This is a genomic window from Bacillus sp. FSL K6-2944 (assembly GCF_038005385.1).
Classification (GTDB): Bacteria; Bacillota; Bacilli; order Bacillales; family Bacillaceae_G; genus Bacillus_A; species Bacillus_A cereus.
This window is the reverse complement of sequence record NZ_JBBOTE010000002.1, coordinates 230687-288357: the sequence shown is the minus strand read 5'-3', so window position 1 is coordinate 288357 and position 57671 is coordinate 230687. Positions and strand designations below refer to the sequence as shown.

The following is a 57671-nucleotide window of genomic DNA, read 5'->3' as shown; positions in this document are numbered from 1 at the left end:
TTCCTGCTTTTAAGAACTCATTAATATAACGTTCTACTGCTGGTTGTCCTTCTTCTAAAATCTGTTTAGATAGAGCTGTCGCTGCACTAAATCCTGTTGCGTATTGATATACGTAATAGTTGTAGTAGAAGTGTGGGATACGAGACCATTCTAAACCAATCTCTTCGTCGATTACTAAAGCGTCACCGAAATATTTCTTATTTAAATCATAGTAAATTTCCGTTAACATGTCTGGCGTAACAGCATGTCCTTCTTGTACTTTCTTATGAATAATATGTTCAAACTCTGCAAACATCGTTTGACGGAATACAGTACCACGGAACCCTTCTAAATAATGATTTAATAAATATAGACGCTCTTTCTTATCTTCTGTCGTTTTTAATAAATAATCATTTAGAAGCGCTTCATTACAAGTAGATGCCACTTCTGCTACGAAGATGGAATAATCACCATATACGTGCGGTTGTGTTTTTCTTGTATAGTAACTATGCACCGAATGACCAAACTCATGAGCAAGTGTAAATAAATTATTTACATTATCATGCCAGTTCATTAAAATATACGGATTTGTTCCATATGCACCAGATGAATATGCCCCGCTTCGTTTTCCTTTATTCTCATACACATCTACCCAGCGATTTTCATATGCCTCTTTCAAAATATCAACATATTCATCACCAAGTACGTTTAAAGATTTTAATAAAAGGTCTTGCGCTTCTTCGTATTTCACATTCATTTTCACTTCTGGTACAAGTGGTGTATATAAATCATACATATGAAGCTCATCAAGTCCTAGTGCACGCTTACGAATATCGATGTAACGGTGTAATAAATGTAAGTTGTCATTTACTGTTTCAACGAGTTGATCGTATACTGCTTCCGGAATATTATTATTGCTCAGTGCAGCTTGGCGAGCAGAATCATATTTACGAACACGCGCATTGAAATTATTACGTTTTACTGCTCCGCTTAACGTACTTGCGAATGTGTTTTTAAATTTTCCGTACGTTTCATATACAGCTTTAAATGCATCTTTGCGAACACGAGGATCATCACTTTCTAAAAACTGAATGTAACGGCCATGTGTAATTTCTATTTCTTCTCCGTCTTCCCCTTTAATAGATGGGAATTTTAAATCCGCGTTATTCAACATACCGAATGTATTGCTTGATGAACTCATTACTTCAGATGCTTCCGCTAATAAAGCTTCCTCAGCTTCTGATAATACGTGCGGGCGTTGACGTGTAATTTCTTCTAATGCATGTTCATATACACTTAAATCTCTATTTTCCTTCAAGAATGTTTGCAGTGTATCTTCTGAAATCGATAAAATTTCAGGCACAATATACGCTGTGCTACTAGATACTTGTGAATATAAATTTGTTGCACGATCATTTAATGCTTGATATACAGAGTTTGTTGTATCTTGATCGTAACGCATATGAGCATATGTATATAACTTACCTAATCGCATTGATATTTCATCTTCATATTGCAATGCCTCAAGTAAATTGTCCGCAGAGTCACCAAGTTTCCCTTTAAATTCAGTTAACTTCGGTAATAGCTCTTTAATAGCTTGGAATTCTTTTTCCCATTCTGCATCCGTTTGGAAAATATCTTCTAATCGCCACGTACTTGCTTCTTCAATCTCGTTGCGATCTGGTAATGCTTTCGCTTTGTTTTGTTCAGACATTCTTTAAGCCCTCCTTTAAATATCTCTACTTAAGTACAATTCGTTTTTTTCTTATGTAATTCCTTCACAATCATTCTTTATTATATCCGCTTTTCCTCCTCTCATGTTAAAATTTGCCTCAAATAAAGATAGCGCATGTATTAAGCAAATCTCATCATGTTTCATAATTTCCTCCTCTGTTTTTAACATCACGGCATCCCTTATTTTTCGGTACGTATAAGTTCCCTCTTTACGTAAAACACCTATATAGCATAAAAATGTCATATATTCAGTAACTGCCATTTTCCATATGTGCTGCGAAAAGTACGGAAGTATCCGCCTTTTCGTATACCTTTTTACATAACTACACACGTATTGAAGAGAAATACACTCTCCCACTGCAAGCTCTCCTATACACTTCATATATAGAAAAGCTTGCCATATAAATGGGTTTGTTTGAAAAGCAAATGCAGAAGGGAGTGGAACACCAATTTCAGAAGGAAAGCTCGCTGGGGTACATTTAAATTGATATAAGAGGCGTAATAATGACTTATAATTATAATTCCAAATCGGTAAGGCATTTTGGCGAAAGTTTTTCTTTCTCTTCTTCCACTCTTCACCCAATCTTTCTTTCCCGAAAGGAACAGGAGAAAAAAGCATTTCAAAAGTAGTCGCATCAGTTGGTAAATATATAGTATGTGAGAAAAAAACATTTGTAGAAAAGGGAGTGACAAATGCACATTTCATAAATGATTTTTGTTTCGGACAGAAGAAAATAAGAAGTGGCTGAGGATAAGATTGTAAGGAGAAAGCCATAAGTGAGGAAAATTTCATCCAATATGCAGATTGCTTTTTCAATTGATTTCCACCAACGATCCAAATGACCTGTATACCAGCTTGCCAATACGAATATGTTCTTTTGTACAGCTGCTCTATAGCGAGGTTTGCACATTGGTATTCAATTGCAATTTTTCTACCCGCCCTCTCTACAAAAACATCTGGTCGTTGCTTAATTTCTGGGAGGTAGTACTCTATATCCACCTGAAAGTTTTGACGTTTGAACCATCTATATAACAATTCTTTACCATGCATATGATACTTTGATTCCGCTTCATAAAAGGCAAGACATGAATCCACTTTTTTATGAGCAAAATGCCAACTTTTTTGTTTCCCTAATTTCATTTGCACTTCCTTTCCGCAAGCTACACAAAAGAATCGTTCTTGTTGACGCATACGGCGCAAAAGCTCTTCATTACAATTATAGAGTAAATGAATTTTTTCACCGTTTTCTCTTTTAGCGATAAATATTGTAATCACACCCTTTCAGCTCCTTATATTCTACAATTTGTTACAAATTCCTTTTAAAAAAGAGATGTCCCAATTTCGGACATCTCTTTTTATAATAAAGGTGATAATAATCGGTACGTTGATTCAACAATTCGTCTATGAAGACGTCTTTTATGAAAATGATCACCATGAATTTCACTTGATTCTTCTAAATCATCTTTAAAGTCTTGAACAAGTTTTCGAATGCTATCTGTATCATATAAAAAGGCATTTACTTCAAAATTCAAATGAAAACTTCTCATATCCATATTAGCTGTCCCAATTGAAGCCAAATCAGAATCAACGATGACAATTTTACTATGAAGAAAACCTTTTTCGTATTCATATATCTTTACTCCTGCATCTAAAAGCTCCGGGAAGTACGATCTCGATGCGTAAAAGACAGTACGCTTATCCGGTTTACTCGGCATTAATAAACGAACATCAATACCAGCAAGTGCAGCAACCTTTAATGCGGATAAAATATCATCATCCGGAATAAAATACGGCGTTGCAATCCAAATAGATTTCCGAGCAGAAGCGATCATTGCGAAATATAAATGCTTAATCGTTTCCCACTTATTATCGGGGCCACCTGCAACTAGCTGCACTCCTCCCCAATGATCACCCTCAACTGCTTTTGCTTGTAAATATTCAGGGGCTAGCACAGCCTCTCCAGTCATATAAAACCAGTCTTGAAGGAAAATAAGTTGTAAACTTTGAACCGCTTCACCACGTAAATACAAATGCGTATCTCGCCAAAAGCCAAAATATTTATTTTTCCCTAAATACTCATCACCGATATTTAATCCGCCTACAAACCCTTCGTTCCCATCAATCACAACAATTTTCCTATGATTTCGATAATTAATCTTATCGTTTAAAATCGGAAAGCGCACAGGAAAGAATGGAATCATTTCTACACCTGCATCGTTTAATTCTTCAATATACGATTTCGATAACTTAAAACTTCCAACCGCATCATATAAAAAGCGAACAACAACGCCTTCTTTCGATTTTTGTATTAAAATATCTTTAATTTCTGTTCCTAATTTATCATCACGCACAATGTAATATTCCATATGAATGTGATGTTTCGCTCGTTTTAACCCATTTAAAATAGCCCGAAACGTTTCATCTCCATTTGTTAATGTCCTCGTTTCAGTTTGAAATGAAATATTTAAAGCTCCTAATCGATCCGCTAAACGAAATAACAGTTCTTGATGCTTATGATTGCGTAAAATTCGTTCTTCGTAATCTTCATGCCCTTTATATTGTAAAAACGCCTGTTCATCAAGTAACGCCTTCTTTTGGAACATTCTTTTTCTTCGAAAATTTTGTCCAAATAATAAATAAGCAAAGAAACCAAATACCGGAAAAATTCCTAAAACAATTAACCATGTAAGTGTTTTAGATGGATGTCGATTTTCTAAGAAAATAACGCAACCAATTAAAAACGCAGATACTGTAAATAAAATACTAATAATACCTAAAATCGAAACATCTTTTATCCCAATCACATCTGAATAAAATGCTACATCAATAAACATACGTAACGAAACAAATAATGCGAACAATAGCAGTATAAAGAAAATCAGCTTTAACGTATTTTTCATCTCTTACCTCCTAACTAAGAAAGCTTTCCTATTCTTCATATAAAAAGCCGATTTCATACTACAGAAATCGGCCTACGTTTTAGCAGGAAAATTATTGCGAATCGTTTCAAGCGCATGCTCTTTCACAATTTGTTTTCCATACTCACTTACACGATGAATTGTTAAAGTTGATTCTTCTCCATATTCTAAAATAATACTTAAAATACGATCGATTTCTTCTTCATCATGTAGCACTTCATCGAATTCCACATATACATAATAGCGGTCCTCAAATGAATACAGCTCATCTTTTATATCTTCAAAGATAAGACGATGACTTAATGAAATGACATCTTCAAAATCATTAAATTTAATTAAAAAGCCAAACGTACCATCTTCATTAAAGTTTGTTCCTGTTTGTTCTTCTACCTCTTCGACTAATTCTTGTTGGAATAATGATTCGATGCCTTCATCTAGAGGAATATCTATAATTTTGTCTACCCCTATCGGTAGTTCCAGCTTTTGTCCGTCCTTTGAAAGCTCTGCTTTCGTGACAAGTACTTCAATCCCTTTATCGACTGCTTGCACTTGAATCCATAACGGTCCATCAATAAAGAAATCGTCATGATCACGAGCTTCGTCCATCATCTCCCAAAAGAGCTCTTCACTTCGTTCGCGATCATACCAAATTTCTTCACGATTAAATCCTCTATCCTCTATATCAATGTACGTAATAAAAAATTTCATCGTATGATCATTAATTCTTTCAATATCCAAAATACAACTCTCCCTTCCTGCTTAGAATTGTTATGAAGGGATTCCCCACTCATATGACAAATCAATAGATTCTTGTACTCTCATTTTATGATAAGATTCTCCAGAATGGAAATAAAATCGATTTATTTTACAAAAATAGTTATATGCCTATCTTTACTCGATAAACTACATAAATATATTATTATAGCGATTTCTTACTTACAAAAAATTTGGACATACATTTCCACATTCCCCCGTACACTGTAATAAAGTGAAACTTCTATTAGAAGAGATTATTTAACAACAACTTTCTTCATCACATACATATAGTTCGCTTATTAAAACATCATAAATGGAGGCAGACGAATGGACTTAGAGTTTTTAACATCCGTACTAATGATTGTCGGTATCGATGTTGTATTAGGTGGTGACAATGCAATCGTCATCGCACTAGCTAGCCGAAATTTACCTGAATCGAAACGAAATAAGGCTATTTTGATCGGTACTCTTTTAGCGATTGTACTAAGAATCATCCTTACTATACTAGCTGTCTATTTACTCGACATTCCATTTCTACAATTGATTGGCGGGGTTTTACTTACATTAATTGCAGTGAATTTATTAACCGATAATAGCAACGATCTTTCTTCTATTCAAGGAAAAACAACTTTATTTCAAGCTGTGCGGACAATTGTTTTCGCGGATCTCGTTATGGGGTTTGATAATGTTATTGCCATTGCAGGTGCAGCTCACGGGAGATTTTTACTCGTCATAATCGGCTTACTCATTTCTATCCCGATTATTATTTGGGGCAGCAAACTTATTTTAATACTTATGGAACGATTTCCATTCCTCATTTATTGCGGTGCAGCGATTCTTGCCTATACTGCAGGAAAAATGGTTACACATGAAGACAGACTTGCAACCTTTTTTCATAACAATCCAAGTTTCACTACAAGCATTCCTTATTTGTTCATTTTCACTATTTTATGCATCGGCTTTATCGTACAACAAGTTCGATTACGCAATGTGAAACATTAAAAAAAACCTTCTACTATATAATAGGTAGAAGGTTTTCATATTATTATAATTAATTTACAAGACGTTGTGCTTCACGTAATTGGAACGTTCTTACTGTACGTGGTAAGAAACGACGAATTTCGTCTTCGTTGTAACCAACTTGAAGGCGTTTCTCGTCAATCATAATTGGACGACGTAAAATCCCTGGATAGTCACGAATCATCTTATATAAATCTTGAAGTGGTAAAGACTCTAAGTTTACATTCAATTCTTGGAAAACTTTCGAACGAGTAGAAATAATCTCATCCGTTCCGCTTTCTGTCATACGTAAAATCTCTTTAATTTCCTCAATCGTTAATGGATCTGAGAAAATATTACGTTCTGTATAGGGAATATGATTTTCCTCTAGCCATAATTTCGCCTTTCTACAAGACGTACAGCTTGGAGAACTATATAATGTTACCATACAAAGCTCACTCTCCTTAAAGAGTACAAATTCTGTACTAAATACAGTTTTAATTTCTAACTTCAGCAATTTTTCGCGATAACTTGTCTTATTGAAAAGTACAAAAATCGCATTTCATGTAAGCAACAACTTATAATAAACAACAATTACTTTTAATAAGTAACTTCTATAATCATTATACAATAGATTTTGCAAGAAATATACAGTAAATTTCCTGCTAGTTGAGAAAACTCTTCCGTGCATTTCACTGCTATGTAACATGATTACGCTCACTTCAGCTGTACTTTAACAATAACTTTCAATCCTTTTACTACTCACTTCTCATAGATTTTTCATATAATATATAGTTATTTATCTATAATCTTCCCTATGAAAAAGAGAACGTTTTCTTACTTTTTCTTGATAAATCAATTAAGAAATGTAAGACTATACAAATGAGAATAAAAAGGAACGTTTGTTCTCATTTTAACAAATATCCTCCCTCCTGTCTACACGATTTCTAAAGTAAATTAAATATTTTTCTGACATTTCTTTCTTTTTCATTTTTTATCTCATACAATAAACATACAGACAGGCAAAGGGGGAGTTTTCAAATGATTGCTTTTTTTATTGATTTTATTACGGTTGCTGCCCTCATCATCGGAATAACAGCATTGATTGGTGTCATTACAAATAGCATCGGCGAAAAGCTCTTTGGTGGAAAAGAAAAAATGAAGTTTGTTAACAAAAGTTTGGATGTACAATCTGGCTGGAACCAAGTTGGCGGAAAAGGCATTTATAAGAAACGAACGTATTAAAAAAAAGCAGGCGATCACCTGCTTTTTTTCTTATTTCTCTACTGACGCCCATTTAAAGCTTAAATCGCCGCCATATTTATGGTTATACATATTTTTAATTGAATCTCTTTGTAAATATGCTCTACCACGTTGATATACTGGAACGATCGCAGCATCATCAAGTAACATTTTTTCTGCTTCTAATAAGTTCTTCCAACGAGCATTTACATCGCTTCCATCTTTTTTCGCCTTCATAATGATTTCATCGTATTTTGGATTAGAGTACTTCATCTTATTTTGTGACCCATCTGTTACAAACATATCAAGATATGTAATTGGATCTGGGAAGTCCGCACTCCATCCAGAGAATGACATGACATAATCGCCCGCATCTTCTAATTTTAGTTTTTGTGCGAATGGTTGTTGTTTAATTTTTACTGTTAAACCTGGTAAATTCTTTTCTAATTCACCTTTTAAATATTCACCAGTTTTCTTTGATAACTCTACATCTTCATTTAATAATTCTAATTCGATTTCATTTTTACCAAGTTCTTTTTTACCAGCTTCCCAATATTTCTTCGCTTCTTTCACGTTTGGTTTTACAATATCCCCGTTTACAGCACGGAAATCTTTTTTATCTGGTCCTTTAATGAAGTTATCAGGAATTAATCCTGTTGCTGGCTTAGAACCGTTATTTAATAATGTATCCACGAATGGCTTACGGTCAAAAGCAAGTGAAATTGCTTTACGAATATTTTTATTTGCTAAAGCTGGATCTTTTTGATTTAAACGAAGGAAGAATACAGATGTATCTTCTACTGTTTGGAAATCTGGTTTTCCTTTATATTTATCAATAAACTCCGCTAATAACGACGCTCGATCAATTGCATTTGTTTCATATAAGTTAATTGGCGTAGATGTATCTTTTACAATATTAAAGTTTACTTCTTCAATCTTCACTTCTTTATTGTCCCAATATGACGCGCTCTTTGTCATTTTAAAGCTACGTTCATGTTGCCAATCACTTAATGTAAATGGTCCGTTATAAAGCGTTGTATTCGCTTCCAAACCAAACTTCGTACCTTGCTCTTTCACAAACTTTTCATTCACAGGATAGAAGATTGGATATACCATTAAATCTACAAGGTATGGAATTGAATTATCTAATTCCACTTCTAATGTATAATCATCAATCGCCTTTACCCCTAATTGATCCGGACTCATCTCTTTTTTATTAATTTTCTCTGCATTTTTTATATCATACATAATGTACGCTGATTTCGCAGCTGTATCTGGGTTAATCGCTCTTTGCCATGCGTATACGAAATCTTTTGCCGTCACAGGATCACCATTTGACCATTTTGCGTCTTCACGTAATTTAAATGTATATTTTTTACCATCTTCTGATTTTTGGAATTCCTTCGCTACACCAGGAACTAGCTTATCATCTTTTCCTAAACTGTATAAGCCTTCCATCGTATTACCCATTACTCTTGAAGAAACTGCATCAGCTGATAACGCTGGATCCATCGTTGGAATTTCTTGCGTTTCAATTAAGTTAATAACTTGCTTCGCACCGCTTTTCCCGCTATCCCCTTTTGCGTTCGCTTGCGGTTCATCTTTTTGGTAGCTACATGCCCCTAACATCATGCTCATTGCTACTGTTGATACTACAAAAACTGGCATCTTTTTTTTCATACTTCCACCCTCCATAAAAATGTTAGCCCTTTCATTTTCAAACAGAAAGAAATATATATATGTTCTAATAATTCATATTATACACACAAATATATTTTTTGTATATTTATATTTCTATTTCATTAAAATTTCCTGTTAAAAAATAAATCTTTGTAAACGTTTCATATTGCTGATTATTCTTACTAAAGTGTTAAAAACAATATTTTTTATACTTTTCTAAATTATCAGAGAAAAACGAATTTTATATCTCATAATACTTTATGTATAATTATCCTTTTGTTTTTATCATAAAATAGCACTCTCTTCATAATAAAAATATGTAGGCTAAAATGAGTGCAAAGGTTAAGAAAGTATGTTACGATACATTTTGCTAAAAATAGATATCGGTAAAGAGGGGACGGACATGGCAGCAATTCAGGCAAAAAACGGGCCTACTGAGAAATTAAGTTTATTCTTATTAACATGGCCTATTTTTCTAGAAGTTTTTCTTTTTATGTTAATGGGGATCGCTGATACTTTCATGTTAAGTGCATTATCAGACGATGCTGTATCTGGGGTTGGTGCAGCGAATCAATACCTCCATATCGCTATTTTGGTACTAGAAGTCATCGGGAACGGCGCAGCTATCGTCGTATCTCAATACCTCGGTTCCAAACGCTTTATGGAAGCATCTAAAATATCAGCATTAGCCGTCACATTAAATTTAATAGTTGGGCTCGTTATAAGCGCTGGTTTTCTTTTATTTTCGAAACATATGATGCTCGCAATGAACTTACAAGGCGATGTACTAACGTATGCGCAAAACTACTTATCTATCGTCGGAGGAGCCATCTTCCTACAAGCTATTATTAACTCATTAGCCGCAATTATCCGTGTACACGGTTTCACAAAGCAAGCGATGTTTATTTCACTCGGAATGAATATGATTCATATCGCTGGAAACTATGTACTCATTTTCGGGAAATTTGGTTTCCCTGAGCTCGGTGTACAAGGGGCTGCCATTTCTTCTGCTGTCAGCCGACTTATAGCGCTTATTGTTTTCTTCTGGTTACTATACCGCGTTATGGAATATCGTGTAAAATTACAATATTATTTCACCTTATCAAAAGAATATATCGGGAAAATTTTAAAAATCGGGATTCCATCTGCTTTTGAGCAAGTTATGTATCAAGCTTGTCAAATTGTCTTCTTATACTATGCAACATATTTAGGAACGGAATCGTTAGCGGCTAGACAATACGCTACGAACATTTCTATGTTCACTTATTTATTCGCTATTGCAATTGGTATGGGAACAGCCATTATTATTGGCCGCCTCGTTGGTGGTGGCGAAAAAGATGAAGCATACGAACGCTTGTGGAAAAGTGTAAAATGGGCGATCGGTGTAACTTTATGTATGGTCGCTCTCGTTATTACATTCCGTACACAATTAATGGGACTGTTTACAGATAATCCGTACATTATCGGGTTAGGCGCAAGTGTTCTTTTACTAAGTGTACTACTTGAAACGGGACGTACGATGAATATCGTCATCATTAATTCGCTTCGTGCAGCTGGTGATGCAAAATATCCTGTTTTAATCGGTGCATTCTCTATGGTGTTAATGAGTTTACCACTAGGTTACTTTTTCGCCTTTCATTTAGATATGGGGCTCGTTGGTATTTGGCTAGCAATCGCCATCGACGAATGGACACGTGCCATTATTATGTTCTTCCGCTGGAAAAGTAGAGCATGGGAGCGTTATGCACTTGTTAAACCTGAAGAACAAGAGGAGAATGTCTCTGTTCAAGTTCAGTAATTTTGCATATGGATATCACTAATGATACATGAGATTTATATCGGCGATTCTTTAAATATATCGACTGACCGACAAATGTATACAATTCTTTTATATAGTAGAAAAAGAGCCATCCTTCCATAACAGAAGAATGGCTCTTTTTCTTATTGATAAATCTCTTTATATTTCTTGTACTCCGCTTCCGAACATAGTACGAAATGTCCCGGGCGAATTTCACGCATTGTTGGTGCTTCACTACCATAATTATGCTGTGATGGATCATATACGATACGTTTACGATTGCGCTCATAATCTGGATCTGGAAGTGGAATCGCTGATAATAGTGATTTCGTATATGGATGAATTGGATTCGCATATAATTCATCACTTGTTGTTAACTCAACGATTTGGCCACGGTACATTACACCAATACGATCACTAATGTATTTTACCATTGATAAATCATGGGCGATGAATAAGTATGTTAAACCTTTTTCTTTTTGTAACTTTTTCAGTAAGTTTACAACTTGCGCCTGAATCGATACGTCAAGTGCTGAGATCGGCTCATCGGCAATGATAAATTCTGGGTCTACAGCAAGCGCTCGAGCGATACCGATACGCTGACGTTGTCCACCTGAGAATTCGTGTGGGAAACGGTTTGCGTGCTCTTTATTTAAACCAACTGTGTTTAATAGTTCATGAACACGGTCCATGCGCTCTTTTTTACTTTTCGCTAATCCGTGAATATCAATACCTTCTGCGATAATATCCCCTACTGTCATACGAGGATTTAATGATGCGTATGGATCTTGGAAAATCATTTGCATTTTACGGTTGAATTTCTTCAGTTCTGCGCGTGATTTCTTACCATGTACGTTTTCACCATCGAACAATACTTCACCAGCAGTTGCATCATATAAACGAATAATCGTTCTTCCAGTTGTCGATTTACCACAACCTGATTCTCCTACAAGACCAAATGTTTCTCCGCGGTAAATATCAAATGAAATATCATTAACCGCTTTGACAACACCACCACTCACGTCGAAGTGCTGCTTTACATTTTTTACTTCAATTAATTTCTCACGTTGTTTAGTCATGTTGTTCACCTGCTTTCATTTGAAGAATGCGTTTTTCAACGACTGCTGGCGGTTTTACTTCTGGAGCTTGCTCGTGAAGTAACCAAGTTGCCGCATAGTGCGTATCACTTACTTTAAATAAAGGTGGGTCCATTTCAAAATCAATTTTCAGTGCCTGTGGGTTACGTGGTGCAAAAGCATCTCCCTTTGGCGGCTTCAATAAATCTGGAGGCGTTCCAGGGATTGCATATAACTCTTCTTCTGAACCATCTAAACTTGGCATAGATGCGATTAAACCCCAAGTATATGGATGTTTCGGATTGTAGAAAATTTCATCTACAGTTCCAATTTCAACAACTTTACCAGCGTACATAACTGCCACTCGGTCCGCAACGTTTGCTACTACACCTAAGTCATGCGTAATGAAAATGATTGCTGCTTCTGTTTTTTGCTGAATGTCTTTCATAAGTTCTAAAATTTGCGCCTGAATCGTAACGTCTAGCGCTGTTGTCGGCTCATCGGCAATTAATAATTTCGGGTTACAAGCTAACGCCATCGCAATAACTACACGCTGTCTCATACCACCTGAGAATTGGTGAGGATATTGTTTTAAACGAGCTTCTGGATTTGGAATACCTACAAGGTCAATTAATTCTAAAGCAACTTTACGTGCATCTGCTTTACTCATCCCTTGGTGTTTAATTAGACCTTCCATAATTTGATTTCCAATTGTCATCGTTGGGTTTAATGATGTCATTGGATCTTGGAAAATCATCGCGATATCTTTACCGCGTACTTGCTGCATTTCTTTTTCTGTTAATTTCGTTAAGTCACGACCTTCAAATACGATTTCACCATTTTTAATGCGTCCAGGAGGATTCGGAATTAATCCCATTAACGCTTTAGAAGTAACTGATTTCCCTGAACCAGATTCTCCTACAATCGCCAATGTTTCTCCTTTTTTCAAATCAAAAGTAACGCCGCGTACAGCTTGTACTTCACCTGCATGTGTATCAAAGGAGACTTGTAAATCTTTTACCTCTAACAATGTTTTCATCTTTGCCTCTCCCCTCTTTTACTTACGCATTTTTGGATCTAACGCGTCGCGTAATCCGTCTGCCATTAAGTTAAACGCTAAAATTAATATACTGATGACAACCGCAGGGATGAACATCATATGCGGATACGTTTGAATAGATTTATAACCATCATTTACAAGAGAACCTAGTGACGCAAATGGCGGCTGAATTCCTAAACCGATGAAACTTAAGAACGCTTCACCAAACACCGCTGATGGAATTGTAAACATTGTCATTACGATAATAGGTCCCATTACGTTTGGAATTAAATGTTTCACAATTAATTGTGTATTTGTTGCACCTAATGTACGAGATGCTAATACATATTCTTGGTTTTTTAACTTTAAGATTTGTCCACGAACAATACGCGACATCCCTATCCAACCTGTAATCGCCATCGCGAGTGTAATTGACCAAATACCAGATCCCATAATGATTACCATTAAAATAACGATGATTAAGTATGGAATACCGTTAATAATCTCCATAATACGTTGCATAATGTTATCTACTCTACCGCCGTAGAATGCTGAAATACCTCCGTATGCAACCCCAATTACTAAGTCAATTGCTGCTGCTAAAAGAGCGATATATAATGATACGCGTGTACCTTCCCATGTTCTTGTCCATAAGTCACGGCCAAGATCATCTGTACCAAACCAGAAGTACTCTTTAATATCACGTTTTTCATATTGGTCAACACCATATTGATCTGTACCGTCAAATGGTAACCAATGAACATTTTCAATAACTGGAATTTTTGGTGGTAATTTCGCTCGACCTAAATCTTGCTCTTTATACGAGTGTTTACTTACCATCGGTCCAAAAATCGCTAATAGTGCAATGATAACTAATAATACAAGGCCAAGCATCGCACCTTTATGTTGGAATAAACGTCTTCTTACATCTTGCCAAAACGTTAGGCTTGGACGGGCAATGACTTCATTATCAACATTATTTTGATTGGCTTGTTGAAATAAATCTGGAGATAATTTTTGTACATCTTTCATCATTTTTTCCCTCCCGCTAAACGAATACGAGGATCAATAATTCCGTATAAAATATCGACAATGAAAATAACTAAAATGAAGATTGCACTATAGAAAATCGTAGTTCCCATAATAACTGTATAGTCATTTAAAGTAATCGATTTAACGAATTGTTCCCCAAGTCCTGGTACAGCATAAATTTGCTCGATAACAAGTGTTCCTGTAATTAATGCCGCAACCATTGGTCCTAAAATTGTTACAACTGGAATTAACGCATTACGAAGTGCATGTTTGACAATAATAACGCCTTGGCTAATTCCTTTCGCTTTCGCTGTTAAAATGTAATCGGCTTGCATAACTTCAATTAATTCTGCACGAGAGAAACGTGCGATTGTTGCGATAACTCCCATCGATAATGCAATTGTAGGCATTACAGTAAACTCTGGTCCTTTCCAGAATGCTACTGGGAACCAGCCAAGTTTTACCCCTACGAAATATTGCAGTAATGCGGCGAATACGAATGATGGTACCGACATTCCGAGTACCGAAATAACTGTTGCACTATAATCTACCCACGTATTATTACGAAGTGCGGCAACAATACCTAAAATTAAACCGATAAATGTTCCTAATATAATCGCTTGTAAACCTAATTGGGCTGATGGTCCAATACGATCCACAATCATGTCTGTTACTGGGCGGTTATCATATTGGAATGATACCCCTAAATCACCTTTTGCTAGGTTACCTAAGTAACGTGCGTATTGAACTGGTACCGGATCATTCAATCCGTATTTTTCAAGAATGATTTCTTTTTGTGCCGGTGATAGCTTCTCCTGGTTTTTAAGCGGAGAACCCGGAAGTAATTTCATCAAAAAGAAAGTCAGTGTAGTAATTAAAAATAATGTCAAAGCCATGTACACGAAACGTTTTAATACATAACGTCCCATATCAAGCACCTCCCCGTTTTTCTCAAAAGCAATAAGATAGTTTAAAATATTCTTACTTTTATTTTTTTAAAATAAGAGCATATGCCCATCATAGGCATATACCCTTGTAAACGATGGAAAAAAAGATTATTTTTGTTCAACAGATGCCCATTTGTAAGTTAATTTACCACCATAGTTAATAGGGATAATATCTTTTACGGCACCTTTTACTACATACGCTGAACCTTTTTGGAAGATTGGAGTGATAACTGCATCCTCTTTAATTAACATCTTCTCTACTTCTAGAAGGTTGTCCCAGCGAGCTTGTAAATCTTTTGTATCTGTTTTAGCTTTTAGGATTAACTCATCATATTTCTGATTAGAATACCCTGTTTTATTTTGAGAACCATTCGTAACAAACATATCTAAATATGAAATTGGATCTGGGAAATCTGGTCCCCAAATACCAAACGCAATATCATATTGCTGAGAATCTTCTAATTTATTTTTTTGTGCGAATGGTTGCTGTTTAATTTTAATTGATAAACCTGGTAAGTTCTTTTCCATCTCACCTTTTAAGAATTCCCCAACTTTTTTAGCATCTTCATTATCAAAGTTTAAGAATTCTAGTTCGATTTTATCAGTTCCAAGCTCTTTCTTCGCTGTTTCCCAAAGCTTTTTCGCTTCTTTTGGATTTGTTTCAACTAGCTTTCCATTTTCAGCTCGGAAATCTTTTTTATTCGGACCTTCAGCGAAATCTTTTCCAACAAATCCGTAAGCTCCAATTGCACCGTTATTTAAAATAACTTTTGCAATGTTATCACGGTCAAAGGACATTGAAATTGCTTTTCTTAAGTTTTTATTACTTAAGTACTGATTACTTTGATTAAATCTTAAGTAAGCAACCCCTGCTTCTTTTCTTGTTTGGAACTCTGGGCTTTTTCTAAACTTATCAACAAATTCAGACGTTAAAGCCGCTCGATCAATCGCGTTTGTCTCATATAAATTTACATCAGTTGCTGTATTTTTTACAATATTAAAGTTGATTTCTTCGATTTTAACCGTTTTATTATCCCAATATGAAGGATTCTTCTTGAATTGGAAACTTTGTTCATGTTTCCAATCACTCATAACGAATGGACCGTTATATAATGTTGTATTTGCCTCTAAACCAAATTTATCCCCTTGTGCTTTTACAAAGTTTTCATTTAGTGGGTAAAATACTGGATAAACTGTTAAATCGATAAAGTAAGGAACGGGATTGTCTAATTCTACTTCTAATGTATAATCATCAATCGCTTTTACACCTAATTGGTCAGCAGGTAATTCTTTTTTATGAATTTTCTCTGCATTTTTAATATCGAACATAATGTACGAATACGTTGCTTTTGTATCTGGATTTACTGCTCTTTTCCATGAATACACAAAATCTTTAGCTGTTACAGGTTCCCCATTCGACCATTTCGCATCTTTTCTTAATTTAAATATGTATTTCTTCCCATCATCTAGCTTTTCGACATCTTCTGCAACTCCAGGCATTCTCTTTTGATCTTTGCCAATACGATATAAACCTTCCATCGTATTATTTAATGCTGTAGAAGATGAAGAATCAGATGCCAATGATGCATCCATTGACTTAATTTCAGATAACTCTGTTAAATTAAGAATCTGTTTTCCGTTACTACTACTCGTAGCGTTCTCTTTCCCTTTTGCTTTTGCGTCATCTTTTTGGTAGCTACACGCGCTAAGCAACATACTTGCAGTTAAAGTTGATGCAAGTAATAACGGTATCTTTTTCTTCATGTTGTGTTGCCTCCCCTAATTGCACTTCCTGTACCCTCACTTGTTAAAAAGTAGAATTGAAAGAATAATCTCCAAGTTTCTACAATTTTCATTATACATATAATATAACAATTGTGAATATAGTTTTTTGTTTTTTTGTTAAAATTTTTAATAAAATATTTATATTTTTAATTTTTCGTAAAGGGATACATTAACATTGCTACCATCATCTTAAAATCAGACCTTTAATTGCGTATAATTTTCAAAAAATTAATCCTAGTACTTATTATAGCTTTTATAGTATAATAATTCTAGTAATATTTTGACGGAGGGGAATATTTTGAATAAAGTTTTTTTTCATACTTGTATACTAATTTTTATAGCGATGATTGCTTCTAGTATTGGTGCATTCCTCATTTCATCTCAATTTTTGTTGAACTTTGTCAACATTTTGTTTTATATTGCACTGTTTTTTATTCTTATCGGCGGTTTTTTATACATATTTCAAAATGGTTTTTTCAATGTAACCATTTACGCATTCCAAAGAGTATTTGGTACGAACAAAAAGATTGACTCTTTAATTGAAGAAGTCGAGGAACCTACAGATAAGAAAGAACGTATTTATAAAACATATTCATTCAAATGGACATATCCAATTTGTATTACAGGTATCTTCCTTGGGTTGTTCTCGACACTCATTAGCTTTACTATTTTGATGTAGTTTGCAAACACTATCCCATATGATATAATAATCAGCAAAACATTTTGTTATAAAACTTTAGTTCTTTCATATTAAAAGAGCTCAAGTAACAATAAATAAATTTATATGTATGCGATGATAAAGAAGAGTACATATTGAGGCAATTTCAGAGAGCTTGTGGTTGGTGTGAACAAGTAATTGTACAGTATGGAATGGGCTTTTGAGCACCAAACCGAACCGAAAGTAGTAGGCTTTGGCGTTATATCCAAACGTTATTATGGATTAGAGAGATTTCACAGTAGTGAAATAATTAGGGTGGTACCACGGTCCATTCGTCCCTATAGTTTTTTGGGATGAATGGGCTTTTTTGTTTGCCTTCTCTTCCCCACATCACGCATTCTATTTTAGGAGGAATTACTTATGTCAGTTATCTTTTCTGGTATTCAACCAAGTGGAACGATTACACTTGGAAACTATTTAGGAGCAATGAAGCAGTTTACAGAGCTTCAAAATGAACACGACTGTTATTTCTGTATTGTAAACCAACATGCGATTACAGTACCTCAAGATCCCGTCGGGCTTCGTAAAAACATCCGCAGTCTTGCTGCACTTTATGTAGCATGCGGCATCGATCCTGAAAAAGCTACTTTATTTGTACAATCAGAAGTACCAGCACACGCTCAACTAGGATGGATCATGCAATCTGTTGCTTACGTTGGAGAATTAGAACGTATGACGCAATATAAAGATAAAGCTTCTGGTAGAGATTCAGTTCCAGCTGGATTACTTACGTATCCACCATTAATGGCTGCTGATATTTTACTTTACAACACTGAAATCGTGCCGGTTGGTGATGACCAAAAGCAACATATCGAATTAACACGTGACTTAGCAGAGCGTTTCAACAAACGTTACCGCGAAATCTTCACAATGCCTGAAATTCGCATTCCAAAAGTAGGAGCTCGCGTTATGTCATTAACAGAGCCTACGAAAAAAATGAGTAAATCTGATCCGAATCCAAAATCAATGATTAGTATGCTTGATGAGCCAAAAACAATTGAAAAGAAAATTAAGAGTGCTGTAACTGACTCTGAAGGTATTGTGAAATTTGATAAGGAAAACAAACCTGGTATCTCTAATTTATTAACAATCTACTCTTCATTCTCTGGAAAAACAGTTGAAGAAATCGAAGCAATGTACGAAGGAAAAGGATACGGCGACTTCAAAGGCGACCTAGCGCAAGTAGTCGTAGAAGCTATTCGTCCAATTCAAGACAAATATAACGAACTAATCAACTCACCAGAACTAGACGAAATCCTAGACAAAGGTGCAGAAAAAGCAAACCGCGTTGCATTCAAACAACTACGCAAAGTAGAAAACGCAATGGGACTAAGCAGAAAACGTAGGTAACATATAAAGCGGAGGCGACTGCTTAGCCCTGACGGCTAAGGTTCTTTCCCACAGAAGGTGCTTTTTACCTTCTTGTGGGGAAGGTTCTTAGACGCGAAGGGTTAGGAGCCGGAGCTAGATTACATATAAAGCGGAGGCAGCTCGTTCAGCTCTGACTGGATAAGGTTCTTTCGCATAGAAGACGCTTTTTGTCTTCTTATGCGGAAGGTTCTTAGACACGAAGAGCTCGCTGCCGGAGCTGGATTTCTACAAAAAGCGGAGGCGGCTCGTTTAGAATGTGAAGGCGCGAAGCCACCGAATATTCTTGCCGCTGGAACTAGATTTCTACAAAATTAAAAAACCGCCAATTGGCGGTTTTTTAATTTACCTTTTGCTCATTTTCCATTTCCCATAACTTTTCAAAAAATGGCTGTCCTTTTACGAGACGCTCGCATAATTGTTCGTGCTTATCAGACCAGCCTGTTTTCGCTTCATCATACAGCTTAGCCCAAATATCTTCAAATTCCATATGTTGAACCATTCCATATGCTGATGGATCCCACTCTGTGAACCAATAGCGAATTTCTGCTGTGTTTTTCGTTGTATGTAATTGATCTAACGCCATAAATAATAATTGTTTTAGCTGTCTTTCTTTACGAGTCAAGCCATTCATAATGAAAGGCGATGGTGATAAAATATGATGTTCTTTTTCTGTTTCTTCTACTTGGAACTCATACTTTTCTGCTTGTACGTTTTCTACCATCTCATATACCATCTGCTCTTGACGTGGTATAAGTCTACTTTTGCGAATTGGTACATTGTAACCAATTGTGTCAATCGCAATAATTCCTTTTCCATCTGTAACAACAAAGCAATACTCTTGCTGCAAACGTTCATGATTTTTACGAATATAAGCCTTATGATGTACGTCTTCCAGCATTTTTTGCGGAAGCTCTAACAATTCGTTCTCGATGTAATGATATAATGTGGCATCTACTTTTAATAATGGCACTTGATCTAATAGCTCAATCGTATCATCTTTCCGCCATTCGTAAAAATGACAAACGTTATACCCATTTTCTTCACCTTCAAACCAATTTACCCATACATCATGTAGATATAACATTCACTACCCCTCACTTCACTACTGTTTGTACCAATCATTATGTTCATTTTTGCTTAACTTTATTCCACTTGAGGAAATATATTCTAATTATTATTTTTTCTTCTATTAATACTAAAAAAACAGGAAATAGAATTCCTGTTTTTTTATATATGAAATGTATTTGCTTTATTCAATATTTCTTTTGCATCTATAGATAATAAAGAAAGTGTATCTTCTCCTTCCAAAGTTACACAATCTTTGACAATATGAAATCCAAGCGCATAGCCAAGCATCTTCGGATAAGAGTGAAAGCCATTTAATAAGATGTCATGTTCCCTTGTTCCTCGTTTTATACTTATTCTTTCATGTACAACATTTTTCCAATAATAAACAGCCTCTTCTTTTGAAAGATACGCCGTCCACGGTGCATTGTTTTTTTCTGTATACCTTTCTGTTACTGCTTGTTCCGCTAGCCCTTCCATAATCATCGTATCAAGTAATGTATATTCTGTTTCTTTCGTCTCAATTTGATGTAACCTGCATATGTGATGATATTCATGCGCCAATAACACTTTTAATTCTTCTACCGAATTCCGCCCACATACGAATAAGAAAATAACATGACGCATAGATAATCCAGCCCTACCGTTATACTCTTCTTGTACAGTTCGATTATAGGAATCTGATAATAAAATAAAGACAGGGACATCTGGACCTTTTAACCAATTTTTCAGTTTATCATACTCCAGGCTCAATTCTTTCCAAATTTCCTTTTCCTCTAATTCTTTAATTTCCTTTTCTCCGCGCATGATCGGGCGATACATCCCTTTTGAAATTAAAAAGCGATACAACCTTTCTTTTGGCAACGGAATATACTTCGTAAATTTCTCACAAAGTTTTTCTGGCCGTCCATAATATAAATGTAGCCATTCAGCTGTTTCAACAATCCCCATCTTTATCCCTCCTTTTTCTTATGTATATGCTACAGGAGAAAAAGGCGTAAAAATAAATAAGGAGTTTTTTCGCAATCTATTGCGAAAAAACTCCTTATTTCATCGATTATTTATACGATTTAAATACTAACACTGCGTTATGACCACCGAATCCTAATGAGTTACTTAATACTGCATTTACTTCTTGGTGTCTCGCTTGATTTGGTACGTAATCTAAGTCACATTCTGGATCTGGTGTCTCATAGTTAATTGTTGGAGGAATTACTCCGTCTGTAATTGATTTAATAGAGAAAATCGCTTCAACAGCACCAGCTGCTCCTAATAAGTGACCTGTCATTGATTTCGTTGAGCTAATCGCTACTTTATACGCGTGCTCGCCGAAAGTTTCTTTAATTGCCATCGTTTCATATTTTTCATTCGCATCAGTACTTGTACCGTGCGCATTAATGTAATCAATATCTTCTGGCTGTAGGCCTGCATCAGCTAAAGCTTGACGCATTGCACGCACTCCGCCTTCCCCACCAGGAGCAGGCATTGTAATATGGAACGCATCTCCAGTTGCACCATAACCAGCAATTTCCGCGTAAATGTGAGCACCGCGTGCTAATGCGTGCTCTAATTCTTCAAGAATTAGAATACCTGAACCTTCACCCATTACGAAACCGCTACGGTTTTTATCAAATGGACGGCAAGCCGTTGCTGGGTCTTCATTAAATGTTAATGCTTTCGCTGAGCTAAATCCTGCGAATGCCATACTTGTTAGCGGTGCTTCTGCTCCGCCTGTAATCATTGCATCAGCATCACCACGCTGAATTGCTTTAAATGCATCACCAATTGAGTTTGCACCAGATGCACAAGCCGTTACAGAACAAGTGTTAATTCCTTTTGCTCCTGTTGCGATTGATACTTGACCTGCTGCCATATCTGGAATCATCATCGGCACGAAGAATGGGCTCACGCGGCGTGGGCCTTTCTCAGTAAAAATCTTAAATTGTTCTTCGTATGTTTCCATACCGCCAATACCAGATCCAATCCATACACCAATTCGAGGTCCGTTTTCTTCTGTAATTTCAAGCTTTGCATCTGCAACTGCCATTTTCGCTGCTGCTACTGCATATTGTGTAAAGCGATCCATACGGCGCGCTTCTTTTTTATCAATATATTTCTCGACTTCAAAGTCGTTAATTTCCGCTGCTACTTTTGCTGGAAATAGTTCTGGATCAATTCTTGTAAGTCGCCCGATTCCAGATACACCCTTTTTAATGTTTTCCCACGCTGTTTCAACATCTGTTCCGACCGGTGTAACAGCTCCTAGTCCTGTAATTACGACCCTCTTTTTTTCCATACAAAATACACTCCTTTTTTTCTCTCAGTCCTTATTTACCCCAACGAAGAGCGACTGCTCCCCATGTTAATCCGCCGCCAAAACCAACAAGTATAATTAAATCACCGTCTTGAATACGTCCGTTTTGCAATTCCTCTACCATTGCAATCGGAATTGAAGAAGCTGATGTATTACCGAACTTCTCAATCGTCATACTCATTTTTTCTTGTGGTAAATTTAACCTCTCTCTTGCAGATTCCATAATACGAATGTTTGCTTGATGCGGTACTAAGAAATCCACATCTTCTTTCGTAAGACCAGCTTTATCTAAAACGCGAAGACAAGAATCACCAAGTTGACGAACGGCAAATTTAAAAACTTCTCTGCCATTCATCATAACATACTCGTCTTGATAAAGGTGCTTGCCGCCACTTCCGTCTGCTCCTAATTCAAAAGATAGAACGCCTTTACCTTCTGAAACAGCTCCCATTACGACAGCACCGGCTCCGTCTCCAAATAGTACTGCTGTATTTCGATCGTTCCAGTCTACAATTTTAGATAGTTTATCACTACCAACTACTAATACATTTTTATACGTTCCTGTTTGAATAAATTGCTGCGCTGTAATCATTCCGTACATAAAACCAGCACATGCTGCACTTAAATCCATTGCGGCTGCATGTTTCGCTCCTATTGCTTCTTGAATTACACAAGCAACTGCTGGAAAAGCACGATCTGGTGTTACTGTTGCTACTAAAATAAGATCGATATCCTCTCCGCTAATTCCTGCATCTTCAAGTGCTTTTTTAGAAGCCTCTACGGCCATATATGAAGTATCTATTGTATCATCGGCAATGCGTCTTTCTGCAATTCCCGTTCTCGTACGAATCCATTCATCGGATGTTTCCATTATTTTCTCTAAATCGTGATTTGTGACTACTTTTTCTGGCACATATCTTCCGATCCCTAAAATGCCCACGTTCACATCGCAGCCCTCCGTTTTATATCAATTATTATGACTTGGTACTAATTTTAAAACATAAATGTATTTTTGTCTAGAATATATTTCGCATAAAACAGAAAGCTAACGCATTATTCACGTTATTTTTCATTAAAAGAAATAGAAACATACCTCTCAAATATAAAAAGACTCAAACCGCTTCTATTTACAGTTCGATCCTCTCTTTCATCTAAAAAGATGCTTTTTTATTCTTTATCTGCTTTCCTTCTAAACTAGAGAGTTCTCCTCACTACTTTTCCTTTATCCTCTTCATATCTCTGGTTTTCCACCAGGCAAGAATAAAAAAGGCCCTGACCGCTTCTATCCACGGTTCGGGCCTCTCTTCCATCTTAAAAAGATGCTTTTTATTCTTTATCTGCTTTCCTTCTAAACTAGAGAGTTCTCCTCACTACTTTTCCTTTATCCTCTTCATATCTCTGGTTTTCTCCCAGGCGAGAATAAAAAAGGCCCTGACCGCTTCTATCCACGGTTCGGGCCTCTCTTCCATCTTAAAAAGATGCTTTTTATTCTTTATCTGCTTTCCTTCTAAACTAGAGAGTTCTCCTCACTACTTTTCCTTTATCCTCTTCATATCTCTGGTTTTCCCCCAGGCGAGAATAAAAAAGGCCCTGACCGCTTCTATCCACGGTTCGGGCCTCTCTTCCATCTTAAAAAGATGCTTTTTATTCTTTTTATTCTTTATCTGCTTTCCCGAGCTCATAGGCCTCGTTCATAACTTTCATTAACAACTCTAACACCGGCTGTGCCTTCTCCATATCAAGTGCAATTCCATTATCATCTAAAATTGCCTTTGCTTCCGGTAAATGCTTCATTGCGATTTGTAAAAACTGCATGCTTTTTTCGTTCATATTATGCTCTTCCTCTCCATTAAAACTTTCACATACAATAGTGTAACACGCGTACTACCCTTCGTATAACTCTTTATATTTTTTCATGTGTGCCAGTTGCTTATTTAAACCGTATTCTAACGGAGTATTTCTTTTTATTGAAATTACCTCGATAGCCTCATCTCTTACTTCGTTATTATTTTTATTTACTTTATCATCCGCGCGTAAAAGATTCATACCTTTTTCCCATAATGACTGTTTACCACTAAGTAAATTGTATATACCAAGATGCGCCCCGTTCGTTCCATTTTCCCATAAGTATTCACATACATCTTCAACGTAAAGTAAATCATTCCCCTTTTCCTCAATCGTACAACGGCACTCTTTTTCACCTAATTCTGATAAAATAAGCTGATGAAACATCATAAAGGACGGTTGCCACGGTCCATATAATGTTGGAACTCGAAATACACTATATTGTAAATTCCCTTTTTTCAATCCTTCTTCTACTTTCAAAAATAGTCGCTTATTTTCGGATTCATCTGTACTGCCTACTTCAATAGAAGAAATTAAATTTAACTTCACTTTTTGTTCTTCACACATTCTTATAATTCGCTTTAAATATTGTAATATGACTCTTTCATTCCGAAATCCACTTTGCTGATTTGGCTCATATAAGCAAAAGTAAACAGTATCGAATCTCTCTTCCTCAACCGATCTCCATCCATCTTCATCTCTTATCGAATAATACGTAAATAATGCATTTCGCCCAATTAATAATAACTTCTCTTCATTAATTTTCGTCATACTATCGAATTCATCAAAATCAAGACCATATACTTCCACTTCTTCTGCAATCATTTTATTTACAAGGTGATAACCTACAAACGTAAGTGCACCTACAATTAGCACGCGTTCCATACCACCAACCCTTTCCCTCTGAAACAAATAGCTCCTCATTTATGTATATGGGAGCTTCATAATTCTTCTTCATATTTTTTAAAGAAATCGGTCGTTTGCCTAACCATTTTATATTTCACATCTTGCAGATGGAACAAGACAGAAGTATCACATTGATTTAGTTGCCTCATTTTCTCATATCTACGCAACTGCTGTTTTCTTCCTCTTTTTTCTTGTGTTGATACGAAAATTTTAACAGGTACACAAGATGGAAGAAGCGTAAATGATTTCTTATTTATTTTTGATTCTAATTCTTCTTCTTTGGCATCATACGCCAAACTTAATTCCTTCACGAGTCTCTTGTAAAAAAACTTATGCTCTTTCTCAAACTCCACATATTCTGGTAAATCTAAACACGGATTTAACATAATGACAGAGCGTATACACTCAGGGTATTTGTTCATCATTTCGAGTGCTACAAGTGCTCCCATACCATCTGCCATAATGTGCATTTTCGCATTCAATGTCTCTTTTCTCAACACAACGTCATATAAACGTTTCGCTAGACGAACAGATTGGTCGTTTCCCCAATGTCTTCCGTATAAATTAGAAGAAAAGACTGTGTAGCCTTGCTCAATAAGGCCATGTAAAAAATAAGATCTACCCGCATGCTGTGTCCATAAACTTGTACCATTCTCAATAAAGTAGTTATAATCACCGAGGAGCATAACAGAAAATCCATTTGGCTTCTCCGGTAAATAAATGACACATGGTTCTTTTTCTAAGTAAAAAAAACGTTCCGTAATACTCATTTTTCCCCCGCCTTATTTTCTAAACATATAAAACCACTCTTTTATAATGTATGAACGGAATGCAAATTTGCGTTGAAAAATCTACAAATATTTTTCTATATTCTTTTTTCAATTGTGTTACAATAAGGACAGATTGAACGAATAGAGGTGTAAAATATGCGTTTCATTTGGGCATTAATTTGGTCGTTCTTACTTGTACATATGATGAGCTATGTAATCGGCTCTATGACTGGCGGTACATACGACTTTAACCAAGCGTCTATTTTCTCAGTTGTTCTTGCTGTGTTAGTACTAGCAATTTCAGCTGCAATTCCAAACGAGCCAGTAGAACAACACTAAAAAAAGAGTCCGGATTTTATCCGAACTCTTTTTTATTTTTATTTCACATGAACGACTAACTCGTTATTTTCTACATCAACAACTACGTGACTATTATCAGTAATTGTTCCTGCAATTAATTCTCGTGCTAATTTCGTTTCCACTTGACGCTGTACGTATCGTTTTAATGGACGAGCTCCGTACATTGGGTCGAAACCTGCTTCCACAACAAATTCTTTTGCTGCATCTGTTAATTCTACTGTAATGTGACGGTCAGCTAGACGACCTTGTAGTTCTTTTACAATTTTATCAACAATGCCTTTAATTTCATTCGTTGTAAGAGGTTTGAATAAAATAATTTCATCCACACGGTTTAAAAATTCAGGGCGGAAATGTCCTCTTAATTGCCCCATTACAAGGTCTCTTGATTCCTCTTTAATGGAACCATCTTCTTCTAATCCATCTAGTAAATGAGCAGATCCAATATTTGAAGTCATAATAATAACTGTATTTTTAAAGTCCACTGTACGGCCCTGTGAATCTGTAATGCGTCCATCATCTAACATTTGTAATAAAATGTTGAATACTTCTGGATGTGCTTTTTCAATTTCATCTAATAAAACAACGGAATATGGTTTACGTCTTACCGCTTCTGTTAATTGACCGCCTTCTTCATATCCTACATATCCAGGAGGTGCACCAATTAAGCGAGACACGGCGTGTTTTTCCATATACTCAGACATGTCAATGCGAATCATTTGCTCTTCACTATCGAATAAAGACTGGGCTAACGTTTTTGCAAGTTCTGTTTTACCAACACCTGTTGGTCCTAAGAAGATGAAAGAACCAATCGGGCGGTTCGGATCTTTAATACCAGCGCGAGCACGAAGAACTGCGTCTGACACTAAGCTTACTGCTTCCTCTTGTCCGATGACACGCTCTGATAAGATTTGCTCTAAGCGTAATAATTTCTCGCGTTCACCTTCCACGAGTTTCGCAACAGGAATACCAGTCCAGCGTGAAACAATATCTGCAATTTCTTCTTCACTTACTTCCTCACGTAATAAACGATTTTCTTGTTTATTATGCGCGCCCATTTCTTCCGCTTCTTTTAACTCTTTTTCAATTGCGGGAATTTTCCCGTGACGAAGTTCGGCTGCTTTATTTAAATCGTAATTGCCTTCTGCTTCTTCTAATTCACGACGCAAACGTTCTAAATGTTCACGTAAGTCACGAACTTTGTGAATGTCTTCTTTTTCTTTCTCCCATTTCGCTCTCATGCCACTTGCAACTTCTTTTAAATCCGATAATTCACGTTGCAATGTTTTTAGACGCTCTTGGCTACCACGATCCGTTTCTTTCCCAAGAGCCGCTTCTTCAATTTCCAGCTGCATAATGCGGCGCGTTACTTCATCTAATTCTGTTGGCATAGAATCAATTTCTGTACGAATTGTTGCACACGCTTCATCAACAAGGTCAATTGCTTTATCAGGTAAGAAGCGATCTGAAATATATCGATCTGATAAAACTGACGCTGCTACAATCGCACGGTCATGAATATTTACACCGTGATAAATTTCAAAGCGTTCTTTTAATCCACGTAAAATTGAAATTGTATCTTCAACAGTTGGTTCTTCTGCTAATACTTGTTGGAAACGTCTTTCTAGCGCTGGATCTTTCTCAATATATTTGCGATATTCATCGAGCGTCGTCGCCCCGATACAATGCAGTTCACCGCGCGCAAGCATCGGTTTTAACATATTTCCTGCATCCATGGCTCCCTCTGTTTTACCAGCTCCAACTATTGTATGAAGTTCATCAATGAATAATAAAATGCGTCCTTCACTCTTTTTAATTTCATTTAATACAGCTTGCAGACGCTCTTCGAACTCACCACGGAATTTCGCACCAGCTACGAGTGCACTCATATCTAACGCAAAAATCGTTCTATCTTTCAATCCTTCAGGTACATCCTTTTTCACGATACGCTGTGCTAGCCCTTCAACGATTGCTGTTTTACCAACACCTGGCTCCCCAATTAAAACAGGATTGTTTTTCGTTTTACGTGAAAGAATACGGATTACACGTCGTATTTCACTATCACGGCCGATTACAGGATCAATTTTCCCTGCTCTCACTTCCGCCACTAAATCACGGCCATATTTTTCTAACGCTTCATAAGTTGCTTCTGGATTTTGACTCGTCACTCTTTGATTCCCCCGAACTGTCATTAAAGACTGTAATAAGTTATCTTTCGTAATATGCAATCTTGTAAATAATTGATTTATATCGCCTTTTTCTTCAGAAAAAGCAAGCAATACATGTTCTACTGAAATGTAATCATCCTGCAGTTTTTCTGCTTCTTTTCCTGCTCTTACAAGAAGTTGTTGCAGAGCGCTCGTTACATACAATTTTCCAACTTCTGCACCGCTCCCCGTTACAGAAGGTTTCTTTTTAATTAAACTTTCAGCACCTTGCTTTAATGCTTCTATATCAACATTCATTTTTTGAAATATACGTACTGCTAATCCATCTTGCTCTTCTAATAATGCAAGTAATAGATGAACAGTATCCACCTCTTGGTGATGATGAGATACCGCTAAAGATTGGGCACTCATAATCGCCTCTTGTGTTTTTGTTGTCATTTGATTTAAGTCCATCTTTACAGCCCTCCAAAAGTTTGACTTTCTTTGACCTTTTATTTGATTATACGCCAACTGACTTTTTTATACAATAATTTTGCCTATGTATTTTCAAACTTATTATTTGAAAAAGAAAAAGAGAGCATTCATTATACTGCTAAAAAATACGGTAAATGAAATTACAATGTGTAACGACAAAAAAGCCGCAATAATGATTGCGGCTTCTGTTACGGTTTTCTTTTATATGTCCACTGGCGGTTATGATTCGTGTTATCCGGAAACTTTTCACCGGCAGTTAATTTCACCATTTGCGGATCTTTCACCATACTTCCCGTTTCACCAATTTCTACGTAAATGCCATCATTCGGCGCTTTTTGTCCAGAACGAAACCTGCGATTTTGTCCCATCTTCATTCTCCTTCCATGACGTCTTGCCTCATTAGTATATCCATTTTAAAAGAAAGCTTTTCTGTCATGTTTAGGAAACAGTACTACATCTCATTCTTGTACATATATATGAATGACACAAGCGTAAGCAGGGATTTCTTTCCTACCTGTAGAAAAAAAAAGAAACCAACCTACTCTAGGCTAGTTTCAAAGGAGAGTCAAACATATACGAGAAGATTACATGTTCATTATATGCCTCATCACACGAGCAATGTAACCCTTTTCACAATTTGTACATAATGAAAGAAACATTGTTTGAACTTTCTAAAAAGATGTTGACTTTTCTTAATTTCCAACGATAAATAGTAGACACCACAGCACTTTGAGACGTAAGATGGATATATAGTGAAATTTCCATCTATGGTGATTTCACCAAGTCTAACCTCTTATTTCTGCATATTAAAAACGGAAATACAGATAGATACAAAAAAATTATTATAAGAGGTGAAATTATGAACAAACAACATTTAATCGCATTAGACTTAGACGGCACTTTATTAACAGACAACAAAATAATTTCCACTCGAACGAAACATACAATTGCAAAAGCAAAGGAACAGGGACATATTGTCGTTATTTCAACAGGACGTCCATTCCGTGCTAGTTATGATTACTATAAAGAACTTGATCTTAACACACCTATCGTAAACTTTAACGGCGCTTACGTACATCATCCTCTTGATTCAAACTGGGGAACACATCACTCTCCTCTTGAGCTAGCAACAGCGCAAGAAATTGTCCGAGCTTGCTTTGATTTTGGCGTAAAAAATATATACGCGGAAGTAATGGACGATGTGTATGTTCGTGAAATTGATGAAGATAAAAAACATATTTTCGAATTCGGCTCTCCTAAGATTTTTACGGGAGACTTATTAAATATTTTAAACGATCATCCAACTTGCTTATTAATTGACGCACATGACGAGCATTCTACTGCAATTCGTCAACATTTAACCGATATGCATGCGGAAGTAATCGACCATAGAAAATGGGGCGCACCTTGGCCGATTATTGAAATTGTGAAAAGCGGATTAAATAAAGCAGTTGGATTACAAAAAATTTCTAGTCATTACAACATTCCACAAGAGCGCATTATCGCTTTCGGTGATGAAGATAATGATTTTGAAATGATTGAATTTGCTGGTCACGGCATCGCAATGGGAAATGCCATCCCTGAATTAAAATCACTCGCAAACCATACGACGTTAACGAACGAAGAAGATGGTATTGCTTTATATTTAGAAGAGGTTCTTGGGTTGTAATCTAAAAATTCCCTACTTATAGTTTCCTGCCAAATGTCCATACTATAAGTAGACGCATGAGACATCGCGTCGATTGTTTTCAGCTAAATAAAGGGGGTTTTTCGAATGGGTAAAAAGAACAAATCAAAACGTTTTATCCAACAAGGAGCCGATGCTGTTATGAAGCATGATGCAAGATTCCCGTACAGAGGTACATTAGCTGAGGCAGAAAAAGCAAGAAGTAACTCTTCTTTTGGAGGGGTTTAAATGGGGAACTTACTATTCCAACAAGCTAGAGACGCTGTTGAAAATGCCGTATCTTGTTCAAGCGGTACTGAGCAACAAGATCTCGTGTATAGAGCAAAAAATGCTTTGCAATCCGCTTACGCAAACTCTTCAACTGCTGAAAAAGTTCAGCTCCGTGAAATGCAAGAGCAATTGCAAAACATTACGAATTTACATTAAAAAAGAGGACCAACTTTGGTCCTCTTTAATCTTTCCGAAACAATCCGAACACCCCAACTGTTTGCAGTATATTTGTAAATGCACCTGGGTCCACTTGTTTAATAATCCTCTCTAATTCGTATAACTCATAACGGGTAATAACCATCATTAACATTTCTTTATTTTCATTTGTATAAGCACCTGTTGCTGGTATCGTTGTAATCCCTCTTACTAATCGCGAGTGAATCGCCTTTCTTACGTCTGCCCCATTCTTCGTAACAATTAATGCTGTAATCTTTACATGGCGAGTATGAATTGCATCAATAATTCTCGTTGATACATATAAAGTCACTAGCGTATACAACGCTTTTTCCCATCCATATACATAGCCAGCAGCGATAATGATAATTGCATTAAAAAAGAAAAAGTATGTACCGACAGGCTTATCTTTTATTTTTGATAAAATCATGGCGATAATATCTAATCCACCTGTAGAAGCACCCCACTTTAAAGCAATCCCTACTCCAATTGCCGAAATAATCCCGCCAAAAATCGCATTTAATATGATATCATTCGAAACCGCTCTAACAGGGATGATTTCTAGAAACAAAGTCATAAATATAACACAAAGAAAACTAAAAAAGGTGAAGGCCTTTCCAACCTTTTTCCACGCTAAAATAACGACAGGAATATTAAATAAGCTAAACAATACTCCCGTAGATATGTGAATCGATAAAAAATCACCTAATATTTGTGATAATAATTGAGACAATCCAGCAAAGCCGCTCGCATACACTTTTGCTGGCGTTAAAAATAAATTCATCCCAATCGCGTTTAATAAACCTGCGATGATTACAACGATTAACTTCTTTATAAGTTCAGTATAATTCAACTTCAAATCCATTTCGAATCCACCTTTACCCTTCATAAATGCACCGCTATACATAGTCTTTACGAAAAAGGAAATGATAAACGTACAACGTTTAGAAATGGAGTTGATACATATGCCACATACGAGTGATAACGACAAAAAAGCACGTGATAATAACGCAAAACGCACACAAAAAAATGAGCAAGAGCAAAAAAATATTCAGCAAGGTAAACGTGCATACTCTAAAAAGACCGATCACCTTTGATTCCATCGTACATCAACAATTATGTTGATGTACTTTTTTACATTTTAAAGGAAAAAACATTAAAAATTCACTTCATGTTCACTTCTATATTCTACAATAGCGATAACATATTCGGATGAGGTGTTGGCATGAGAGGGAAACATATTTTCATTATTACTGCACTAATAAGTATATTGATGCTATCTGCTTGCGGACAAAAGAATGGCTCAGCTACAGTCGCTACAGCAACAGACTCCACCATTACAAAGGATAACTTCGAAAAACAATTGAAAGATCGTTACGGAAAAGACATGCTATACGAAATGATGGCACAAGACGTCATCACAAAAAAATATAAAGTACCTGATGAAGAGGTAAATAAAGAAGTAGAAAAAGTAAAAAAACAATATGGAGATCAATTCAAAAAAGTATTAGAAAATTATGGTTTAAAAGATGAAGAGGATTTCAAAAATCAAATTAAGTTCAAACTTGCTATGAATGAAGCGATTAAGAAAAGCATTACAGAAAAAGACGTAAAAGACCATTATAAGCCAGAAATTAAAGCGAGTCACATTTTAGTAAGTGACGAAAATGAAGCGAAAGAAATAAAGAGTAAACTAGATGCTGGTGCTTCATTTGAAGAATTAGCAAAACAAGAATCACAAGATCTGCTATCAAAAGATAAAGGTGGAGACCTTGGATACTTCAATTCAGGTACAATGGCCCCTGAATTCGAAACCGCTGCCTACAAACTAAATGTTGGACAAATTAGCAATCCCGTAAAATCATCAAACGGTTATCACGTTATTAAATTAACTGATAAAAAAGCTTTAAAGCCTTATGATGAAGTGAAAGACTCTATTCGCAAAAACTTAGAGGAAGAACGTACTGCTGATCCTGTATTCAGCAAAAAATTGTTACAAGAGGAATTAAAAAAGGCAAATATTAAAATAAATGATAGTGATTTGAAAGATACGTTTACTCTTATGCGTGAGCAGGAGAATTAAAAGGAAGCACGACCTTATTTAAAAATAAGATCGTGCTTTTTAATCTTCCATCACTATTTCTAATTTTTTCTTTATTTTATAATGCTAATGAAAAAATGAATTATTTAAAATAAAAAATGCATCCCGAAACATTAACGATTTATTTCCAAACTTGACAAACTGGATTCCTTTGTTAAATATATGTCCTTTACAAATAGTACAGATTTATTTACATTCCCTTATTTTTCATTTCATCCTTTTAATCTAGTAAAATTATAACGCTTATTTAATATATCATTAATTATTTCTTGATCTTTTGTTACTAAAATTGTACAAAATTCATTACAAGTTATTAAGACAGTTTCCTCATCATTTTTTAATAATATACCTGTTCCACATTCGGAAGTATAGAGTACTTTCTTTGAAGATAAATCTGTATATTTTTCTTCTTCCACTAATAGTTCACACTGAACATTTCCCCTTATCCTCAAAAACTTTTCGAAAACTAGTATATTTTTAGGATTTCCATCGGTTATATTGGGAACATTTCTTTCCACTATTACCTGAAGGTGCTCTACTTCATCTTCAAATTTCATCTCTGACCTAGCAACAGAAACATTTAAATATAAATTATCTTTTAGTTGAATGGCTATTTCTGAACTGATTATAGTATTATCATCTTTTTGCATTATAGGTGTTAAACTTAATATCTTGATCTCCGCTTCTTTCATTAAAGCATCTATAGCTTTTGGATGAACTTGCACCGGAACTATATAATGTGGCATTCCTATCAATCTTCTTCACTCCTAATTAAAATTTCAGTATTATATACTTAAAAATGAATATCTTCGTATATTCTTTTTCTTTTAATATCTAAATTAACTTTCCACGTGCCATCTTTACGTTTTACCATTCTAATTTGAATTCGATTGTCTTTAGTATGTCTTCTAACTGAATTTCCTTTTCTATGATTTATCACCTTTTGCCCTTTTGTATAATGTCTAAAAATACTTTTTGCAACAGCTTTTCCACCTGGCAAATCCTTATTAATTCTTGATTTATGCGCTCTTGCATTTTTTCCTAATAACTTTGTAAAATAAACCGGTTTTGTAATTGTTTTTGTTAGTTTTAATTTTCCTCCGCCAATTGCGCCTATAGCTGCAGCTTTTGCTACCCCTTTCCAACCCTTTCCTGATTTATAAGCTTTATAGCCATCATAAGCTGCAAAACCAGCATTTACTGCAAACCACACCCAATGCCCATCTGGATCCACCATCATCACTGGATTATTATCACCATACGTATACCCATTCTGCGTCACTGGATCATCTTCATCACCCGGATCAGGATCCACCGATAAAAACACATCATGTTCTGGATTATAGTATCTCGCAATCAGGTAATACATGCCAATCTCTTTATCATACATGTATCCCGCATATCCAAATGGATTGTCCGCTGCGATTCCTTTTGCTTCACTCTTTAATACGTTACCCCATGCATCATATTCATAGCTTGCGACTATTTGTCCATCTTTGTCGGTCATTGCTAGGCGGACACCGTCTTTGTTGTAAACGTACTGACGAAGGACTTTTCCGTTTCCTTCTGTTTCGTATAACGGGTTACTTGTCCGTTTACGTTCTTTTCACCTTTGCTCATTAAGGCAACAAGTTGATTTATCTCGTCCTATATAAGTAAGTAAGGACATAAAGTTATGTCCCTACTTACTATCATCGTACTTCCAATCAACTACACAATTTCTATTAATAAAAGAAATCACCTAGTTTTATAAAACACAAATGAGCAACAAACAGCCAGCGCAAAAAAGAATAAAATCAAAATTTTAATACCCCAACTTAAAAAGTTAAAATATGGAGTGAAGATTATAACTATTATATATACGAGCCATATTACTGTAATAGTAAACGGAATGTATTCTCTTGATTTTAAGAACATTATTGACAAATATAAAATCCAACCTATCCCTATAATCCATGTAATAATTGCTCCACCTTCAATAAAAATCATCTCCTATCTTCTGAGGGTTATAATTTTTATAGGCTTTTATACACCTTGATTCATAAAGAAGCTTCCTACATCTCCATCATCTTACCTCAATGAAATAGAACATAATGGACACTATTATAAAAGATAATCCAAATATCAATAAACGGATCTATATAGAAATTGATGATAGAGGCGTAAAATACAATACTTAGAGAACAACAAATGGGATGAAAAACATAGCTAATGAATACACCTTACTCCGAATAATAAACTCAATAAACTTTACTCCGAAAAAGGCCATTACCATGATTCCATACACCCATATTAATCGCTCATCGAATTCATTCATCCTGTCACTCCTCTTTAAATCCCTTTCCGAAACCTATAAACATCTAGCATCCAGCTAATTCGCCTTACATAAACTTTCTTACTGTCGCCATAGTAGAAGGAAGGTGTTATTTTAAATAAAAAAGTGTATCCCAAAATTAAACTAACTGTTTAAATTTTGAGATACACTGAATCAACTTTACTTTATTTTTCTTTTTCAAATATACTAGCTAAGAAGAAAATAATACCCAGAAAAATTACAATTAACGTGTTAATTGTGTAACCAAAGAACGACATATATGAAGTAAAACTTACTAGAATTGTATATATGAGACATACTACTAACACTATTACAGCTCGATAGTTTTTCCTTTTTAACATAAACACCGATGCAGCTATAATAAAAACAACATTATATATACCAATTATTATATGTGTCGTCTCCATTTTACTAATCTATCTCCTTCTTTTCTTAGAATTAGTTTTTTTCGGTCTATACTCCGTATACCCTTTTTTATATCCTTTATAATATCCATCTACATAAACTACCAAGTCCGGGATCAGCCCTATTCCCCCAACAGCTTTACTGCCAACAAAAAATGCTCCTTTAACCGCTGATTTCACTGTATTTTTTATGATTTGCTGTTTTGCAACACGCTGTCCAGGAGATAAGTTTGCAATTTTCTTTTTCGAGTTATTTTTAGATGTTTTCCATCCATAATTTGCCCCCACACCAAAAGTTAGCAACTTATTCATTACATTTCCAAACCCAACAAATCCTGCATAACTATCTCTTACCGCAATCAACCCAGACTTAACTCCCTTAACATGTGCATATGCTGTCCGATTATTATGATACGGCATCGGCGTCGTACCCCAAAAGCGATATGCCCAATGCCCATCCGGATCCACCATCATCACCGGATTATTATCACCATACGTATACCCATTCTGCGTCACTGGATCATCACTATCACCCGGATGTGGATCCACCGATAAGAACACACCATGCTCCGGATTATAGTATCTCGCAATCAAGTAATACATGCCAATTTCTTTATCATACATGTATCCTGCATATCCAAACGGATTGTCTGCTGCGATTCCTTTTGCTTCGCTCTTTAAGACGTTACCCCATGCGTCATATTCATAGCTTGCGACTATTTGTCCATCTTTGTCGGTCATTGCTAGGCGGACACCGTCTTTGTTGTAAACGTATATGCCCCATCCTAACTTTCTATCTGTAAAAAACTTTGCAACAGAGCCATCTGCTTCATTCCATGTGTATAGAAAAGGAAGAAGACATTTTCTCGCCTCTTCCCTTAATTTTATAATCTATTAATGTTTCAATTTACTCTGTTTCCATTCGTGTTAATCCATAGGCCAATAATAAATTCAAGAGAAAACTATTTACTTACGCAAAAGCACATCAATATCTTCCTTGAATTTCAAAATACAAATTATTAATAAAACAAGTAAAGTAGCTATATTAAGAACATTAAAGATATACCAAAAAAACAACACTCCTATCAGTACATCAGATATAAATCCTTCCCTGACATTTTTTAAATATTGATTGAATTTTTTTGAAGACAGCATAACTTTCTCTAGTATAAATATGGTAATGCCAGCAAGAAAGAAGACTATCTTTTTCAAATCCGAAGGCTGATCTACTAAAACATAAGCTACTATATATATAAATAGCAAATCAATAATTCTGAACCTTTTAAGCATATTATTCACTTTTACCATTTGGCTTTCTTCCATTTCCCTTTTGATTTACCTTCGTCATATTTTAAATACCACTGTTTAGAATTCAATTTTTTTCTATAAGTTAAAGTAATTTTAGTACCCGGTTCTGGGACTGGCTTTATAAATTTTTCCCCAACATAATAGCCCCCTACTATCTCTAAACTCTTCTGTCGACTTGGAGCTTTTATATATTTTAAACCAATGTTCTTAACTACATTACCAGCATTAAAACTGACAACTGCTCTCGCAATTTGTCCTGAATAATAATTAAATTTAGTTTGCTTATAACTTCTTTGGTAATATTCATGCTTACCTTTTTTCCAATATTTATATCCACTTACAACTTTTTTTGCCTTATACCCATCCGGATCCACCATCATCACCGGATTATTATCACCATACGTATACCCATTCTGCGTCACTGGATCATCACTATCACCCGGATCTGGATCCACCGATAAGAACACACCATGGTCTGGGTTATAGTATCTCGCGATCAAGTAATACATACCAATCTCTTTATCATACATGTATCCCGCATATCCGAATGGGTTGTCTGCTGCGATTCCTTTTGCTTCGCTCTTTAAGACGTTACCCCATGCATCATATTCATAGCTTGCGACTATTTGTCCATCTTTGTCGGTCATTGCTATTACGTCACCGCGCGGGTTGTAATGGTAGTATACCGATTGATCTTGTATTTTCATTGCTAGGCGGACGCCGTCTTTGTTGTAAACGTATTGTCGGAGGACTTTTCCGTTCCCGTCTGTTTCATATAGCGGGTTGATGCTGTCACCATCGTAGAAGTAACGGGTTACTTGTCCGTTTACGTTCTTTTCAATACGACGGTTTTCGTTGTCGTATTTATATGTTGCGAACGGTTTGCCTTCCCCTTTTTTCGTTACAGCAACAAGTTGGTCTGCTTCGTTCCATGTGTATGTGTATTTCCCATCAGATGTACGGTTACCATTTGCGTCATACGTTAACGATTCGTTTCCGAATTTTAGAAGTTGATTTCCTTCGTTAAATGTTGCGATTACTGATTTCGTTTCTTTTCCATTCTCTGTTACTTTCACACTCGTACGATTGCCAAATCCATCATACATGTAGTCTCTAACTGTTCCATTTGGTGTAGATTCTTTTAATAATTGATTAATTGGATCATAAACATAATTTGTTTCCGTTATTTTCCCATCAAGACTTTCATGTTTAATCTTCGTACGGTTTCCTGTTTTGTCATACTCATATTTCTCTAATAGTAGCATTTGCTTTGGTGTTGCAATAGCTAAATCCGATAGTTTCCCTGTTTGGTCATAATTATACGTTGCACTAGCATCATTCGGTGCGATATACGTACGTACGTGGCCGTTCTCATCATAATGGAAATTATAATGTGCCCACATTTCATCCCAAACAGATGTGTTTTGATCTAAAGCATTATATTCATATTTTATTTTACTGTTATACCCACCGTGTGTAATTGACTGTTCTTTTAACTTTTCGGTTTTGCTATTTGCTTTATCATGATATGCCCAATCAATTTTCCCACCTCGGCTATCCGTTATACTCGTGATCCGATCTGCTGTATCATATGTTTTGCTTTTTTCAACCCCATTTACATGATCTTTCACTTTCGTTTCTTGTCCATTAGCATCGCGTTCGAATGTAAAGGCATCTTTTCCATTTCGCTTTTCACCCATAATGCGATCCGCTGTATTATAACTCCATTCAATCAGTGAGCCATTTGGCATTTTCGTTTTTGTCTTATTTGCATTTGCATCATATTCATATTCAATGCGACGATTTAACGCATCGATATACGTTGTAATTTTATTATCTACATCATACTCATATTTGTGTGTTTGTGTTTTCCCACCAAACATTATAGATTTTTCAGTTGTATTGCCATTATGATCATAATTATAACCAACAGAAGTTCCATTTTTTAATGTCACTTTTTTAAGTTGATTATCTTTATTGTAATCGAAAGATTTTGTATTCCCTCTCTCATCGGTTTCTGACTTTTTATTTCCGACTCCATCATAAGAAAAGGCTATTTTATTTCCTTCTTCATCATACGAAGCTGTTACATTTCCATCGTTGTCATATTCATTTTTGACAAGCACATTCCCTTCTAATAACCGAATATCATCAAACCATACTTTTCCTTTGTTTTCATTTCTAAATAACAAATAAGTATCGATATGTTTAATCGGCTTTGTCGCTGGAATGAATACCGCACTACGATTCCAATCATTCGTTCCATTCGGAAACATAGCTGTAAAATTGGCAGTACTACCATCTTGATACGTTACATCTGCTCGTACTGCATAATCTTTCGATAATTTCTCTCCTGCACTATTCTCTACTTTCTCGGATTTTGACATAGCAGTTAAAGTTAAGTTTTGTGCTTGTTTTTGATTTAGTACAATACGACTTTGGTAACTAATGTCCTTCTGATTATATTGTAAGTTTTCTAATACAATAGAAGAACCACCATGAAATCCTTCTGTTGCTATATCTTTTCGATTACAATTTTCTGGACAATTTCTAGTCCAATTCAGAACAGATCCAGTTTCCGAATACTCTTCAAAACTACTATTTACAATTGGATTAAAACTAGATGATACATCTCCTTTTTCAAGCTGCAACTTATCAAACCAAGCTGCTCCACTTACAGATTCTCTTTCATGTTCAATGACTAAATGTATTTTTGCTTTACTTGCCTTATCTGTCGTTTTAAACGTCAATTGACGATTCGACCATCCATTTTCTGATTTTAAATTATTTGAGCGATTGTCGGACCAATCCGTTCCACCAGTCGGATTTCCATTTTCATCTAAGAACATGACATTAAAATAGGCATCTGCATTTTTCAGTGTAGTTTTCACCATACCCGTTAATGTATAGTTCGTACTAGGTTCTACTTCTACTTCCTGTGCTATTGCTGTATATCCCCAAGAACTAGCACCAGTTATTTGCGCAGTTAACTTCAATGAACCTGAGCCACCAAGCCCTCCCGGTGCTCCTTCCGCATCCTTTGTCATAGAGCCCTTACTATCTTTATTCACCATTGTCCAATTTTGTAATGTGTCCATTTCAAAGCTTGGATTTTTTAGAAGGTTTCCTCCTACACCAATATTTTTACTCGTTTGAATGACATTCCCAAATTTATCATACTGTTTTACTTCAGCTGTTTCGGAGGCATGATTTGTTTCTGAAACAGCTGCATTTGCTTGTTGATACGCTATAGTAGTTTTCCGATCTTCTACATCTGTCGCTTTAATAACATCATTATTTTTATTATATTCAAACTTTTCAGTCCCTGTTGGATCTGTTACAGAAGTCACATTACCATTGTTATCATATGTGACTGTTTCCACTTGATTTTTAGGCGTTGTCGTTTTCTCCAAGTGATTCGCTTTATATTCATATGTTGTCGTTAACTTTAAATGCTCTGCATCTACAACTATTTTTGCTGGATTACCAGCTTGATTATAGCTATGCACCGTTTTACGAGCTTTAGCATCCGTCAACGTTACCTCTTTAGCTGCATCGTTATAAGATAATACAGATTCCTTTCCTAGCGGGTCTGTTACCTTTACTAATTTATTATTTTCATACGTATATGTCGTTTTATATGGTTTTGTTTCCGTATGTTTCGGATCAAACGTATAACGTAGTTTTCCATTCTCATAGCCATAACGATACTTCTTTCCTTCTGGTGTCGTAGATCCTACTAACTGATCATTTTCGTATTCGAACGTTACAGTGCTATTTTCTGGCCCTATAAATTGAGAAACAAATTTCCCTGTATACGTAATAGTAATAGTACGTCCTGATGCATCTGTAATCTTAATCGGCCTTTGATTTGTATCATATTCATACTTCACAACATTTCCAAAGCTATCTTTCTCTTGTTGTACTTTTCCTTGCTTTGAAAATGTTATAACGGATTGATCTTTATCTTTTAATTCAAATCCATCAGCTATTTTCTTTACTTCTAAATGAACACCATTAGGTGCTTGATATTGATTATCACCTGTTTTAGTAAATAGTAATGTGGATTTGTCTCTCGTTGTATATAAAATATTTCCAGAAGATTTTTCTTTCATCACTTCTTCTAATGAACTATGCCAGCCTTTCCCGAATAAACCAGTTCCGGTATCTTGACTATTATACGTTCGATCAATAGATACATTCGGGCCTTTTCCAGACAGATTAAAATCCGTCTCATCCATAACAAAATTCCCATTAATAGCAGTAACCTTTCCACCAATTACATTCACTGCTGCCCAATAATCTTTCGTGCCAAGCCAAGAAACGTCATTCGAAAAAGTTGGTGTAAACTCTTGTGAAATTTCACTTTCTGCATGACCCGCTTTACTATACGCTGTTACTCGGAACCAATAGTTTTTGGAACCACCATATATACCACCAGAATTGCGGTAGACTGGAGATGGATCTAGCGAAAGCTCATTTCCTTTTTGGTCATGATGAAGTTGATATTTTCCACTAGAAATTTCCGCTTCTGTCGGCCAAATATTTTGTCCTTGCGTTGTCCATGTTGTTGTATTACCAACATCAAATGCTTCATAGTCTTTCCCGTTATAAATCCATACTTTATAACCACTTGCCTCTGGAACAGGATCCCACTTTACTGATACATATCCTGTATTACTACCTGGCCCATTTGTATAAGCTGATCCAGCTGGCCTCTTTACTTGTTCTAGCGGAACATAGGAAACTGTTTCATCAGACAACGGACTATCACCGTATGGATATTCCGCTACGATTCGAATCCAGTACCCACGAGCTGAACTATAATCCCCATATGGGCTACCTGCCAAATAAGCATTTTTGTACATTGGGCCAGGGCTTACGGAAAAATCCGTCCCCTTTCCATCTTTATGAAACTCAAATTTCCCTGCATTTATTTCATCTTGTGTAGGGAAGATTTTCTTATCTTTCGTACTCCAACTTGTTACATTTCCGACAGGAATATATTCATAGTCATATCCATTAAAAATGGCAACTTTATATCCTTTTGCACCTTGAACTGCGTCCCATTGTATATTGAAATGCCCTGCTTCACTTCCAGTTCCATTCGAATACGCTTGTACCCTCGGTTTATTCAATTTTTCATATGAATAATTAACCGCTAAATATGGCGCATTCGAACCATTTTGAGCTGCGACAAACTTCTTCCAATGCGTCTGTCCATTTCCGTTAGCATGTAATTTGAAGCCGTAATTCGGTCTCGTTCCATCTACCCACGCTTTTACTGTATTTGTTACATTAAATTGCGCCCACTTCCCGCGACCTACATTTGCTTGAGCAATATTATTTGATCCTGGCTTATTACTCCAATTAATATTAGAAACATTCCAATTTCCCGTTACTTCATCAAGCCATACACCATTTGGGCTATCTCCGTAATAATGCCATATAGCATACGTATGAAATGTTGCACTTTGAATTGTTGCACCTTTTAAATTAGAAATATCAGATTTAATAAAAGCATCATTTGTGCCTGTTCCTGCATTAAAATAACCGACTTTTAACGTATATGCCTTTTGTCCTTCATCCCATAAACTACCGCCTGAATAATTAATATTAGGATCTGCGCTTGATGCATACGCATTTTCAAATCCCCTTACCGTAACCGAAGGATCTATAAAAACAGGATACTTACGTTCGGCTGATTCTAACCATTTTGGATCTGCAGTAACTGTTAAATTGTATTTCTTCCCCCCAGCAGGAGTTATCTCATATTTCACATCTTGAGATGTAACAGCTTCTCCGGATTCTTGATTAATATTTGAGTCAGCCATATAAGGCTTTGGTAGTACAAATACATTCTCCTTTTTTTCATTTTGAAAAATAATAGAACCATCTTCTTTTAAACTCGGCTGTAAATCTGTCTGTAATTCGAATGAAAAAATGTGATGCCCTGTATATTGATGGAGTACAAAGTCTTCCTTTACATTTTCATTAAATGTTGTACTTTTTAAATCAATACTTGGAAAAATCCCTTTATACCATACTGTATTCTCTTCATGCGACGCTGTAACAGCTGTCGGTTTTAATTCACCCTTTTCACCACGTGCGCCTGTCAATTCATACTGAATCGTATGTCCATCCACTTCGAATTGAACATACTTTCCATCCTTTACTACTTTCTCAAACTTCGGCTTTAATGCTGTATTTTCTGTTACGATTTTTTTATCTGGTGATTCTACTAAATTAGTAGAAACCTCTTCTAATTTCCCATTCTTTTCTGCATGAATTGGTTCAGTATATATTTTTTTAGTAAACGTACCATCTTGATTATCAAAAACCTTTTCTGTCTCCGTCCGTTCTTCTACAACTTCAGTCGGCTTAGCTTTTGCATTGGCATTTTTTTGTTTTATCTGATCTGGATGTGGAGCTGGTAATTCCTTCTCGTCTTTCTGTTCTACTTGTGGACTTGGTTCTGAATTTGGCGACGGTGTAAACGGCGGTGCCGTTTCCGCCAGTCCATTCATCGGTATAGAAGTAACAATTAATGCAACTACCATAAGCTGTATGAAGTACCTATACCACTTTTTCTTAACTTGCTTCTTTTCCATACATTCACCCCTAATTCGCATCGGTTTTATTCTTACAATTAACAATTTAAAGAATTTTCCGGGGGCTTCAACATAAAAACAACAATATTGTGACATTTTTTCTAAAAATGTATATTTTCCGACAATTTACCATTTTATATTCCTTTTTCCTTATAAATACAATAAAATATTTGTAGATTAAACGTTTTATTACACTTTATTTACTTTTTATCTACTTTATAATAAAAAAGAACTATCCCTTCTCTTAAAAATTCAGAGAAAGGATAGTTCTTTTTTCATTTACTTTATTTCTTAAAGTAAGTCCAACCTTCTTCTTGGTAAACCTTTTCTTCTTTCATCAACTTACCAAGTGCGCGCTTAAATGCAGCTTTACTCATGTTAAAGCGTTCTTTAATATCTTCTGGATGGCTCTTATCCCAAAACGGCATTGCTCCGCCTCGTTCTTCCATATATGCATAAATTACTGCAGCATCGTCTTCCATTCCTTCTTCTTTACGAGGAAGAAGTGAAATGTTAATTGTACCATCATCTTTCACGTCAATAATACGGCCCGTTACACGCTCACCGATGCGGACTTGTTCTTTTCTTTCTGTATGGTGTAAGAAAGCACGGAAATGCTCATCAGTTAGTATGAATGAACCAACTTGAAGCGAACGATATACACGTCCATTTACGTTTTTATTACGCATAGATGGCGTTGCATCTACGATAATTTCTTGCATATCACTGTCTCTTGCCGGAAGAGCAATTAAACGATCGCGATTCGTTAATTTTAACGTACAATATAATTCGTCGCCTACTTCTGGCCATACTGGCATATAAATCGGGAACTCATCAGCTGGAATTAGTATATCTTTTGACACACCAATATCAACAAACACACCTAAACTAGGAATAACTTCTACAACCTTTACCCAGTTCCAATCATAAGTTGTAATAATTGGTTCCTTCATTGTTGCTGAAATACGATTTTGGTGATCAAGGTATAAGAATACATCAATCGTATCGCCTTCTTCAATTTCTCCAGCTACTTCGTTTTTATGTAGGAAAATTTCTTCTTCTTCATTCCCAACCATATATCCGATTTCCGTTTCGCGTAAAACAGTTACCTGTTCAATCGATCCTATTTGCAAATACATATTTTTTAATTCCCTTCTATATATATAAAATTATCTTTTTTATCATTCCAAACAAAAGTTAATTATAACATGATTTTTCCTATATTTGTCCAACTGCCCAAAATTCACTATAATAAAATGAGGTTACATCATTATAAGCATGAAAACACTTAAGTCTAAGCTCGTTTTCAGCTATACTTTAGTATGTACAGTACATAACAAGATTAGAAATTTATTTGGAGGTGCTAACTATGGCAAAAGATAGTTCTTTTGACATCGTTTCGAAAGTAGAATTACCTGAAGTAACAAACGCAATTAATATCGCATTAAAAGAAATCCAAAACCGATATGACTTTAAAGGAAGTAAAAGTGATATTAAATTAGAAAAAGAAGTACTTGTTTTAACTTCTGATGACGAGTTTAAATTAGAGCAAGTAAAAGACGTTCTTATCTCTAAACTTGTAAAACGTAACGTTCCAATTAAGAACTTAGATTACGGAAAAGTTGAAGCTGCAACTGGCAACACTGTTCGCCAACGCGCAACACTTCAACAAGGTATCGATAAAGATAACGCGAAAAAAATTAACAACATCATTAAAGAAATGAAATTAAAAGTAAAAACACAAGTACAAGATGATCAAGTACGTGTTACAGCGAAAAGCCGTGATGACTTACAAGCAGTAATCGCAGCTGTTCGTAGCGCCGATTTACCAATCGACGTACAGTTCATTAACTACCGCTAAAAAGAAAACTCCTCTTAATTAGAGGAGTTTTTTGTTTTGTAGAGACAATATTCCGAGAACAAACCATAGAAAAATGGTATATGCGGTGAAAATCACTAAGTGAACAGAGTCTAACCATACGAATACTTTACAAGTGAGCGCATGATCAAACTAGGCCTTATTATAGAATTTGTTTTATACATGTATTTAGCAGACCTTATTGAAAATAAGAAAAATATGCCTTAAGACGTTTCCCCTTCAATTTGAATTACTTTTCTTAATAACCACATCCTGGGCCAAAGTCATCTTAAAAATCGCTGTAACTCATAATTCCTCTCCCCGCCAAAACGTAACAATTTATGAGTATAAGAATATTTCCCAACCTTTAATGTAATGTAAAATTAGTAAGGATCTCAAAAATGTTAATTAAAAAAGAGTTAGAAGTGGTTTTTTGAAGAAATTAATATTATGGTTTTTATTAGCCACATTCTCCCTAAATACTGTAGGATGTTCTAATAATACGAATACACTAACGGATAAATCTAACTGTATCAACAAAGCTTGGTACAAAAAAAATATGTCATGTAATCATTTAAAAAACATTAAATAGTTAATGATAAAGATCTAAAGAAAAGACACCCCAAAGTACCTTCCTCCGACTTGAACCAATAATATTCGGATGGATTTAAAAAGAAGCATACATCTTTAATAAAGATGCAGGCTTCAAAATAAAAAAGTACGCTAAAGCGCTAAGTAAACTCTTATTCAAAAATTTATATTAAGCACTAATATTTTAGAAGCAAGTTTATAAGTATAAAACCTACAGAGATTTCCCCTGTAGGTTTTATTATATTTCAAGTGATTTCCAAATGAATTATGAGTGACTTTTTTCAGTTTGGTTTTCAAAATATTTTTCTTTAACCATTTTTATCAGATTTTCTTTTTCTGTTAGTTCAAATATAAATAATGCTTTTTTCATGTTATTTGCAATATCTTCTTCATTAGGTTGTTTAAGTTTCAATAAATTCCAAGCTTTTCCATAGTATAATTCACCTAGTAAATATAAAGTATTTAGATTAATAGCTAGTTTGATACCCATATCATTGTATTTTACTGCCTCTTCATGTTGATTTGCATGACCTAAAATTTTTGCTAAATTAAAAATAATTTTCAATTTAATTTCTTTATCTCTAGGAAAATCTAACTTATTAAAATTAGTTAAACACCTTCTTAATATATTAATACTTTTTTCATATTCTTTATTTTCCCCATGAAATATAGCAATTGTCTGCATAATATCTATTTCTCTTTCTGATAAAAAATCAGAATTAGTTACAGTTAATTTTAATGCATTATTTAAAAAATCTAAAGCAGTTTTTATTGATTTATCCACCATAAATATAGCAATCGCTTCATGCCATATTAAAAATTGTTTATCTTCTGTTGATTGGAAGTTATTTTCGTTTTTCTCTTTTTTCACTATTTCATAAAGTTCTTTGTATTGTTTTTGCTTTAAGCAATCTTTTATTACGCATTTTACATTTTCTACATATTTTAATTTTTTGTTTTGAGTTAATGCAAATATATTATTTGGGTCAATACCAAGTCTTTCTGATAATTGATATAACAATATACTAGATGGATAAATCACACCTTTTTCTATTTTGCTAATTTGACTTTGCGAACATATTCCATGACATAATTCGGATTGTGATATATTTTTTTTAATTCTAAGCTCTTTAATGGTAATACCCAAATCGTAAAACTCCATTTTCCCACCTACTATTTAGCACTGTATTAGTATAAGAGTATTCTCTAACTTTTAATGTAATGTAAAATTAATATAGTTGCAATTATTGATTGCTTCAAAGATTCTTCCCTATCGGTGCTAACACAAAAAACAGGTTAGGAAGAAAATCCTCTTCCTAACCTAGCCCTCCTCTCACTAGGGACGTTTTCATTCTCACGTCGTTTCTCTTAAGAAATTTCATATCAACAGAATAACACTATTGCCCCGCCGAACAAACTTACAAATACAATAAGAAGACATGAACATAGAGCGAGTAATTTCTCATCTCATCTACGCTTCCTTTTAACTGCAATTAGAAACGCAATAAATAATACATTCACACCAACGATTAAGGAGATAAATAACCAATTCACACCTGTTTCTCCGTTAACTTTATACACGTTTGATTCTTCACGTTTTAAAACGAGATAAAACTTTCCGTTTTCCTCTCTTATAATTTCATCCTGTAACAATCCTCTTAACTCTTGTTTTTCACCAATTGCACTTGCAGGTAAGGAGACTTTTTGTGTTTCTTTCGTATTATTAATTGCTACTAAAGTTACTTCATCTTTATATTTTCGTTTTAGTATGCTCATCCCGCTCTTATCATACAGAAGCTCAAACGTACCGCGTCGTAAAGACGGTCTCGCCTGCCTAATTTCACCTAGTTTTGTTATGTGCTGCATAAATTTTTCGTCTGACTTAAAATCCATTAATCGTCTATTATCGGGTACACTTCCTCCATCTAATGCAATTTCCGTTCCGTAATAAAAATTCGGAATCCCAGGTGATGTTAACAAATAAGTAAGCGCCAGTTTTAAACGTGATGGCGGATAATACATATTTTCTTTTGCAATACGCGCATATCTTTTTGTTTCTTGATCATCTAAAAACGTAACAAATTCCCCTTCTTTTTTACTCACATCGTATAACGATTTCACCGATACATCCGCTTCGGAAAACGATTCTACGATTTTTTCGTTGTATTCGCTATCCTCCTTTGTCATAATACGAAAATCTTTCTTTATCACTTGCATATCTTTTTGCGCGTTATCCCAAAAGGAACGCGGCTTTTTTTCACTATGTATAACATAACTTCCGTCTAAATCAACTTCTTTTATCCACCATTTCATTGCGTCAATTACCTGTCGTTCGTTTTCTCCAAGCGGAAATTGAAATACAACTTTCATTCCTTTTGCATGAGCTTCTTTTACAAGTTCTTTCACATCATTGTCTGTCCCGAAATGTTCATTTACCTTTTTAAAATTTCGCACGTCTAATCCATCGTACTTTCCACTTTCAAAAAGCGGCGAAAGCATAACGGTAGTAAAACCCATTTCTTTTATGTAATCCAACCTTTTTATAATTCCTCTTATATCCCCGCCTTGATACCCTTCTAAATTACCAACTTCTAATTGTTTGTCATTTTTCGGTTCTCCATTATTGAAGCGATCAATCATAATGGAGTATATAACTTCATCTTTCCACTCTCTTTTTTCGTCTGCAAAAGTATGTATTGGTACAAACAAAACAAAAGCTAAGCAAAAACAAATGAATAGTTTCCTAGTCCGTATTTTTCCCACACGCATCCCCCAAGTTTTTAATTGTAAGAATATTATACCAATTATCCGAGAGAAACGCATATGTCGATTTCAATCCTCACAAAATAATCTATGTTATATTTTCTAACATCATGTATATATTTTTCTGAATTTTTAGTTGATTTTTAGTTCTTTTTCGAATATGATATGAAACATAACAAAACGATGTTATTTTTTCTAACATTATAGGAGGAGAGCTCATGAATATGGGAGATACAGTTTTTATGTTTGTGACGACAGTAATGGTCATGTTGATGACACCAGGATTGGCACTTTTTTATGGAGGTATGGTTCGCAGCAAAAATGTACTCAGTACAACGATGCATAGTTATAGTGCAATGGCTATCGTTTCGATTCAATGGATTGTTATCGGCTATTCTTTATCATTCGGACCAGATTGGCACGGGCTTATCGGTACACTTGATTGGTTCGGTCTAAACGGAGTTACCTACGCACCAAATCCAGACTACTCATCTACTATTCCTCACAATTTATTCATGATGTTTCAACTAATGTTCGCCATTTTAACTCCAGCTTTAATTTCAGGTGCATTTGCTGAAAGAATGCGATTTTCTGCCTTTCTTATTTTTATCCTTTTATGGACAACGATTGTTTACAATCCTGTCGCTCATTGGGTATGGGGCGTCGGCGGGTGGCTAAGGGAACTTGGTGCACTAGACTTCGCTGGCGGAAACGTCGTTCACATCACTTCCGGAGTTGCTGGTCTTGTATTAGCTATTTTCCTCGGAAAACGAAAAAACATAAATGGTTCTTCTCCTCACCATTTGCCATTTACAATGTTAGGCGCAGGCTTATTATGGTTTGGCTGGTTCGGTTTTAACGTCGGCAGCGCATTATCCTTAAACGACGTAGCTTTAACTGCATTTATTAATACAAATATAGCCGCTGCTGCCTCAGCATTAACTTGGATGCTTTCAGAGTGGTTCTTCCAATCAAAACCGACTGCGATGGGAGCTGCTTGTGGCGCCGTTTCCGGTCTAGTCGCTATTACACCAGCTTGCGGGTTCGTTACACCTTTCTCAGCTCTTCTTATCGGAGCAATTGGCGGCGTATTATGCTTCGGAGCGGTCTTTTTCTTAAAAACAAAATTCGGATACGACGATACACTCGATGCATTCGGATGTCACGGCATCGGTGGAACTTGGGGCGGTATTGCGACAGGATTATTTGCAACTACTGCCGTAAACGGCGATGGCGCTAACGGATTATTTTACGGAAACGCCTCGCTGCTGTTGAAACAACTTGTAGCGATCGGCGCAACATATGCGTTCACAATTATAATGACGTATGCCATTATTAAAGCAATCAACTTCTTCCTCCCTGTCCGGGTAGATGAGCACGAGGAACATATGGGACTTGATATTTCGATGCATGGGGAGAAAGCTTATGAGTATACTGAGCGAGTGAACTAAAAAAGAGATGCAATCTATTAGTAATAGATTGCATCTCTTTTTTGCGCACCGGGCAACATACCCCACCTAGTATAACCGGAAATATATTAACGGTTTTTTGGATATATCAACGATTTTTCAAATATATCGATTGTTCCTTTCAATATATCAACGTTTCGACACAAGATATCGATTTACCAACAAATTCCGACATAACGAAACTGAAGAATACCCGCGTGTAACTTTACACATAAAAAAGACGACCGAAACCCAGTCGTCTTTTCCTATTTATTTCGGAGCATTTCCTACATATTGCGTAATATCAACATTTAATGCCTGCGCTAAACGCATACCGTATTCTTGATCTGCACGGAAGAAGTTACAAACAGCTAATAATTTTGTGCGTTCATTTACGTCTTTTAAGTCATTTGTTAAGTTTGCAATTAAGTTGTCTTGCTCTTCTTTAGAGAATGAACGGTAACGCTCACCTGCTTGTTTGAAGTCATTCGGTTTGTCAATTTTTTCACGAGATACATAGCCTTCTACTTTCATAGTTGAATCGCGGTAAGCTGGGTCTTCAACTGGATTCTCTGCATGACGGCTCGGTTCGTAGTTGATTGTAGATGGGTTTTGATTCACTTGCATCGCACCATCACGTTGTTGATTATGAACAGCTGCGTATGGGCAGTTTACAGGAATTTGTAAGTAATTTGCACCAAGACGATAACGCTGTGTATCTGGGTAAGAGAATAAACGACCTTGTAATAATTTATCTTCCGATGGCTCAATACCATTTACAGTGGCACTTGGAGAGAACGCTACTTGTTCTACTTCTGCAAAGAAGTTTTTCGGATTACGATTTAACGTCATTGTCCCTACTTCAATTAACGGGAAGCGATCTTCTGGCCATACTTTCGTTGGATCTAGTGGATCAAAGTCTAAAGAATCCATTTCATCTAATTGCATAACTTGTACGTGTAAATCCCATTTCGGGTGATTTCCTTTTTCGATCGCGTCGAACAAGTCACGAGTAGCATGATTGAAGTCTTTCCCTTGTACCTCTTGCACTTCTTTCGCATTTAAGTTACGTACACCTTGCTGTGGTTTCCAGTGGTATTTAATATAAACAATTTTACCTTCTTCATTAATCCATTTAAATGAATGGACACCGAAACCTTCCATTTCACGATAACTTGCTGGTGTACCGTAATCAGAAAATACCCATGTCATCATATGTGTAGATTCTGGACTTAACGTCATGAAATCCCAGTAACGATCTGGCGTTTGAATATTCGTATCAGGTGCTGGTTTTAAAGAATGTACCATATCAGGGAATTTAATTGCATCACGAATGAAGAAAACTGGTAAATGATTACCTACGATATCGTAGTTTCCTTCTTCTGTATAAAATTTAACAGCGAACCCACGTGGGTCACGTGCTGTTTCAGGAGAACCTTGACCATGAATAACCGTTGAAAAACGAACAAATACAGGTGTTTCAGTTCCTTCATTTTGTAAAAATGCAGCTTTCGTATATTGCTTCATACTATTTTTCGTTACGAATACACCGTGAGCACCTGCACCACGTGCATGCACAACACGCTCCGGAATACGTTCACGATCAAAGTGTGCAAGTTTTTCTACTAAATGATAGTCTTCTAATAATACTGGTCCACGACGACCAGCTGTACGAGAATTTTGGTTGTCTCCAACTGGAGCACCTTGGTTTGTTGTTAAGCGATTATTTGGATTCATCTAGGGGGATCCTCCTCTTTCTTTCATAGTAATTATTATTTGTTTAAAATTATTATAAACTAATTATTATTCAAAACTAGATCTTTGTCAACTATTTCCTTCACTTTTTTGGAAACAATTTCAGCCAAACAGTCGATAAATGCAGATTGCGCATTCGGCATATTTGGTCTAAAATATTTGGCATTTAATTCATCCGTTACAACTTTACATTCATAATCGTTGTCATATAAAACTTCTAAATGCTCCGCTACAAAACCAACTGGGCAATATATGAAAGATTCGTACCCATGCTCTTCATATAAATCTTTCGTTAAATCTTGCACATCTGGACCAATCCACGGATCTGGAGTATTCCCAGCACTTTGCCAACCGATTGTATAGTTTTGAATATTTGCAGCTTCTGCAATTAAATCTGCCGTATGCTTTAGTTGTTCTACATATGGGTCTCCTGCTGCAATAATTTTTTCTGGCAAACTATGCGCTGAAAAAATTACGACTGCTTTCTCTTTATTTATAATATTAGTAAACGTCTCTTTTATTTGGTCTGCCCAATACGAAATAAACTTCGGTTCATCATACCATTGTTCAATTGATTCAATAACAGGACCACCGATTTCTTTTGAAAGACGAATAGCACGGTCATTATACGCTTTAATGCTAAATGTAGAATAATGCGGCGCTAATACGATACTAATCGTTTGCTCAATCCCATCACGCTTCATTTCTTCTGCAGCATCTTCTATAAATGGTGCAATATGTTTTAAACCTAAGTAACAAGTAAATTCATACTCTGTAAATATGTTATTCATTGAATCTGTTAATTTATGCGCCTGTTCTTTCGTAATTTTTGCAAGCGGCGAAATTCCACCAATCGCTTTATAGCGCCCCATTAAATCTTCAAGCGCTTCTTCTGACGGCGTACGCCCGTGACGGATATGTGTATAATATGCCTCTACATCGTCTAATGATTCTGGTGTTCCATACGCCATTACGAGTAAACCTATTTTTTTCTTTGTCATCTATATAACACCTCAATTTTATAAATGAGAATACTTTTCAGAACATTTGTTTCCAATTATAACAAACAATAATAAATACGTCAAAATAATAATTCTAATTAAATATTGTTTATAAGGTGATTTTGAATTTTATATGAAAACTTCTTTAATAAAAAGCGACTTACATAATTGTAAGCCGCTTTTCCCTTATTCCTTAATATTTACCCCATATTCTTTAAACCAAACGTGAATTTGTGCTAAATGAGCTAAAAGCTGTGGCCCAGTCATTAATTGACCAAACCATGGTGTTTGAAATGCGCTGCCGCCAGACTGAATCAATTCGCTCAACTGCTCTTTATCAAACAGTTCGTGTAAAATTGAACCTTTATCCGTTAATAGATTTTGAAGCCATACTGTTATTGCTTTTGTATAGTGTGGATTGTGTGTTTTCGGATAAGGACTCTTCTTTCTATATAAGATGTCATGTGGAAGTACACCTTCTAACGCTTTACGTAATAGACCTTTTTCGCGGTTTTTATACATTTTCATTTCCCAAGGAATATTCCACGCATATTCGACAAGACGATGATCTGCAAATGGAACACGTACTTCTAAGCTCGCTCCCATACTCATGCGGTCTTTTCTGTCTAATAATGTTGTCATAAACCATACCATATTTAAATAAAATAATTGGCGTCTTTTTGCTTCTAGCGGACTTTCCCCCTCTAAAATAGGAACTTCTTGAATCGACTCTTCATAGCGCCTTTGTACATATTGTTGTAAATTTAATTTATTTCTCCATTCTTTTTTTAGAAGTTGTTCACGTGCCTCTGTAGAACGCATCCACGGAAATGCACTCGATTGTAAATCATCTTCTCTATAAAACCACGGATATCCACCAAATATTTCATCTGCACATTCTCCAGATAAGCCAACGACAAAATCTTGTTTAATTTCTCGGCAAAACCATAATAATGACGAATCGATATCTGCCATACCAGGCAAATCACGAACGAGTACTGCTTCAGTTAAATACTCTGCTAATTTTTCATTCGAAATGACGCAGCGATGATGGGTTGTTTGAAATGTCTCAGTCATTAAATTAATAAACGGAGCATCTGAATTTGGCTGGAATGCATTCGCTTTAAAGTATTTGTCATTATCTTCGTAATCAATAGAATACGTGTGTAATTGCCCTTTTCCCGATCTCTCATATTCTTTCGCTGCAATAGCTGTAATAGCGCTCGAATCTACACCACCCGATAAAAAAGTACATAGTGGTACATCAGAAACAAGCTGTCTTGTAATAGCATCTTGTAATAAAAAGCGCGTTTTCTCTACTGTTTCTTCAAAAGAGTCTTCATGTTTTTTACTTTCTACATTCCAATATCTCCATATGCATAAACCGTTCTTTGAAAATGTCATCGCATGACCTGGACGCAATTCTTTTATACCAGCATAAATACCGTGGCCAGGCGTTCTTGACGGTCCGAGCCCGAATATTTCTGATAATCCTTCTAACGTTACTTCCGCCTTCACATCTGGATGCGACAATATCGCTTTTAACTCCGAACCAAATAGTAAGCGTCCGCTATCATATTTATAAAAAAGTGGCTTTACACCTAATCGATCTCTCGCAATAAATACTTGTTCTTTCTGTTCGTCCCATACCGCAAACGCATATATACCGTTTAAATGATCGACACATTCTTCTTTCCATTCAATATAAGAAGCTAATAATACTTCTGTATCAGAATGACCTTTGAACGTATATCCTCTTCTTAATAATTCCTTTCGAATGTCTTCTGTGTTATAAAGTTCACCGTTATAGCAAATGGCGTAATTCGTTTCATCTTTTAAACAAGTCATCGGCTGTTTACCGCCCTCAGGATCCACAACGATTAACCGCTTATGCCCAAATGCGACATTTCCTTTAATCCAAACTTTATTATCATCCGGCCCCCGTTTCGCTAACGTCTCAGCCATCTTCGTAACGACATCTCTTTCTCCTTCTAATGAGCGTTTATAATCCACCCATCCTGTAATCCCGCACATATAAATCATCCTTCCATCTTATTTCTTTTCTTGAACGTGCAGTAATCCCCACCCTAAGAGTGCGGATCAAAAAAATGAAAAACTTGACGATAACCTACTATCCACATATGGAATAGCATTTTCACTCAGTAAAACGTGTTTTATTGTATGCCCACCTATGTCTATATGTGTCTAGTTATAAAGAATGCACGAACTGTCTATAACAGGAATAACTACTTTTCATAAAGGAGAAATCGTGTATGATACAACGTAAACATATTTTATATAATCAGCCCCGTGCTCATACAGTCGGTAATGTAGAATATATAAACAATGAGTGGGTATTCTTTGATGATGAAAATGATGAAGCGTTTTTATTAGAAGATATTGCCGAAGATGGGTTTGAAATTTTGTATAATAACAATTGGCTACCAGCCCGTTTCTATGAACAAGATGTATTACAAATCGCCAACGAGCAACACCATTTGCAAAATGGTGAAATGATACGTATTCGAAAAAAGTTACTTCTTAGCTATAATGAATGGCTGGAGGAATTACCTGACTCTGTCTTCACATTATTAACCGAATCATTGCAATCACTTCACTACTCTTTATATGATTGCATGTATTGTCATAATTATTTATCTTTCTTACCGCAAGAGGAGTCACGCGAAGGAGTAAATATTCTTTTGTTTGATAACGAAGAAATGATCTGTACATTGCAGCACCATTTCGTCCGTCACACTACGTCAAATAAAAATATGTTCCGTTTTACGAAAGTAAATGGAGAAGAGTTGCATATCGATGCGACATAAAGTGAAACTTTAATCAGTGGGGGAGCCCACTGATTATTAGCCTTCACCAATCTGATGTTTACGGGATAAAGTAAAAAACCACCTTATAATCTCCCAAGTCTTTGAGATTATAAGGTGGCTTTATTTTTTATTAGAATACTTTCCAGCCAATCGGTAATTTCAGCCCAAGGTAAAATACTGCTACTAGCGCAACAATAAATAAGCCCCAAACCGCCCCTGTTGGTTTGTTTTTGCTCATTTTCACAAGAACCATTTCCATTCCACCGATAACTAAAATACCAGCTAACATTTTCAAGCCATACCACATGTGCATGCTACCTGTTGCTGTCTTCACAATACTCATGTACAACATGAAGCCTGTCACAATAATAATGATATACATTAGGCGAAGCCCCATATGTACACCTTTCCCTTTTCTTCCTGCTGAATAAAGTGAATACGCAACGAAGAATAAAATTAAACCTAACGCCCATGCTGTAATATGCATATGTACCATCGTATCCCTTACCTCCTCTTTTCACACTTTTTCACTCTATATGATAACATGTTCATTTATTTTCAGGAAATGTTTCGCTTTTTTACATTTAAATGCTATAATATTTAGAGTATTTACAAACTTCTTGTAATAACAAAAGGGGGAACAATCATGATTCAAACTAAGGATATTATCGAACTTACAGACACATACGGAGCAAATAACTATCACCCACTTCCAATCGTTATTTCTAAAGCAGAAGGTGTTTGGGTAGAAGATCCTGAAGGAAACCGCTATATGGACTTATTAAGTGCATATTCTGCAGTAAACCAAGGTCATCGTCACCCGAAAATTATTAACGCTTTAATTGACCAAGCTAATCGTGTTACGTTAACTTCTCGTGCTTTCCATAGCGATCAATTAGGTCCTTGGTACGAAAAAGTTGCGAAACTAACTAATAAAGAAATGGTACTTCCAATGAATACAGGTGCTGAAGCTGTTGAAACTGCAATTAAAACAGTTCGTCGCTGGGCTTATGATGTGAAGAAAGTGGAAGCAAACCGTGCTGAAATCATCGTTTGTGAAGATAACTTCCACGGACGTACAATGGGTTCTGTTTCTATGTCTTCAAATGAAGAGTACAAGCGTGGATTCGGTCCAATGCTTCCTGGCATCGTTGTAATTCCTTACGGTGATTTAGAAGCATTAAAAGCCGCAATTACACCAAACACAGCAGCATTCATTTTAGAGCCAATTCAAGGTGAAGCAGGAATTAATATCCCACCAGCTGGTTACTTAAAAGAAGCTTTTGAAGTATGTAAAAAAGAAAACGTTTTATTTGTAGCAGATGAAATCCAAACTGGCTTAGGCCGTACTGGTAAAGTATTTGCTTGTGACTGGGACAATGTAACTCCTGACATGTACATACTTGGTAAAGCACTTGGCGGCGGTGTGTTCCCAATCTCTTGCGTAGCAGCAAACCGCGACATTTTAGGTGTATTTGAGCCAGGTTCTCACGGTTCTACATTCGGTGGTAATCCACTTGCATGTGCTGTTTCTATCGCGGCTCTTGAAGTGTTAGAAGAAGA

At 35.7% G+C, this 57671-nt stretch carries 48 protein-coding genes, 1 pseudogene and 1 other annotated feature (2 of these 50 running past the window's edge); of the genes and pseudogenes, 15 read left to right on the top strand and 34 right to left on the bottom strand.

The features are described 5' to 3' along the window. The 4 genes from pepF to mecA all read right to left on the bottom strand — a co-directional run. Positions 1-1693: the 5' portion of an oligoendopeptidase F gene (pepF, locus tag MHH55_RS22460; protein ID WP_000003348.1), read on the bottom strand. 134 nt of this gene lie to the left of the window's left edge; only the first 1693 of its 1827 coding nucleotides appear in the window; the start codon lies at positions 1691-1693; the stop codon falls past the left edge of the window. Positions 1694-1744: 51 nt separating this feature from the next. Continuing rightward, on the bottom strand, positions 1745-2989 hold the full coding sequence (locus MHH55_RS22455; protein WP_071740680.1) for a competence protein CoiA: 1245 nt from the start codon (positions 2987-2989) through the stop codon (positions 1745-1747). A gap of 80 nt (positions 2990-3069) precedes the next feature. After that, entirely contained in the window at positions 3070-4614 is a 1545-nt protein-coding gene (locus MHH55_RS22450) for a cardiolipin synthase (RefSeq protein WP_000799194.1), read from the bottom strand. A gap of 72 nt (positions 4615-4686) precedes the next feature. Continuing rightward, a complete protein-coding gene (mecA, locus tag MHH55_RS22445; RefSeq protein ID WP_000350713.1) occupies positions 4687-5370 on the bottom strand; it encodes an adaptor protein MecA in 684 nt (227 codons plus the stop codon). Between the two features lie 345 nt (positions 5371-5715). On the opposite strand from mecA, the gene MHH55_RS22440 reads away from it, so the two are divergent. Continuing rightward, a complete protein-coding gene (locus MHH55_RS22440) occupies positions 5716-6390 on the top strand; it encodes a TerC family protein (protein ID WP_000362607.1) in 675 nt (224 codons plus the stop codon). Between the two features lie 49 nt (positions 6391-6439). Here MHH55_RS22440 and spx read toward each other — a convergent pair whose 3' ends face one another. Further along, the gene (spx, locus tag MHH55_RS22435) at positions 6440-6835 is read right to left on the bottom strand and encodes a transcriptional regulator Spx (RefSeq protein ID WP_000258267.1); all 396 of its coding nucleotides are present in this window, start codon (positions 6833-6835) and stop codon (positions 6440-6442) included. Positions 6836-7428: 593 nt separating this feature from the next. Here spx and MHH55_RS22430 point away from each other — a divergent pair. Then, positions 7429-7632: a hypothetical protein gene (locus MHH55_RS22430; protein ID WP_000559971.1), complete on the top strand. Its 204-nt coding sequence runs from the start codon at positions 7429-7431 to the stop codon at positions 7630-7632. A 30-nt stretch (positions 7633-7662) separates the two neighbouring features. Here MHH55_RS22430 and MHH55_RS22425 read toward each other — a convergent pair whose 3' ends face one another. Further along, positions 7663-9309 (bottom strand): peptide ABC transporter substrate-binding protein, encoded by a 1647-nt coding sequence (locus tag MHH55_RS22425; RefSeq protein ID WP_000728609.1) that lies wholly within the window; start codon positions 9307-9309, stop codon positions 7663-7665. 352 nt (positions 9310-9661) lie between these two features. Here MHH55_RS22425 and MHH55_RS22420 point away from each other — a divergent pair, with 352 nt between their 5' ends. Continuing rightward, positions 9662-11107 carry an MATE family efflux transporter gene (locus MHH55_RS22420; protein WP_002164600.1) on the top strand — a complete coding sequence of 482 codons (1446 nt, stop codon included), beginning with the start codon at positions 9662-9664 and terminating at the stop codon, positions 11105-11107. 143 nt (positions 11108-11250) lie between these two features. On the opposite strand, the gene MHH55_RS22415 is transcribed toward MHH55_RS22420, so the two are convergent. The 5 genes from MHH55_RS22415 to MHH55_RS22395 all read right to left on the bottom strand — a co-directional run bounded on the left by MHH55_RS22415 (position 11251) and on the right by MHH55_RS22395 (position 16965). Next, the gene (locus tag MHH55_RS22415; protein ID WP_000166348.1) at positions 11251-12186 is read right to left on the bottom strand and encodes an ABC transporter ATP-binding protein; all 936 of its coding nucleotides are present in this window, start codon (positions 12184-12186) and stop codon (positions 11251-11253) included. After that, positions 12179-13222, bottom strand: a complete 1044-nt coding sequence (locus MHH55_RS22410; RefSeq protein WP_000854346.1) for an ABC transporter ATP-binding protein — start codon at positions 13220-13222, stop codon at positions 12179-12181. Before MHH55_RS22410 ends, MHH55_RS22415 begins: the two co-directional genes overlap by 8 nt. An 18-nt stretch (positions 13223-13240) precedes the next feature. Then, positions 13241-14257, bottom strand: a complete 1017-nt coding sequence (gene opp3C / locus MHH55_RS22405) for an oligopeptide ABC transporter permease (RefSeq protein ID WP_000974106.1) — start codon at positions 14255-14257, stop codon at positions 13241-13243. Then, entirely contained in the window at positions 14254-15183 is a 930-nt protein-coding gene (gene opp3b, locus MHH55_RS22400) for an oligopeptide ABC transporter permease (RefSeq protein ID WP_000534167.1), read from the bottom strand. Before opp3b ends, opp3C begins: the two co-directional genes overlap by 4 nt. A gap of 126 nt (positions 15184-15309) precedes the next feature. Next, the gene (locus MHH55_RS22395; protein ID WP_078186222.1) at positions 15310-16965 is read right to left on the bottom strand and encodes a peptide ABC transporter substrate-binding protein; all 1656 of its coding nucleotides are present in this window, start codon (positions 16963-16965) and stop codon (positions 15310-15312) included. Between the two features lie 319 nt (positions 16966-17284). On the opposite strand from MHH55_RS22395, the gene MHH55_RS22390 reads away from it, so the two are divergent. Next, complete coding sequence (locus MHH55_RS22390) at positions 17285-17665, top strand: DUF3899 domain-containing protein (RefSeq protein WP_001044997.1); 381 nt, start codon at positions 17285-17287, stop codon at positions 17663-17665. Between the two features lie 105 nt (positions 17666-17770). Further along, positions 17771-17987, top strand: a binding site (T-box leader). Positions 17988-18064: 77 nt separating this feature from the next. Further along, on the top strand, positions 18065-19054 hold the full coding sequence (trpS, locus tag MHH55_RS22385) for a tryptophan--tRNA ligase (protein ID WP_000110982.1): 990 nt from the start codon (positions 18065-18067) through the stop codon (positions 19052-19054). A gap of 358 nt (positions 19055-19412) precedes the next feature. Here trpS and MHH55_RS22380 read toward each other — a convergent pair whose 3' ends face one another. The 7 genes from MHH55_RS22380 to MHH55_RS22350 form a co-directional block, all read right to left on the bottom strand. After that, on the bottom strand, positions 19413-20159 hold the full coding sequence (locus MHH55_RS22380) for a YjbA family protein (RefSeq protein WP_000966127.1): 747 nt from the start codon (positions 20157-20159) through the stop codon (positions 19413-19415). 143 nt (positions 20160-20302) lie between these two features. Further along, entirely contained in the window at positions 20303-21091 is a 789-nt protein-coding gene (locus MHH55_RS22375; protein WP_000513277.1) for a DUF2268 domain-containing protein, read from the bottom strand. Between the two features lie 106 nt (positions 21092-21197). Beyond that, a complete protein-coding gene (fabF, locus tag MHH55_RS22370) occupies positions 21198-22436 on the bottom strand; it encodes a beta-ketoacyl-ACP synthase II (protein WP_000412656.1) in 1239 nt (412 codons plus the stop codon). A 31-nt stretch (positions 22437-22467) separates the two neighbouring features. Beyond that, positions 22468-23400: a beta-ketoacyl-ACP synthase III gene (fabH, locus tag MHH55_RS22365; protein WP_001100547.1), complete on the bottom strand. Its 933-nt coding sequence runs from the start codon at positions 23398-23400 to the stop codon at positions 22468-22470. A 707-nt stretch (positions 23401-24107) separates the two neighbouring features. Then, positions 24108-24284 (bottom strand): ComZ family protein, encoded by a 177-nt coding sequence (locus MHH55_RS22360; RefSeq protein WP_001986215.1) that lies wholly within the window; start codon positions 24282-24284, stop codon positions 24108-24110. A gap of 54 nt (positions 24285-24338) precedes the next feature. Further along, a complete protein-coding gene (locus MHH55_RS22355; protein ID WP_002164601.1) occupies positions 24339-25211 on the bottom strand; it encodes an NAD-dependent epimerase/dehydratase family protein in 873 nt (290 codons plus the stop codon). 29 nt (positions 25212-25240) lie between these two features. Beyond that, positions 25241-25975: a hydrolase gene (locus MHH55_RS22350; protein WP_000028712.1), complete on the bottom strand. Its 735-nt coding sequence runs from the start codon at positions 25973-25975 to the stop codon at positions 25241-25243. A gap of 156 nt (positions 25976-26131) precedes the next feature. Here MHH55_RS22350 and MHH55_RS22345 point away from each other — a divergent pair, with 156 nt between their 5' ends. Next, positions 26132-26314 carry a YjzD family protein gene (locus tag MHH55_RS22345; RefSeq protein WP_001211116.1) on the top strand — a complete coding sequence of 61 codons (183 nt, stop codon included), beginning with the start codon at positions 26132-26134 and terminating at the stop codon, positions 26312-26314. A 38-nt stretch (positions 26315-26352) separates the two neighbouring features. Here MHH55_RS22345 and clpB read toward each other — a convergent pair whose 3' ends face one another. Beyond that, positions 26353-28953, bottom strand: coding sequence for an ATP-dependent chaperone ClpB (clpB, locus tag MHH55_RS22340; RefSeq protein ID WP_000365401.1), 2601 nt, complete (start codon positions 28951-28953; stop codon positions 26353-26355). Between the two features lie 209 nt (positions 28954-29162). Then, on the bottom strand, positions 29163-29342 hold the full coding sequence (locus MHH55_RS22335; protein ID WP_000531421.1) for a YjzC family protein: 180 nt from the start codon (positions 29340-29342) through the stop codon (positions 29163-29165). Between the two features lie 491 nt (positions 29343-29833). Here MHH55_RS22335 and MHH55_RS22330 point away from each other — a divergent pair, with 491 nt between their 5' ends. The 3 genes from MHH55_RS22330 to MHH55_RS22320 all read left to right on the top strand — a co-directional run bounded on the left by MHH55_RS22330 (position 29834) and on the right by MHH55_RS22320 (position 31087). Further along, positions 29834-30643, top strand: coding sequence for a Cof-type HAD-IIB family hydrolase (locus MHH55_RS22330; protein ID WP_001041232.1), 810 nt, complete (start codon positions 29834-29836; stop codon positions 30641-30643). A 105-nt stretch (positions 30644-30748) separates the two neighbouring features. Then, positions 30749-30889, top strand: a complete 141-nt coding sequence (locus MHH55_RS22325) for a hypothetical protein (RefSeq protein WP_000516816.1) — start codon at positions 30749-30751, stop codon at positions 30887-30889. After that, entirely contained in the window at positions 30890-31087 is a 198-nt protein-coding gene (locus MHH55_RS22320) for a DUF3813 domain-containing protein (protein ID WP_000527407.1), read from the top strand. Positions 31088-31112: 25 nt separating this feature from the next. On the opposite strand, the gene MHH55_RS22315 is transcribed toward MHH55_RS22320, so the two are convergent. Then, positions 31113-31970: a YitT family protein gene (locus MHH55_RS22315; RefSeq protein ID WP_000364431.1), complete on the bottom strand. Its 858-nt coding sequence runs from the start codon at positions 31968-31970 to the stop codon at positions 31113-31115. Positions 31971-32070: 100 nt separating this feature from the next. Between MHH55_RS22315 and MHH55_RS22310 the strand changes: the two genes are divergently transcribed. Together MHH55_RS22310 and prsA are read left to right on the top strand one after the other, a co-directional pair. Further along, entirely contained in the window at positions 32071-32202 is a 132-nt protein-coding gene (locus MHH55_RS22310) for a DUF3941 domain-containing protein (RefSeq protein ID WP_001120851.1), read from the top strand. A gap of 128 nt (positions 32203-32330) precedes the next feature. Then, the gene (gene prsA, locus MHH55_RS22305) at positions 32331-33188 is read left to right on the top strand and encodes a peptidylprolyl isomerase PrsA (protein ID WP_078186223.1); all 858 of its coding nucleotides are present in this window, start codon (positions 32331-32333) and stop codon (positions 33186-33188) included. Positions 33189-33418: 230 nt separating this feature from the next. On the opposite strand, the gene MHH55_RS22300 is transcribed toward prsA, so the two are convergent. The 7 genes and pseudogenes from MHH55_RS22300 to MHH55_RS22270 form a co-directional block, all read right to left on the bottom strand. Continuing rightward, positions 33419-33952 (bottom strand): hypothetical protein, encoded by a 534-nt coding sequence (locus MHH55_RS22300; RefSeq protein WP_002197523.1) that lies wholly within the window; start codon positions 33950-33952, stop codon positions 33419-33421. 47 nt (positions 33953-33999) lie between these two features. Then, positions 34000-34713: an RHS repeat domain-containing protein gene (locus MHH55_RS22295; protein ID WP_075677586.1), complete on the bottom strand. Its 714-nt coding sequence runs from the start codon at positions 34711-34713 to the stop codon at positions 34000-34002. Between the two features lie 669 nt (positions 34714-35382). Further along, positions 35383-35523 (bottom strand): hypothetical protein, encoded by a 141-nt coding sequence (locus MHH55_RS22290; RefSeq protein ID WP_229699485.1) that lies wholly within the window; start codon positions 35521-35523, stop codon positions 35383-35385. A gap of 434 nt (positions 35524-35957) precedes the next feature. After that, positions 35958-36719 (bottom strand): annotated as a pseudogene (locus tag MHH55_RS22285) (RHS repeat-associated core domain-containing protein); the annotation flags it as partial. Between the two features lie 192 nt (positions 36720-36911). After that, positions 36912-37253, bottom strand: coding sequence for a hypothetical protein (locus MHH55_RS22280; protein ID WP_000241493.1), 342 nt, complete (start codon positions 37251-37253; stop codon positions 36912-36914). Further along, on the bottom strand, positions 37247-43864 hold the full coding sequence (locus tag MHH55_RS22275; RefSeq protein ID WP_078186225.1) for a DNRLRE domain-containing protein: 6618 nt from the start codon (positions 43862-43864) through the stop codon (positions 37247-37249). The genes MHH55_RS22280 and MHH55_RS22275 overlap by 7 nt, the downstream gene beginning before the upstream one ends. Positions 43865-44148: 284 nt before the next feature. Continuing rightward, complete coding sequence (locus MHH55_RS22270) at positions 44149-45003, bottom strand: CvfB family protein (RefSeq protein WP_000281259.1); 855 nt, start codon at positions 45001-45003, stop codon at positions 44149-44151. Between the two features lie 230 nt (positions 45004-45233). On the opposite strand from MHH55_RS22270, the gene MHH55_RS22265 reads away from it, so the two are divergent. After that, positions 45234-45725: a YajQ family cyclic di-GMP-binding protein gene (locus MHH55_RS22265; protein ID WP_001040149.1), complete on the top strand. Its 492-nt coding sequence runs from the start codon at positions 45234-45236 to the stop codon at positions 45723-45725. A gap of 853 nt (positions 45726-46578) precedes the next feature. On the opposite strand, the gene MHH55_RS22260 is transcribed toward MHH55_RS22265, so the two are convergent. Next, positions 46579-47475: a helix-turn-helix domain-containing protein gene (locus MHH55_RS22260; protein ID WP_069358004.1), complete on the bottom strand. Its 897-nt coding sequence runs from the start codon at positions 47473-47475 to the stop codon at positions 46579-46581. A gap of 305 nt (positions 47476-47780) precedes the next feature. Next, a complete protein-coding gene (locus MHH55_RS22255; protein WP_065211711.1) occupies positions 47781-49136 on the bottom strand; it encodes an alpha-amylase family glycosyl hydrolase in 1356 nt (451 codons plus the stop codon). Positions 49137-49294: 158 nt separating this feature from the next. On the opposite strand from MHH55_RS22255, the gene MHH55_RS22250 reads away from it, so the two are divergent. Then, positions 49295-50527, top strand: coding sequence for an ammonium transporter (locus MHH55_RS22250; protein WP_001055855.1), 1233 nt, complete (start codon positions 49295-49297; stop codon positions 50525-50527). Between the two features lie 267 nt (positions 50528-50794). Here the strand turns inward: MHH55_RS22250 and katB are convergent, their stop codons facing one another. The 3 genes from katB to asnB all read right to left on the bottom strand — a co-directional run bounded on the left by katB (position 50795) and on the right by asnB (position 55314). Continuing rightward, positions 50795-52261, bottom strand: a complete 1467-nt coding sequence (gene katB, locus MHH55_RS22245) for a catalase KatB (protein ID WP_001069176.1) — start codon at positions 52259-52261, stop codon at positions 50795-50797. Positions 52262-52320: 59 nt separating this feature from the next. Next, complete coding sequence (gene hemH, locus MHH55_RS22240; RefSeq protein ID WP_078186994.1) at positions 52321-53280, bottom strand: ferrochelatase; 960 nt, start codon at positions 53278-53280, stop codon at positions 52321-52323. A 186-nt stretch (positions 53281-53466) separates the two neighbouring features. Next, on the bottom strand, positions 53467-55314 hold the full coding sequence (gene asnB / locus MHH55_RS22235) for an asparagine synthase (glutamine-hydrolyzing) (protein WP_078186993.1): 1848 nt from the start codon (positions 55312-55314) through the stop codon (positions 53467-53469). 239 nt (positions 55315-55553) lie between these two features. Between asnB and MHH55_RS22230 the strand changes: the two genes are divergently transcribed. Then, complete coding sequence (locus tag MHH55_RS22230) at positions 55554-56108, top strand: DUF2777 domain-containing protein (RefSeq protein WP_000616046.1); 555 nt, start codon at positions 55554-55556, stop codon at positions 56106-56108. A gap of 130 nt (positions 56109-56238) precedes the next feature. Here the strand turns inward: MHH55_RS22230 and MHH55_RS22225 are convergent, their stop codons facing one another. Further along, complete coding sequence (locus MHH55_RS22225) at positions 56239-56604, bottom strand: YisL family protein (protein ID WP_000233494.1); 366 nt, start codon at positions 56602-56604, stop codon at positions 56239-56241. 150 nt (positions 56605-56754) lie between these two features. Here MHH55_RS22225 and rocD point away from each other — a divergent pair, with 150 nt between their 5' ends. Further along, a protein-coding gene (gene rocD, locus MHH55_RS22220; RefSeq protein ID WP_000616658.1) for an ornithine aminotransferase crosses the window boundary here: on the top strand, positions 56755-57671 show its 5' portion. It continues 274 nt past the right edge of the window; the window shows 917 of its 1191 coding nt (coding positions 1-917); it begins with the start codon at positions 56755-56757; its stop codon lies beyond the right edge, outside the window.

What these genes read in the sequence shown, in the direction of transcription:
- MHH55_RS22450 (WP_000799194.1), bottom strand. Translation starts at nt 4,614, where the DNA reads ATGAAAAATACGTTAAAGCTGATTTTCTTTATACTGCTATTGTTCGCA.
- MHH55_RS22440 (WP_000362607.1), top strand. Translation starts at nt 5,716, where the DNA reads ATGGACTTAGAGTTTTTAACATCCGTACTAATGATTGTCGGTATCGAT.
- spx (WP_000258267.1), bottom strand. Translation starts at nt 6,835, where the DNA reads ATGGTAACATTATATAGTTCTCCAAGCTGTACGTCTTGTAGAAAGGCG.
- MHH55_RS22430 (WP_000559971.1), top strand. Translation starts at nt 7,429, where the DNA reads ATGATTGCTTTTTTTATTGATTTTATTACGGTTGCTGCCCTCATCATC.
- MHH55_RS22425 (WP_000728609.1), bottom strand. Translation starts at nt 9,309, where the DNA reads ATGAAAAAAAAGATGCCAGTTTTTGTAGTATCAACAGTAGCAATGAGC.
- MHH55_RS22420 (WP_002164600.1), top strand. Translation starts at nt 9,662, where the DNA reads ATGTTACGATACATTTTGCTAAAAATAGATATCGGTAAAGAGGGGACG.
- MHH55_RS22415 (WP_000166348.1), bottom strand. Translation starts at nt 12,186, where the DNA reads ATGACTAAACAACGTGAGAAATTAATTGAAGTAAAAAATGTAAAGCAG.
- MHH55_RS22410 (WP_000854346.1), bottom strand. Translation starts at nt 13,222, where the DNA reads ATGAAAACATTGTTAGAGGTAAAAGATTTACAAGTCTCCTTTGATACA.
- opp3C (WP_000974106.1), bottom strand. Translation starts at nt 14,257, where the DNA reads ATGATGAAAGATGTACAAAAATTATCTCCAGATTTATTTCAACAAGCC.
- opp3b (WP_000534167.1), bottom strand. Translation starts at nt 15,183, where the DNA reads ATGGGACGTTATGTATTAAAACGTTTCGTGTACATGGCTTTGACATTA.
- MHH55_RS22395 (WP_078186222.1), bottom strand. Translation starts at nt 16,965, where the DNA reads ATGAAGAAAAAGATACCGTTATTACTTGCATCAACTTTAACTGCAAGT.
- trpS (WP_000110982.1), top strand. Translation starts at nt 18,065, where the DNA reads ATGTCAGTTATCTTTTCTGGTATTCAACCAAGTGGAACGATTACACTT.
- MHH55_RS22380 (WP_000966127.1), bottom strand. Translation starts at nt 20,159, where the DNA reads ATGTTATATCTACATGATGTATGGGTAAATTGGTTTGAAGGTGAAGAA.
- MHH55_RS22375 (WP_000513277.1), bottom strand. Translation starts at nt 21,091, where the DNA reads ATGGGGATTGTTGAAACAGCTGAATGGCTACATTTATATTATGGACGG.
- fabF (WP_000412656.1), bottom strand. Translation starts at nt 22,436, where the DNA reads ATGGAAAAAAAGAGGGTCGTAATTACAGGACTAGGAGCTGTTACACCG.
- MHH55_RS22360 (WP_001986215.1), bottom strand. Translation starts at nt 24,284, where the DNA reads ATGAACGAAAAAAGCATGCAGTTTTTACAAATCGCAATGAAGCATTTA.
- MHH55_RS22350 (WP_000028712.1), bottom strand. Translation starts at nt 25,975, where the DNA reads ATGAGTATTACGGAACGTTTTTTTTACTTAGAAAAAGAACCATGTGTC.
- MHH55_RS22345 (WP_001211116.1), top strand. Translation starts at nt 26,132, where the DNA reads ATGCGTTTCATTTGGGCATTAATTTGGTCGTTCTTACTTGTACATATG.
- clpB (WP_000365401.1), bottom strand. Translation starts at nt 28,953, where the DNA reads ATGGACTTAAATCAAATGACAACAAAAACACAAGAGGCGATTATGAGT.
- MHH55_RS22335 (WP_000531421.1), bottom strand. Translation starts at nt 29,342, where the DNA reads ATGGGACAAAATCGCAGGTTTCGTTCTGGACAAAAAGCGCCGAATGAT.
- MHH55_RS22330 (WP_001041232.1), top strand. Translation starts at nt 29,834, where the DNA reads ATGAACAAACAACATTTAATCGCATTAGACTTAGACGGCACTTTATTA.
- MHH55_RS22325 (WP_000516816.1), top strand. Translation starts at nt 30,749, where the DNA reads ATGGGTAAAAAGAACAAATCAAAACGTTTTATCCAACAAGGAGCCGAT.
- MHH55_RS22320 (WP_000527407.1), top strand. Translation starts at nt 30,890, where the DNA reads ATGGGGAACTTACTATTCCAACAAGCTAGAGACGCTGTTGAAAATGCC.
- MHH55_RS22315 (WP_000364431.1), bottom strand. Translation starts at nt 31,970, where the DNA reads ATGGATTTGAAGTTGAATTATACTGAACTTATAAAGAAGTTAATCGTT.
- MHH55_RS22310 (WP_001120851.1), top strand. Translation starts at nt 32,071, where the DNA reads ATGCCACATACGAGTGATAACGACAAAAAAGCACGTGATAATAACGCA.
- prsA (WP_078186223.1), top strand. Translation starts at nt 32,331, where the DNA reads ATGAGAGGGAAACATATTTTCATTATTACTGCACTAATAAGTATATTG.
- MHH55_RS22300 (WP_002197523.1), bottom strand. Translation starts at nt 33,952, where the DNA reads ATGCCACATTATATAGTTCCGGTGCAAGTTCATCCAAAAGCTATAGAT.
- MHH55_RS22295 (WP_075677586.1), bottom strand. Translation starts at nt 34,713, where the DNA reads ATGACCGACAAAGATGGACAAATAGTCGCAAGCTATGAATATGATGCA.
- MHH55_RS22290 (WP_229699485.1), bottom strand. Translation starts at nt 35,523, where the DNA reads ATGAATGAATTCGATGAGCGATTAATATGGGTGTATGGAATCATGGTA.
- MHH55_RS22280 (WP_000241493.1), bottom strand. Translation starts at nt 37,253, where the DNA reads ATGGTAAAAGTGAATAATATGCTTAAAAGGTTCAGAATTATTGATTTG.
- MHH55_RS22275 (WP_078186225.1), bottom strand. Translation starts at nt 43,864, where the DNA reads ATGGAAAAGAAGCAAGTTAAGAAAAAGTGGTATAGGTACTTCATACAG.
- MHH55_RS22270 (WP_000281259.1), bottom strand. Translation starts at nt 45,003, where the DNA reads ATGTATTTGCAAATAGGATCGATTGAACAGGTAACTGTTTTACGCGAA.
- MHH55_RS22265 (WP_001040149.1), top strand. Translation starts at nt 45,234, where the DNA reads ATGGCAAAAGATAGTTCTTTTGACATCGTTTCGAAAGTAGAATTACCT.
- MHH55_RS22260 (WP_069358004.1), bottom strand. Translation starts at nt 47,475, where the DNA reads ATGGAGTTTTACGATTTGGGTATTACCATTAAAGAGCTTAGAATTAAA.
- MHH55_RS22255 (WP_065211711.1), bottom strand. Translation starts at nt 49,136, where the DNA reads ATGCGTTTCTCTCGGATAATTGGTATAATATTCTTACAATTAAAAACT.
- MHH55_RS22250 (WP_001055855.1), top strand. Translation starts at nt 49,295, where the DNA reads ATGAATATGGGAGATACAGTTTTTATGTTTGTGACGACAGTAATGGTC.
- katB (WP_001069176.1), bottom strand. Translation starts at nt 52,261, where the DNA reads ATGAATCCAAATAATCGCTTAACAACAAACCAAGGTGCTCCAGTTGGA.
- hemH (WP_078186994.1), bottom strand. Translation starts at nt 53,280, where the DNA reads ATGACAAAGAAAAAAATAGGTTTACTCGTAATGGCGTATGGAACACCA.
- asnB (WP_078186993.1), bottom strand. Translation starts at nt 55,314, where the DNA reads ATGTGCGGGATTACAGGATGGGTGGATTATAAACGCTCATTAGAAGGA.
- MHH55_RS22230 (WP_000616046.1), top strand. Translation starts at nt 55,554, where the DNA reads ATGATACAACGTAAACATATTTTATATAATCAGCCCCGTGCTCATACA.
- MHH55_RS22225 (WP_000233494.1), bottom strand. Translation starts at nt 56,604, where the DNA reads ATGGTACATATGCATATTACAGCATGGGCGTTAGGTTTAATTTTATTC.